The 56,826-nt window shown below is 67.7% G+C and carries 47 protein-coding genes and 1 tRNA gene (2 of these 48 only partly in view); 22 read left to right on the top strand and 26 right to left on the bottom strand.

Features of this window, described 5'->3' with window-relative positions; all coding sequences use genetic code 11:
- The 6 genes from ACZ5MC_RS19805 to ACZ5MC_RS19780 form a co-directional block, all read right to left on the bottom strand.
- Positions 1 to 60: the 5' portion of an acyl carrier protein gene (locus ACZ5MC_RS19805; RefSeq protein ID WP_306602217.1), read on the bottom strand. Its footprint begins 195 nt before the window's first position; the window shows 60 of its 255 coding nt (coding positions 1–60); the start codon lies at positions 58 to 60; its stop codon lies beyond the left edge, outside the window.
- Between the two features lie 98 nt (positions 61 to 158).
- Complete coding sequence (locus tag ACZ5MC_RS19800) at positions 159 to 1,844, bottom strand: alpha/beta fold hydrolase (RefSeq protein WP_464516591.1); 1,686 nt, start codon at positions 1,842 to 1,844, stop codon at positions 159 to 161.
- Positions 1,844 to 3,007 (bottom strand): glycosyltransferase, encoded by a 1,164-nt coding sequence (locus ACZ5MC_RS19795; protein ID WP_464516590.1) that lies wholly within the window; start codon positions 3,005 to 3,007, stop codon positions 1,844 to 1,846. The genes ACZ5MC_RS19800 and ACZ5MC_RS19795 overlap by 1 nt, the downstream gene beginning before the upstream one ends.
- 10 nt (positions 3,008 to 3,017) lie before the next feature.
- Positions 3,018 to 3,932, bottom strand: coding sequence for an LpxL/LpxP family acyltransferase (locus ACZ5MC_RS19790; RefSeq protein WP_464516589.1), 915 nt, complete (start codon positions 3,930 to 3,932; stop codon positions 3,018 to 3,020).
- Positions 3,932 to 5,383 carry a B12-binding domain-containing radical SAM protein gene (locus ACZ5MC_RS19785; RefSeq protein WP_306602213.1) on the bottom strand — a complete coding sequence of 484 codons (1,452 nt, stop codon included), beginning with the start codon at positions 5,381 to 5,383 and terminating at the stop codon, positions 3,932 to 3,934. The genes ACZ5MC_RS19790 and ACZ5MC_RS19785 overlap by 1 nt, the downstream gene beginning before the upstream one ends.
- Positions 5,377 to 6,726, bottom strand: a complete 1,350-nt coding sequence (locus ACZ5MC_RS19780) for a lipid biosynthesis B12-binding/radical SAM protein (protein ID WP_464516588.1) — start codon at positions 6,724 to 6,726, stop codon at positions 5,377 to 5,379. The genes ACZ5MC_RS19785 and ACZ5MC_RS19780 overlap by 7 nt, the downstream gene beginning before the upstream one ends.
- Positions 6,727 to 6,793: 67 nt before the next feature.
- On the opposite strand from ACZ5MC_RS19780, the gene ACZ5MC_RS19775 reads away from it, so the two are divergent.
- On the top strand, positions 6,794 to 8,245 hold the full coding sequence (locus tag ACZ5MC_RS19775) for a polysaccharide deacetylase family protein (protein ID WP_464516587.1): 1,452 nt from the start codon (positions 6,794 to 6,796) through the stop codon (positions 8,243 to 8,245).
- Positions 8,238 to 9,401 carry a DUF2062 domain-containing protein gene (locus ACZ5MC_RS19770; protein ID WP_464516586.1) on the top strand — a complete coding sequence of 388 codons (1,164 nt, stop codon included), beginning with the start codon at positions 8,238 to 8,240 and terminating at the stop codon, positions 9,399 to 9,401. The genes ACZ5MC_RS19775 and ACZ5MC_RS19770 overlap by 8 nt, the downstream gene beginning before the upstream one ends.
- Here the strand turns inward: ACZ5MC_RS19770 and ACZ5MC_RS19765 are convergent.
- Genes ACZ5MC_RS19765 through ACZ5MC_RS19755 form a run of 3 tightly spaced genes read right to left on the bottom strand, consistent with a single transcriptional unit; the run spans position 9,370 to position 10,932 of the window.
- Positions 9,370 to 9,816, bottom strand: coding sequence for an ankyrin repeat domain-containing protein (locus ACZ5MC_RS19765; protein ID WP_464516585.1), 447 nt, complete (start codon positions 9,814 to 9,816; stop codon positions 9,370 to 9,372). The genes ACZ5MC_RS19770 and ACZ5MC_RS19765 overlap by 32 nt on opposite strands.
- 59 nt (positions 9,817 to 9,875) lie before the next feature.
- Complete coding sequence (locus tag ACZ5MC_RS19760; protein ID WP_306602208.1) at positions 9,876 to 10,139, bottom strand: phosphopantetheine-binding protein; 264 nt, start codon at positions 10,137 to 10,139, stop codon at positions 9,876 to 9,878.
- Complete coding sequence (locus ACZ5MC_RS19755; RefSeq protein WP_464516584.1) at positions 10,120 to 10,932, bottom strand: lysophospholipid acyltransferase family protein; 813 nt, start codon at positions 10,930 to 10,932, stop codon at positions 10,120 to 10,122. Before ACZ5MC_RS19755 ends, ACZ5MC_RS19760 begins: the two co-directional genes overlap by 20 nt.
- A 65-nt stretch (positions 10,933 to 10,997) precedes the next feature.
- Between ACZ5MC_RS19755 and ACZ5MC_RS19750 the strand changes: the two genes are divergently transcribed.
- Positions 10,998 to 11,297 (top strand): hypothetical protein, encoded by a 300-nt coding sequence (locus ACZ5MC_RS19750; protein WP_306602206.1) that lies wholly within the window; start codon positions 10,998 to 11,000, stop codon positions 11,295 to 11,297.
- Between the two features lie 87 nt (positions 11,298 to 11,384).
- Positions 11,385 to 11,951 (top strand): metal-dependent hydrolase, encoded by a 567-nt coding sequence (locus ACZ5MC_RS19745; RefSeq protein WP_306602205.1) that lies wholly within the window; start codon positions 11,385 to 11,387, stop codon positions 11,949 to 11,951.
- Positions 11,952 to 12,025: 74 nt separating this feature from the next.
- Here ACZ5MC_RS19745 and ACZ5MC_RS19740 read toward each other — a convergent pair whose 3' ends face one another.
- The 8 genes from ACZ5MC_RS19740 to ACZ5MC_RS19705 all read right to left on the bottom strand — a co-directional run bounded on the left by ACZ5MC_RS19740 (position 12,026) and on the right by ACZ5MC_RS19705 (position 17,999).
- Positions 12,026 to 12,691: a YqiA/YcfP family alpha/beta fold hydrolase gene (locus ACZ5MC_RS19740; RefSeq protein WP_464516583.1), complete on the bottom strand. Its 666-nt coding sequence runs from the start codon at positions 12,689 to 12,691 to the stop codon at positions 12,026 to 12,028.
- Entirely contained in the window at positions 12,684 to 13,622 is a 939-nt protein-coding gene (gene fabD, locus ACZ5MC_RS19735; protein WP_464516582.1) for an ACP S-malonyltransferase, read from the bottom strand. The genes ACZ5MC_RS19740 and fabD overlap by 8 nt, the downstream gene beginning before the upstream one ends.
- Positions 13,623 to 13,690: 68 nt before the next feature.
- Positions 13,691 to 14,353 (bottom strand): translation elongation factor Ts, encoded by a 663-nt coding sequence (tsf, locus tag ACZ5MC_RS19730; protein ID WP_306602202.1) that lies wholly within the window; start codon positions 14,351 to 14,353, stop codon positions 13,691 to 13,693.
- 87 nt (positions 14,354 to 14,440) lie between these two features.
- Positions 14,441 to 15,199, bottom strand: a complete 759-nt coding sequence (rpsB, locus tag ACZ5MC_RS19725) for a 30S ribosomal protein S2 (protein WP_306602201.1) — start codon at positions 15,197 to 15,199, stop codon at positions 14,441 to 14,443.
- Positions 15,200 to 15,349: 150 nt separating this feature from the next.
- The gene (gene rpsI / locus ACZ5MC_RS19720) at positions 15,350 to 15,742 is read right to left on the bottom strand and encodes a 30S ribosomal protein S9 (protein WP_306602200.1); all 393 of its coding nucleotides are present in this window, start codon (positions 15,740 to 15,742) and stop codon (positions 15,350 to 15,352) included.
- Positions 15,743 to 15,757: 15 nt separating this feature from the next.
- Positions 15,758 to 16,195, bottom strand: coding sequence for a 50S ribosomal protein L13 (gene rplM, locus ACZ5MC_RS19715; RefSeq protein ID WP_306602199.1), 438 nt, complete (start codon positions 16,193 to 16,195; stop codon positions 15,758 to 15,760).
- A 94-nt stretch (positions 16,196 to 16,289) separates the two neighbouring features.
- Positions 16,290 to 17,384 carry a hypothetical protein gene (locus ACZ5MC_RS19710; protein ID WP_464516581.1) on the bottom strand — a complete coding sequence of 365 codons (1,095 nt, stop codon included), beginning with the start codon at positions 17,382 to 17,384 and terminating at the stop codon, positions 16,290 to 16,292.
- Positions 17,385 to 17,438: 54 nt separating this feature from the next.
- Positions 17,439 to 17,999 (bottom strand): gamma carbonic anhydrase family protein, encoded by a 561-nt coding sequence (locus ACZ5MC_RS19705; protein ID WP_306602197.1) that lies wholly within the window; start codon positions 17,997 to 17,999, stop codon positions 17,439 to 17,441.
- A gap of 228 nt (positions 18,000 to 18,227) precedes the next feature.
- On the opposite strand from ACZ5MC_RS19705, the gene ACZ5MC_RS19700 reads away from it, so the two are divergent.
- The 4 genes from ACZ5MC_RS19700 (at position 18,228) to ACZ5MC_RS19685 (ending at position 23,112) form a co-directional block, all read left to right on the top strand.
- On the top strand, positions 18,228 to 20,024 hold the full coding sequence (locus tag ACZ5MC_RS19700) for a TonB-dependent receptor domain-containing protein (RefSeq protein ID WP_464517795.1): 1,797 nt from the start codon (positions 18,228 to 18,230) through the stop codon (positions 20,022 to 20,024).
- Positions 20,025 to 20,064: 40 nt separating this feature from the next.
- Positions 20,065 to 20,139, top strand: a tRNA-Val gene (locus ACZ5MC_RS19695).
- A gap of 84 nt (positions 20,140 to 20,223) precedes the next feature.
- Positions 20,224 to 20,790: an elongation factor P gene (gene efp / locus ACZ5MC_RS19690; RefSeq protein WP_306602195.1), complete on the top strand. Its 567-nt coding sequence runs from the start codon at positions 20,224 to 20,226 to the stop codon at positions 20,788 to 20,790.
- A gap of 108 nt (positions 20,791 to 20,898) precedes the next feature.
- Positions 20,899 to 23,112 (top strand): HAD-IIB family hydrolase, encoded by a 2,214-nt coding sequence (locus tag ACZ5MC_RS19685; RefSeq protein WP_464516580.1) that lies wholly within the window; start codon positions 20,899 to 20,901, stop codon positions 23,110 to 23,112.
- Here the strand turns inward: ACZ5MC_RS19685 and ACZ5MC_RS19680 are convergent.
- Positions 23,054 to 24,508, bottom strand: coding sequence for a glycoside hydrolase family protein (locus tag ACZ5MC_RS19680; RefSeq protein WP_306602193.1), 1,455 nt, complete (start codon positions 24,506 to 24,508; stop codon positions 23,054 to 23,056). The genes ACZ5MC_RS19685 and ACZ5MC_RS19680 overlap by 59 nt on opposite strands.
- A gap of 209 nt (positions 24,509 to 24,717) precedes the next feature.
- Here ACZ5MC_RS19680 and ACZ5MC_RS19675 point away from each other — a divergent pair, with 209 nt between their 5' ends.
- Positions 24,718 to 25,377, top strand: coding sequence for a Crp/Fnr family transcriptional regulator (locus ACZ5MC_RS19675; protein ID WP_306602192.1), 660 nt, complete (start codon positions 24,718 to 24,720; stop codon positions 25,375 to 25,377).
- A 172-nt stretch (positions 25,378 to 25,549) separates the two neighbouring features.
- Here the strand turns inward: ACZ5MC_RS19675 and gltA are convergent, their stop codons facing one another.
- A complete protein-coding gene (gltA, locus tag ACZ5MC_RS19670) occupies positions 25,550 to 28,306 on the bottom strand; it encodes an NADPH-dependent glutamate synthase (RefSeq protein ID WP_306602191.1) in 2,757 nt (918 codons plus the stop codon).
- Between the two features lie 182 nt (positions 28,307 to 28,488).
- Between gltA and ACZ5MC_RS19665 the strand changes: the two genes are divergently transcribed.
- Positions 28,489 to 29,433, top strand: a complete 945-nt coding sequence (locus ACZ5MC_RS19665) for a carbamate kinase (protein ID WP_306602190.1) — start codon at positions 28,489 to 28,491, stop codon at positions 29,431 to 29,433.
- 20 nt (positions 29,434 to 29,453) lie between these two features.
- Here the strand turns inward: ACZ5MC_RS19665 and ACZ5MC_RS19660 are convergent, their stop codons facing one another.
- The gene (locus tag ACZ5MC_RS19660) at positions 29,454 to 31,043 is read right to left on the bottom strand and encodes a methyl-accepting chemotaxis protein (protein ID WP_464516579.1); all 1,590 of its coding nucleotides are present in this window, start codon (positions 31,041 to 31,043) and stop codon (positions 29,454 to 29,456) included.
- 224 nt (positions 31,044 to 31,267) lie between these two features.
- Positions 31,268 to 33,094: a translational GTPase TypA gene (gene typA, locus ACZ5MC_RS19655; RefSeq protein WP_306602188.1), complete on the bottom strand. Its 1,827-nt coding sequence runs from the start codon at positions 33,092 to 33,094 to the stop codon at positions 31,268 to 31,270.
- 157 nt (positions 33,095 to 33,251) lie between these two features.
- On the opposite strand from typA, the gene ACZ5MC_RS19650 reads away from it, so the two are divergent.
- The gene (locus ACZ5MC_RS19650) at positions 33,252 to 34,505 is read left to right on the top strand and encodes a type IV pilus twitching motility protein PilT (protein ID WP_306602187.1); all 1,254 of its coding nucleotides are present in this window, start codon (positions 33,252 to 33,254) and stop codon (positions 34,503 to 34,505) included.
- Positions 34,506 to 34,805: 300 nt separating this feature from the next.
- Positions 34,806 to 35,666, top strand: a complete 861-nt coding sequence (locus tag ACZ5MC_RS19645; RefSeq protein WP_464516578.1) for a class I SAM-dependent methyltransferase — start codon at positions 34,806 to 34,808, stop codon at positions 35,664 to 35,666.
- Positions 35,667 to 35,701: 35 nt separating this feature from the next.
- On the opposite strand, the gene ACZ5MC_RS19640 is transcribed toward ACZ5MC_RS19645, so the two are convergent.
- Positions 35,702 to 38,401 carry a DUF4118 domain-containing protein gene (locus ACZ5MC_RS19640; protein WP_464516577.1) on the bottom strand — a complete coding sequence of 900 codons (2,700 nt, stop codon included), beginning with the start codon at positions 38,399 to 38,401 and terminating at the stop codon, positions 35,702 to 35,704.
- Between the two features lie 12 nt (positions 38,402 to 38,413).
- Positions 38,414 to 40,243, bottom strand: a complete 1,830-nt coding sequence (gene thiC, locus ACZ5MC_RS19635; protein ID WP_306602184.1) for a phosphomethylpyrimidine synthase ThiC — start codon at positions 40,241 to 40,243, stop codon at positions 38,414 to 38,416.
- Positions 40,244 to 40,388: 145 nt separating this feature from the next.
- Here thiC and ACZ5MC_RS19630 point away from each other — a divergent pair, with 145 nt between their 5' ends.
- From ACZ5MC_RS19630 to ACZ5MC_RS19610, 5 genes are read left to right on the top strand one after another with little or no spacing between them, the layout of a single operon-like run.
- Entirely contained in the window at positions 40,389 to 40,910 is a 522-nt protein-coding gene (locus tag ACZ5MC_RS19630) for a hypothetical protein (RefSeq protein WP_306602183.1), read from the top strand.
- A 57-nt stretch (positions 40,911 to 40,967) separates the two neighbouring features.
- Positions 40,968 to 41,303, top strand: a complete 336-nt coding sequence (locus ACZ5MC_RS19625; RefSeq protein ID WP_306602182.1) for a hypothetical protein — start codon at positions 40,968 to 40,970, stop codon at positions 41,301 to 41,303.
- Entirely contained in the window at positions 41,300 to 42,268 is a 969-nt protein-coding gene (pfkA, locus tag ACZ5MC_RS19620) for a 6-phosphofructokinase (RefSeq protein ID WP_306602181.1), read from the top strand. Before ACZ5MC_RS19625 ends, pfkA begins: the two co-directional genes overlap by 4 nt.
- A 22-nt stretch (positions 42,269 to 42,290) precedes the next feature.
- On the top strand, positions 42,291 to 43,361 hold the full coding sequence (locus ACZ5MC_RS19615; RefSeq protein WP_464516576.1) for a mannose-1-phosphate guanylyltransferase: 1,071 nt from the start codon (positions 42,291 to 42,293) through the stop codon (positions 43,359 to 43,361).
- A gap of 10 nt (positions 43,362 to 43,371) precedes the next feature.
- On the top strand, positions 43,372 to 43,734 hold the full coding sequence (locus ACZ5MC_RS19610) for a phosphomannose isomerase type II C-terminal cupin domain (protein WP_464516575.1): 363 nt from the start codon (positions 43,372 to 43,374) through the stop codon (positions 43,732 to 43,734).
- Between the two features lie 1,309 nt (positions 43,735 to 45,043).
- Here the strand turns inward: ACZ5MC_RS19610 and ACZ5MC_RS19605 are convergent.
- Positions 45,044 to 46,276: an ISL3 family transposase gene (locus ACZ5MC_RS19605; RefSeq protein WP_464517794.1), complete on the bottom strand. Its 1,233-nt coding sequence runs from the start codon at positions 46,274 to 46,276 to the stop codon at positions 45,044 to 45,046.
- Positions 46,277 to 46,710: 434 nt separating this feature from the next.
- Here ACZ5MC_RS19605 and ACZ5MC_RS19600 point away from each other — a divergent pair, with 434 nt between their 5' ends.
- On the top strand, positions 46,711 to 46,998 hold the full coding sequence (locus tag ACZ5MC_RS19600) for a tyrosine-type recombinase/integrase (protein WP_464516574.1): 288 nt from the start codon (positions 46,711 to 46,713) through the stop codon (positions 46,996 to 46,998).
- 53 nt (positions 46,999 to 47,051) lie between these two features.
- On the opposite strand, the gene ACZ5MC_RS19595 is transcribed toward ACZ5MC_RS19600, so the two are convergent.
- Positions 47,052 to 49,727, bottom strand: a complete 2,676-nt coding sequence (locus tag ACZ5MC_RS19595; RefSeq protein WP_464516573.1) for an AAA family ATPase — start codon at positions 49,725 to 49,727, stop codon at positions 47,052 to 47,054.
- Positions 49,728 to 50,401: 674 nt separating this feature from the next.
- Here ACZ5MC_RS19595 and istA point away from each other — a divergent pair.
- Both istA and istB read left to right on the top strand, forming a co-directional pair.
- Positions 50,402 to 51,541, top strand: coding sequence for an IS21 family transposase (gene istA, locus ACZ5MC_RS19590; protein WP_464516056.1), 1,140 nt, complete (start codon positions 50,402 to 50,404; stop codon positions 51,539 to 51,541).
- Between the two features lie 17 nt (positions 51,542 to 51,558).
- Positions 51,559 to 52,323 (top strand): IS21-like element helper ATPase IstB, encoded by a 765-nt coding sequence (gene istB, locus ACZ5MC_RS19585; RefSeq protein WP_464517770.1) that lies wholly within the window; start codon positions 51,559 to 51,561, stop codon positions 52,321 to 52,323.
- Between the two features lie 741 nt (positions 52,324 to 53,064).
- Here the strand turns inward: istB and ACZ5MC_RS19580 are convergent.
- Positions 53,065 to 54,597: a transposase gene (locus ACZ5MC_RS19580; protein ID WP_464516572.1), complete on the bottom strand. Its 1,533-nt coding sequence runs from the start codon at positions 54,595 to 54,597 to the stop codon at positions 53,065 to 53,067.
- Positions 54,598 to 54,915: 318 nt separating this feature from the next.
- Here ACZ5MC_RS19580 and ACZ5MC_RS19575 point away from each other — a divergent pair, with 318 nt between their 5' ends.
- Positions 54,916 to 55,758, top strand: coding sequence for a tyrosine-type recombinase/integrase (locus ACZ5MC_RS19575; RefSeq protein WP_464516571.1), 843 nt, complete (start codon positions 54,916 to 54,918; stop codon positions 55,756 to 55,758).
- A 3-nt stretch (positions 55,759 to 55,761) separates the two neighbouring features.
- Positions 55,762 to 56,826: the 5' portion of an IS91 family transposase gene (locus ACZ5MC_RS19570; RefSeq protein WP_464516570.1), read on the top strand. 60 nt of this gene lie beyond the right edge of the window; only the first 1,065 of its 1,125 coding nucleotides appear in the window; its start codon is at positions 55,762 to 55,764; its stop codon lies off the right edge, out of view.

Here is a 56,826-nt window from a genome sequence, read left to right as displayed (position 1 = left end):
GTTCGTCTTCAGGGCGGAGCGGACCCACTGGAGAATCTCTTCCTGGGTCTTGGGGGGCATGGCGGGCTCCGGCTCTGGGGGGACGCCCGGCGGTTGTGGTAGCTAACGCGCGCTCCGGCAGACGTTAAGGCCCCGGGCAGGGGAATGCCCAGTATACATCAGAGCCGGGGGCAGTGGCGGCACGCCGCCCGCGGCGTCCCGGCGAGCAGCTCCTGCCGCAGGCGGACCATGCCCGGGCCGTTCCACAGGGCCTGGAACGGCGTTTCGAAGAGGTTGCCCACCTCCTCACCGGGTTGGCAATCGCAGGCCGTGACCGTGCCGTCGGCGCCCAGGGCGAGGGTCTGCCAGGGGGACAGGCAGTTGGCGTGGCCGGGGCTTCGGCTCCAAAGCGCGTCCACCGGGCGCAGGAGCAGCTCCCGCAGACGGAAGGGCTTGCCCAGTTCCTCCAGTCCGCGCACGTGCAGAACGGGCAGACCAGCGGCCATGGCCCCGTCCACGGCCTCCCGGATGGCCGTCCGGTCTTCCCCGGTGGCGGCCCCGGCCAGGGAACGGTCCCGGTTGGCGTCGAAGTTCAGGTCCGACAGCATCCAGGCCCGGGCGCCCAGGGCGAGGGCCAGGTCCGCCACGGGGGCGAGGTGGCGGGCGTTGGCCGTGCCCACGGCGGTGAACACCGCCCGGGGCACCCGGTCGCCGAAGATCCGGGCGGCCTCCGTCAGGTTGGCGAGGGTCCGCGCGAAGGGCACGCCGGGGCGCAGCCGCCCGGCCAGGTCGGCCTCGCCCGCGTCCAGGCTGAAGGTGGCCCCCCCGAGTCCGGCCTGGACCAGGCTCCGGGCCAGGTCCGGGGTCAGGGCCGCGCCGCTGGTCACCAGGCCCACGCCGCGGCCCTCCCCGGCGGCCAGGGCCACCAGTTCCGCCAGGCGCGGATGGAGCGTGGGCTCCCCCAGGCCCACCAGGGTCAGGCGGGAGGCGTGGGGCAGGCGGTCCAGGACCTCCTGGAACCGGTTCAGGTCGCCCCGGTGGGGGGCGCCCGTGGCCCGGGCGCAGGAGGGGCAGGCGTGGGGGCACCGGGTGGTGACCTCGAGGTTGGCCAGCACCGGGGGCGGGGCCAGCGGTCCCAGGTCCGGCGGCAGGCCCGTCCCGGGCCTCAGGGCCCGCCGGGCCGAAGGACTCCGGCCCAGGACCTGCCAGCCCCCGGGCACCCGATCGGCAAAGCGGGCCACCTGGGGTTCCAGGAGCCGGAGCCGTTCCTGGTCGGGGCCGGTGAGGGCGGGGGGCAGGGCTTCGAGGATCGCGGCCAGGACCGGGGCCGCCGGCAGGTGGTGCCCGGCCCCCGGCACCCCTACCGGCCGCGCCGCCGGGCCCCAGTGCGCCAGGTCCGCGGGGGGCACCAGGGGATCGGCCTCCCCGTGCACCACCAGGGTCCCGGGCGGAAGACCCGCGGCGCCGGCCTCGTTGACGGCCTTTACCAGCCGGGCGAGATCCAGCAGCCCGGGCGCCTCGTTTCCGGGGCGGGTGGCGGCCTGGAGGCGCGCCAGGTGGTCCAGGCCCACCCGGGGCGGGGTGCCCAGGAGGACCAGGAGGTCGGGTTCGAGGCGGGCCAGGAGGGCCAGGGTGCCGCCGGTGGAGTGGCCGATCACCACCAGGGGACGGCCGCCTTCGGCTTCGGCTCTCAGGAGCGCCAGGAAGGCCTCCCGGTCGAAGGGCGGCGGCGGGCCGCCCCGCCACCGGGGATGGAGGGCCGCCAGCCGGGTGTGCCCGGGCCCGAGGACCGCGTCCAGCGCCTCGGCCAGGGGCGCGAGATCCGCGGGGGATCCTGTGTAGCCGTGCACCAGGAGGATGCGCATCAGGTCTCCAGCCGTTCCGCCAGACGTTCGGCTCCCCGGTCCAGGCCCGGGTCCGGGGTGCGGGCGGTCAGGCCCCGCAGGGCGAGGATGCGGGCGTCCAGCTCCGCATCGTCCATGGCCTCCAGGGCCCGGGCATAGACGTCGCTGGACCCCCAGAAGACCGTGGGGGGGACCAGCCGGGCGCCAGCCCCCAGCCGCTCCAGGCAGAGCCCGTTCTGGGCCTGTTCCGGGTGGAAGGGAAAGACGCCCACGGGCACGCCGTGGGCCAGGGCCTCGAAGACGGTCTGCTGGCCTCCGTGGCAGACGAGGAGGGCGGCCCGCTCCAGCAGGCCGTTCATGGGCGCGTAGGTGTAGGCGGTGATGCGCGGGTCATTCCGGTCCGGAGCCGGATGGCCCCCGCCGGCCAGGGCGACCCGGTAGCCCAGGGCCAGCAGCCTATCAAGGAGTCGGGCGGGTCCCGCGCCCGGGGGCAGGGCCGTGCCCATGGAGAGGACGGCCAGGGGCGCGCCGGGAACCGCCCCGCCCGCCCGGGGCCAGCGATTCCAGGCCAGGGGGCCCACGTGTTCCAGGCCTTCCGAGGCGGCCAGGGGCTGGAAGCCGGGGGTGTCCCACAGGAAGGTGCGGCCGCCCAGCAGGAGGGCGCGCGCATCCTGCACGGCCGGTCGGCCCAGGGCCCCCAGGGCCATGGACACCCGGCGGGCCGCCCCGCGGAAGAAGGCCTCCAGGAACACCCCCTGTTCGGCCTCCCCCGGCTCGCCCTCCCCGAACCCCAGGACGCCCCGGAAGGCCGGGATCATGCAGCCGCAGGCCAGGGTGTCGCAGGGCAGACCCGCCAGGGCCGCGGAGGTGGTGGCCGTGAACCGGAAGACGCCCACGACCCGCTGGGCCCGCACCTCGGCCATGAGCGCCCGCTCCGCCTGGACCACCCGGAGGAACCGCTCGGGTTGGCGGAACCAGGCGTAGGCCGGGGCCGACCCCTGGTCGGCCTCCTGCAGGTCGGGCAGCAGGTGGTGGGGCACGCCCAGTTCCGCCAGGAAGGGGGAGCGGGCCGGGGTGGTGGCGAAGGCCACTTCGTGGCCCCTGGCCAGGAGGGCCTCCCGCAGGGCCAGGCCCTTGGCGAGGTGGGACAGGGCGTTGCTGCCCGGCAGGATCAGGAAGCGCATGGCGTCGCGTTCAACGGGGGCCGGTCTCTCCGGCCCACAGGTCGAAGAAGTTGAAGAAGTGGTAGGGATAGGCGTCCAGGAAGCCCGCCAGGGCCTGGGCGTAGGCGGCGGCGTAGGGGCGGTAGGCCTCCGGGGCCCGTCCCAGGCCGGGCGGGACGCGGACCACGGCGGCCAGCTGCATCTCGTACTGGTCCGGACCGGGCTTGAAGGGGAAGAGCACCGCCACGGGCGCCCCGGTGGCCGAGGCCAGCTTGTAGGCGGTGAAAGGCAGCGGCACCGGGCCGCCCAGGAAGTCCACCGCCACGGTGCCGCCGCTGGCGCCCCAGGCCCGGTCCCCCATGAGGCACAGGACCTCGCCGCGCTGCAGCGCGCCCAGCATGTCCGGGACGCCGCCCAGGAAGGCCTCCGGGTCGATGATCCGGAAGTCGCGGCCGGCGAAGGCCTGGAAGGGGGAGCTGGCGTCCCCCGCGTCGAACCGCGCCAGCACGGAGATGGGGCGGTCCAGGTGGGCGAGGTTGGCCATGCCCAGCTGCCAGGCCCCCACGTGGGCGGTGACGATGACCAGGCCCCGGCCTTCGGCGAGGAGGGCCGCCAGGTCCGCGCGGCCCCGCAGGTGGGTGATGAACTCCCCCCGGCCCAGGATCCGCTGGGCGGCCTGGTCCACCATGAGCCGCGCGAACGTGCGGCTCAGGCGGAAGGTGTCCACCAGGCGCCGGAGCCCGGTGCGCCCGGGGAACCGGTGGGCGAGGTACGGCCGGCACCGATGGCGGATGGAAGGCCGGGTGAGGGTGTAGTAGAGGCTCACCAGGTCCGCCAGGGCGTAGGCCACGGACCGCCCCGCCAGCCGGATCAGCCCGTGGAAGAAGCCCAGCTGCCACCGGGTTCCGATGCCTCGAATCCGCCACTCGATCCGGCCGGGCTCCACTAGTCCTCCCGTGCCATCATGCGCCGGGTGGAGCGGGTGAAGCGCAGGAAGCTCCCCAGTCCGGCCAGGAAGCGAAGCCAGCTGTCGGGGGAACGCCAGAGCATGGTGACGTAGCCCCACAGCACCTTGGGCCGCTTGAAGTGCCGCTCGTAGAACTCCCGGAACAGCTCCTCCAGCCGCTCCCGGGTCATGCCGCGAGTCACGAACTGGAAGTTCATGCAGTCCATCTTCTCCCAGTCCTCGTCGAAGTCCCCCAGCTCGCGGATGCCGTCGTAGATGGGCGAACCGGGGAAGGGCGTGAACTTGGCGAGGTTGAAGTCGTCCACGGGCAGCGAGAAGACGTAGTCCATGCTGCGGCGGATGCTGGCCTCGGTCTCCCCGGGGAGCCCGATCATGAGCAGGCCCTTGGTGCGGATGCCCGCGGCGCTGATGGTGCGGATCTTTCCGGCCAGGTGTTCGAGGTCGGGGTTCTGGCGGTGCCGGGCCAGGAGCTCGGCGTCGCCGGTCTCGATACCCAGGCTCATCATCCAGCACCCGGCCCGCTTCATGCGGCCCACCAGGTCCGGGTCGATGTGCTCGGCCCGCACGGCGCAGTTGAAGGTCATCCCCAGGGGTTCGGCCAGGAGCCGGTCCGTGAGCCGCTCCACCCGCCGGCGGTCCAGGGTGAACTGGTCGTCGTAGAAGTTGATGTGGCGGATGCCGAAGCGCCCGCGCAGCATGCGCATGTGGTCGTAGAGGTACTCCGCCGAGTTGGACCGGAAGCTGCGCTGGAACACGCTCCGGTCGCAGTAGGAGCACGCGTAGGGGCAGCCCCGGCTGGAGATGCAGCTGGTGTTGGGGACGGTGGGGTAGTTGAAGATGGGCAGCTTGTAGGCGCCCGGGAAACCCGCGAGCTTGCCGTAGGCGGGGAAGGGGAGGCTGTCCAGCTCCAGCCCGGTCCGGTAGCCGTTGAAGCGGATGTCCCCGTCCGGGCCGTCCCGCCAGATGAGGCCCCGCACCTGGGCCGGCGTCTCGAAGCCGCCGTCCATCAGCTCGCGCAGGGTCTCCTCGCCCTCGCCGGCCACGGCGAAGTCCATGGCGGGGTACTCCCGCAGCAGGCGCTCCTTCAGGGCCGAGATGTGGGGCCCCCCGAAGACGCTCAGGACCCCGGGGCAGGCCCGCTTGGCCAGCTCCGCGATGCGCACGCCGTCCAGGAAGCTCGAGGTGGTGCAGCTGAAGCCCACGAAGCCCGGGCGCTCGGCGCGAAGGTGCGCCTCGATGAGGCCGTCGGAATCCGGGTTGGCGAAGCAGTCGATGATCGCGGTTTCCATGCCCCGGGCGTCCAGGTACGCCGCCAGGCTCGCCAGCCCCAGGGGCGGCATGAGGTTGGCGACCCGGGAGATGTCCTGCCCGGCTGCGCCGGCGCGGTACCCGAGCGGATGGATGAGGAGGATCTTCCGGTAGTTCAGCACGGCTGCGCATCCTTCGGGTAGCGGATGAGGGAATCCCAGATGAGCCCCCGGAAGCCCATGGCCTGCAGGGCCGTCATGCGCTCCCGGCCCCGCTCGGGCGGGAAGAACCGGTCCCTGTGGCCCCGGAAGGCCGCCTCGATGCGGGCCTCCATGGCCCTGATGTCCACGCCGGCGGCGTGGTAGTAGACGGGCTCGCGCAGGTCGGTGTCCGGCCCCACCTTGCCCTCCAGCAGGGCCAGGCGGTGCAGGGCGGTGGCGGGGAAGATGCGGATGCCCGAGAAGGCGAAGACCGCGGTGCTGCGCAGCCGCTGCAGGTTGGCCAGGCCCTCGGCGACCGTGGCCTCGGTCTCCCCGGGCCCGCCGAACATCACGAAGTGCGCGCAGGGGACGCGGCAGGCCACGAAGAGCTCGTTGGCCTCCACCGCCTCGTCGAAGGTGAAGCCCTTGCCCAGGGCCCGCAGGGTCGCGTCGGTGGTGGCGTCCGTGCCCAGTTCGGCGGCGCGCAGGCCGGCCTTGGCCATGAGGCGCAGGTCCGTTTCGCGCAGCAGGCTGGGGCGCATGTAGCAGGACCACCTTATGGGCAGCGCGCGGCGCAGCAGCTCCTCGACCACCTCCATGTGCTGGCCGCCGTGGTCGTTGAACACCGCGTCGGCGATGAAGAAGTCGGCCTGGCCGAAGCGGGCGTGGGCCTCCTCCAGGTCGTCGACGACGGCGCGCGGGTCCCGCGCGCGGTAGGCCGACCCTTCCAGGGCCGGGTAGTTGCAGTAGACGCACTGGTGGGAGCAGCCCCGCTTGGTCTGGATGTTCAGGAGACCCGAGGCCTCCTGGTAGAAGCCCACGATGGCCTCGTCGTAGCGCGGGGCCGCCATCTCCGGGGCCAGGCCGGCATTGCGGTGGATGCGGGGCATCGTCCGGCCCGCGGCCAGGGCCTCCACCAGGTCCGCCGCCGCGCCCTCCCCTTCGCCGGCGACGCCGTGGTCGGCGCCCGTGTAGGCGAGGATCGCCTCAGGCAGGATCGTGAAGGCCGGGCCCCCCAGGATGACGGGGGCGTCCGTGCAGGTCCGGGCCAGCTCCACCAGGCGCCGCGCCACGGCCGGGTAGTCCGAATCCACCAGGGAATCGCAGGTGTCCAGGTTGCGCATGGAGATGCCCAGGAAGTCCGGGCCGAAATCGCGCACGCGCGCCGTGAAGGCGGCCTCCGAGGCGCCCGCGGCCAGGAAGTCGAACTGCTCCACCAGGTGGCCCCGCGCGGCCAGCGACCCCGCCACCACCGCCATCCCCAGGGGGTAGACCGGGTAGGGCTCCAGGGTCAGATTGGCGGAGACTAGGAGGATTCGACTCATGGGGCCCCAGGATCAGAGGGCATGCCCGAAAGCCCGTACCTGTTCGTAATTCTGTAATATAGCACACATGCGCTTCCCCCTGACCGTGGCCCACCTGGCGGCCCTCACCGCGTTCCAGCTGGCTTTCCTCCTGCTTTTCGTGGACGTTCGATTGGCCGCTTTGCCCTTGGCCCTCTTCGTCCTCCTCTGCGGGGTGGCCCCCTTCCTGCCGCGCTTCGGCTTCTTCCTGCCCATCCTGTCCCGGGGCAGCCGCAGGTCGCCCCGCGTGGCGCTGAGCTTCGACGACGGGCCGGATCCCGCGGCGACCCCCGCGGTCCTGGACCTCCTGGACCGCCACGGCCTGAAGGCGGCCTTCTTCCTGGTGGCTGCCAAGGCCGAGGCGAACCCGGACCTCGTGCGCGACATCCTCGCCCGGGGCCATGAGGTCGGCAGCCACAGCTGGCACCACTTCCCGATGCTCATGCTCCGGGGCCAGAAGATCCTCCGCGAGGAGGTGGCCCGGGCCCAGGAGATCTTCAGGGGTTTCGGCATCCTGCCCCGGGCCTTCCGGCCGCCGGTGGGGATCACCAGCTCCCGGCTGTGGCCGGTGCTCCTGGACCACGGCATGTTCTGCGTGAACTTCAGCTGCCGGGCCCTGGACCAGGGCAACCGCCGGGTGCCGGGCCTGGCCCGGCGCATCCTGGACAAGGTCCGGCCCGGGGACCTGATCCTCCTGCACGACGTGAGGCCCACCCGGGCCACCGTGGACGAGCTGCTGGGGGAGCTGGAGGCCGTGGTGCGCGGACTGGGCGAGCGGGGCCTGGAGGTGGTGCCCCCGTCCGCGCTCCTGGGCCGCGCCCTGATGCAGCGCAGCCTGGAGACCCAGGGCGCCGCCGAAAGCTTCTACGACGACCTCGCCGGCACCTACGACCAGGAGCAGTTCGGCACCGCCGTGGCCCTGAGCCGGAACCTGGAACTCGAGCTCTTCCGCAGGCGCCTTCCCGACCTCCTCCGGGGGCGGGGCACCGTGCTGGAACTGGGCGCGGGCACGGGCATCTTCACCCTGGAGCTGGCCCGGCGCTGCGCGGAGGTGCACGCCGTGGACCTCTCCGGGAACATGCTGCGCCACCTGGAGCGCAAGGCCGCGGCCGCGGGCGTCACGAACATCCGCGCCCTGGAGGGGGACGCGGAGTCCTTTGCCTTCGAGGGCCCCTACGCCGCCGTCTTCTCCTTCCTCGTCTTCGAGTACTTCCAGGACCTGCCGGCCTTCTTCCGGCGCCTGGCGCCCCACCTCGAGCCCGGCGCCCCCGTGTACTTCATCACCGCGCGCACGTCCTTCCTGCGGTTCTGGACCCAGGTGGGCAACGCGCTGCGCCAGGGCATCTGGCTCAAGTCCCGCTCCCGGCGGGAAGTGGTCCGGCTCCTGGGCGCGGCGGGCATCGAGACCGTGCGCGCGGAGGGGCACCTCCTCAAGCTCTTCGGCCGGGGCGGCATGATCCTGGAAGTGGAGGGGCGCTGGCCGGGCCCTTCCCATGACTGAGGCGCCCCACGTCCTGGCGGTGGTGCCGGTGTACGACCACGCCGCCACCCTGCGCGGGGTCGTGGAGGGGCTGCTCGGCCAGGGGCTGCCCGTGCTGGTGGTGGACGACGGCAGCCGCGACGGCGCCCTGGAGCGGGTGGCGGACCTCCCCGTGCGCACCCTGCGCCTGGAGCCCAACCAGGGCAAGGGCGCCGCGCTCCTGGCCGGGGCCCGGGCGGCCGCGGCCGAGGGCTTCGGGGCCCTGCTCTCCATCGACGCCGACGGACAGCACTACCCCGCCGACGCCCCGGCGCTCATCGCCGCCGCCGCGGCGCACTGGCCCGCCATCGCCATCGGCGTGCGCGCCATGGACGGCCCGGAGGTGCCCGGGTCCAGCCGCTTCGGCCGCGCCTTCTCCAACTTCTGGGTCCGCCTGGAGTGCGGGCGCGACCTGCGCGATACCCAGAGCGGCTTCCGGGTCTACCCCGTGGCGTTCCTCACCGGATGCCGGTTCCGCTCCCGGCGCTACGCCTTCGAGGTGGAGGTCCTGGTGCGCGGGGCCTGGGCGGGCCTGGCCATCGTGGAGGCCCCCATCCGGGTCCTCTACCAGCCCGGCCGCGAGCGCGTCTCCCACTTCCTGGCCTTCCGGGACAACCTGCGGCTCACCGCGCTCCACACCTTCCTGGTCGTGCGCGCCCTGTTCCATCGCCAGGGGCCGCCCCTGGCCGGAGAGGCCCGGCGGGCCCTGGCGTCGCCCCGGGCCTTCCTGCGGACCCTGGCCACCGAGCACGACAGCCCCGCGGCGCTGGCCACCGCGGCGGGGCTGGGCGTCTTCCTGGGCAGCCTGCCCATCATCCCCTTCGGCCTTGTGGTCATCGCCTTCGTGCACCACCGCCTGCACCTCAACAAGCTGGCCGGCATGGGCGCCTCCAACGTCTGCGTGGCCCCCTTCGTGCCCTTCCTCTGCGTGCAGGCGGGGCACCTGCTCCTCCACGGGCGCTGGTGGACCGCCTGGAACCGCCAGGGCCTGGTCGCCGAATTCCCCCAGAGGCTCTGGGAGTGGCTGCTGGGGTCCCTGGTGGTGGGGCCCCTGCTGGGGCTGCTCCTCGCGCTGCCGGTCTACGTGCTGATCAGGCGGTTCAGGTCTACCGGGAAAGCAGCTCCACGCACCTGGTGAACCCGAAATCCCGGGCGTAGTCCACGGGCTTCCTGCCGGAGATGTCCGCGATGTCGGGGTCGGCCTTGGCCTTGAGCAGGTCGGCCACGATCTCCTCGTACCCGTAGTAGGCGGCCAGGAGCAGCGGCGACACGCCCGGCTTGTAGCGTCCGTATTCCTTGAAGGTCAGGATGTTGGGATCCGCTCCCTGTTCCAGGAGCCACTTCACGATGACCGGGTGCCCGTAGTAGGCCGCCCAGGCCAGGGGCGTCCAGCCCCACTTGTCCACGTCGTTGACCTTCTCCCCGGTCTCCACGAGGTTCTTGGCCAGCTGGAGATTGCCGTCCACCACGGCCCGGGAGAGCTTGGTGCCGGCCTCGAGCGCGGGCGCTCCCAGCAGGATGGCGATGGTGGCGAGTACGACCGCAGGCTTCATGGTTCACTCCCGGGGGCAGGTTTGGATAAAACAAGTTTAGACCTCTCGTCCGCCCGGTTTCACCCGGTTTTTCCGCCCCCCTCGGCGAGCCATGCGGCCAGGGCCCGCACGGTGCCCAGGCGTCCCTGGAGGGATCCGGCCTCCTCGACCGTGGCGCCGAAACGGCGCTTCAGGGCCATGGCCAGCTCCAGGGCGTCCACGGAATCCAGCCCCAGGCCCCCCTTGAACAGGGGCTGGTCGTCGCCGATGTCCCCGGGCCGGAGGTCCTCCAGGTCCAGGGCCTCGATGATGAAGACCTTCAGCTCAAAGGGCGTGGGAGCCATGGCTCTCCTCATTGAAGCGGCTCTCCAGGATCCGCGTGAGGATCCGGGCCTCCCGGGGGTGGTCCGCCTCCGCCGCCGCCGGGGCGTGGACCCAGTCGCCGAAGGCGAAGCGGAACCTGCAGGTGGGCGCCGGGACCATGTACCAGCGGTCCCCCTTGGCCAGGAGGGGCGGGTCCACGGTGACGCGCACCGGCAGGATGGGGGCGCCTGTCCTCAGGGCCAGGTGGGCCGCTCCCCGCTTGAACCTCAGGGGCGGGCCCGGGCGGGTGCGGCCCCCTTCCGGGAAGATCACGAGGTTCTGTCCCGAGGCGAGGGCGAGGCCGCAGTGCTCCAGCACCTCATCCGGCCCCTGGTTGTTGATGAAGCCCGCGGCCCGCACCAGCGGACCGAAGAAGAGGTTGTTCCAGACCGCCTCCTTCACCACGCACACCGTGTCCGGCAGCAGGGCGATGAGGATCACGATGTCCAGGTACGAGGGGTGGTTCGCCAGGATGAGGGCGCCCTTGAGCCCCTGGGGCATCCCGTCCGTCTCCACCTGCAGGATCCCCGAAGCCTCCAGCCCGAAGACGAAGAGCCTGAAGAAGCGCCGGATGATGCGCGCCGCCCGCCGCCGGCGCGCTTCCCGGCCCCCCGGCAGCACGGCCAGGACGGGCCGGATGAGCAGGGTGCACACGCAGCCTCCCACGCCCAGGAGGGTGAAGAGGATTCCGCTGGTGAGGACCTTGCCGGCTTGGCGGAGGCGCGGGGGCAGGAGGGATCGGGTGGCCGTCATGGGGACCTGTAAGTATGCCATTCCGGGCGCTTCTTACAATCCGGCGCCCCTGGGCGCCCGGGGTAGAATGGAGGCCGGAGGCGGCCATGCTGAAGCGATTGACCGTGACGGCCCTGATCCTGACTGGCGGCGCAGTGCGGGCCCAGGAGGAGAAGCCCGGGGTCGTGGAAGGCGTGAAGGAGGCGGGCAAGGAGGTCGGCCACGCCGTGAAGAAGGGCGCCAAGGCCGTGGGCCACGCAGCGCGGGAGGGCGGCAAGGCCGTGGGCAGGGGCGCGAAGACCGCCGGCAAGGCCGTCGGCGAGGGCGCGAAAAAGGTGGGCCACGGCTTCCGGGACGGGGCCAAGGACGTGGGCCATGGCGTCAAGAAGGCCGTGAAGGGCGAGTAAGTCACACCGCCGTGGCAGGGCGGGCGCCGGGATTCCCTAGCATGGTGGATCCGGCGGAGCGCTGCCGGACCCCGCCCGAGGTTCACCATGCCCTCCCTTCTCGGCCACGCCGCCGCCGGCCTCGCCATCACCACCGCCTTCCACGGGGACAAGCTCCCGCGGCGGACCTGGGCCCTGGCCGCGTGCTGCGCCATGGCGCCCGACCTGGACTGGTTCGTGAGCCTCCTGGACATGCACCGCGGCCACGTGCTCAACCACCGGGGGGCGGCCCACTCCCTCTTCGCGGCCGTGCTCATCGCCGCCGCCGTCTTCCTCCTGGCCTACCGAAGGGACCAGCGCCGCGGCGCCGTCTGGCTCTGCCTGACCATCGCCGCGCTGTCCCACGGCCTCCTGGACGCCCTGACCTCGGGCGGCGTGGGCGTGGCCCTCTTCATGCCCTTCTCCGAGACCCGCTGGGCCTGCGTGTGGCAGCCCGGAAGGGTCGCGCCCCTGCCCCTGGGGCGGGAGCACACGTGGCACTTCCTGCACAGCCTGTGGACGGAACTGTTCTGGATCGGCCTCCCGGCCCTGGTCCTGGCGGCCTGGTCCCGGCTGGCGAGGCAGGCGCGGCTGGCGCCGACGCTTTCGGAGGCGGTGCCGGAGAGCCCGTTCTGAAGGCCCTCCCGGCCGGGAGGTCCTGAACCGGAGGGTTCACCTGGCCGATGAACCGTGCGCCGCGGCCCGTGTCGTCAGGGACCTGTCGATGCGGACCCGCTGCGGGCGGGCTGGCACATCCGGGCCAGGAGGTCACCCAGCACCTCCAGGCTGGCCGTTCCCAGCAGGCCGTGGTCGTCGTCCAGTTCCCGCAGATCGGCCCCGCCGTGCCGGCCCGCGAACGCCCGGCTCACCTGGACCGGCACCGATTCGTCCCGGGTCCCGTGGAGGATCGCCAGGGGCGCCCCGACCCGCCACCTCCCGTCGTCCGCCCACGCCGGCAGGTCCGCCAGGAGTTCGGGCCCCAGGCGGGTCCAGGCGTTGCGGGCGTGGTGGAAGATGGGGATGCTCCCGCGGCGCCGGTAGCCGGCCCACCGCGGCCCCTCCAGGCGGCGGGAGGCGAAGCCGAAGGCGGGGGCCAGGAGGATGAGCCCGGCCAGGGCCGCGCCGCGGTGGGCCACGGCGGCGGCGACCAGGCCCCCCAGGCTGCTGCCCACCACCACCGGGGGTTCCGGCAGGGTGCGCAGGAGGGCCTCCACCGCCTCCACCTGGGCGGAGACGGTGAGGGCCTCGAAGGTCGGCAGGTTCAGGTCGGGGGCGAGGAAGGGGATGTTCCGCGCCGCCGCCCAGAGCCGGCAGTGCTCGCCCTTGGATCCGCGGGGACCGGAGGCGAAGCCGTGGAGGTAGACCAGGCTAGGCAAGGGCCTGCAGGTCCTCGGGGGCGCCGATGGAGATGGCGGTCACCTCGATGCCGGCCTCCTTGGCCTGGCGCTTCACGAGGCCGCTGAGCACCTTGCCGGGGCCCAGCTCGAAGAAGGAGGTGACCCCCTCCTGGAGCAGCAGGGCGGTGAGGGCCTCCCAGCGCACGGCGCCCGGGATCTGGCGCACCAGGCCGTCCCGCAGGGCCGCGGGATCGGTCACCAGGGCGGCGTCCACGTTGTTGGCCAGGGGGCAGCTGGGCATGGCGAAGACCGTGGCGCCCAGGAGCTGCTGCATGTGCACCTTGGCGGGCTCCATGAGGGGGCTGTGGAAGGGCGCGCTCACGGGGAGCTTCATCATCTTGCGCACGCCCTTGGCCTTCAGGATCTCCATGGCGGCCTCCACGCCCTCGACGTGGCCGGCGATGACGATCTGGCCCGGGCCGTTGAAGTTGGCGGGGACGGCCACCAGGCCGGTCTGGGTCTGGGCCTCGGCGCAGGCGGCCTCCACATCGGCCACCGTGGAGCCGAGGATGGCGGCCATGGCGCCCACGCCCACGGGCACGGCCACCTGCATGGCGCGGCCGCGCTCGCGCACGGTGCGCACGGCGTCGCCGAAGCGCAGCGAGCCGTTGGCCACCAGGGCGCTGTACTCGCCCAGGGAGTGCCCGGCCACGTAGTCGGGCTTGGGCAGGCGCGCGCCGTAGGCGCGGACCACCATGGTGCTGTGGGTGAGGATGGCGGGCTGGGTGTGCTCGGTGAGCTTGAGCTGCTCCTCGGGGCCCTGGGCCATGAGGGAGGAGAGGTCGAAGCCGAGGGCGCTGTCGGCCTCCTGGAGGACGGCCCTGGCGGCGGGTTCCGCCTCGGCCAGCGCAACGCCCATGCCCACGGCCTGGGAACCCTGGCCCGGGAACAGCCACGCGGTCTTGCTCATAAGTACCTCCGTAAATGGAGAAGGCGGCACAGGGGCCGCCTTCTCGCTCAATGGGACAGGGTGGAATCCTACTTGGCGGCGGCGGCCTGGGCGGCGACTTCCGCCGCGAAGTCGTCGTTGCGCTTCTCGAGGCCTTCGCCCATCACGTACTTCGTGAAGCGGCGGATGCTGAGCTTCTCGCCGATCTCGGCGGTCTTGGCGGAAAGGTGCTGGGCGACGGTGAGATCGCCGTTCATGATGAACTTCTGCTCCAGGAGGCAGACTTCCTCGTAGATCTTGTTCATCTTGCCTTCGACGATCTTCTCGACGACGGCGGCGGGCTTGCCGGTGGCCAGGGCCTGGGAGGTGGCGATCTCCTTCTCCTTGTCCAGGAAGGACTGGGTGACCTCTTCCTTCGTCACGAACTGGGGCGCGGGATCGTGGGCGGCGATGTGCATGGCCACTTCGCGCACGAGGCGGGTGAAGTTCTCGGTGCGGGCCACGAAATCGGTCTCGCAGTTCAGCTCGATGAGCACGCCGACGCGGCCGCCGGGGTGGATGTAGGACTCGACGATGCCCTCGGCGGCGATGCGGCCGGCCTTGGCGGCGGAGGAGGCCAGGCCCTTCTTGCGGAGGTAGTCCATGGCCTTTTCCATGTCCCCGCCGTTCTCTTCCAGGGCCTTCTTGCAGTCCATCATGCCCAGGCCGGTCTTGTCCCGGAGGGCCTTCACATCTAGGGCCGTGTATGCCATTGCGAACTCCTGTGAAAATTCGGTGGTAAGAACTGAGCGGTCAGCCGCCGGGCTCGAAGCCGGCAACCGACCGCTTCAAAGCCGAGCCTAGGCCTCGCCGCCTTCGTTCATCTTCTCGGCCATCATGGCCTTCATGTTGTCGTTGTCGCCCTTGTCCTGGAAGGACTGGCGGCCTTCGAGGATGGAGTCGGCCACGCGCTCGGAGAAGAGCAGGATGGAGCGGATCGCGTCGTCGTTGGCGGGGATGACGTAGTTGATCTTGTCGGGGTCGCAGTTGGTGTCGACCAGGCCGACGATCTTCAGGCCCAGCTTGGCGGCCTCGGTGATGGCGATGTCCTCGCGGTGCGGATCGATGACGAAGATGACGTCGGGAACCGAACGCATGTCCCGGATGCCGGCGAAGGAGGCTTCGAGCTTCTCCTTGGAGCGGGTCAGGGTCAGGATCTCCTTCTTGGTCAGCATGGCCGTGCGCGCGGGATCGTTGAGGGTGGCCTCGATCTCCTTGAGCTTGTCCAGCGACTTCTTGATGGTCGCGAAGTTGGTGAGCATGCCGCCCAGCCAGCGGTTGTTCACGTAGTAGGCGCCGCAGCGCTGGGCCTGCTCGGCGATGAGCTCCTGGGCCTGGGGCTTGGTGGCGACGAAGAGGAAGTTCTTGCCTTCGCTGGCGGCCTTGGTGAGGAAGTTGGCGGCCGTGTTCCAGAGGCGGAGCGTCTTCTGCAGGTCGATGATGTAGATGCTGTTCCGGGCGCCGAAGATGTACTTCTTCATCTTGGGGTTCCAGCGCTTGGTCTGGTGGCCGAAGTGCACACCGGCTTCAAGCAGTTCCTTCATTTGGATGGCAGCCATGGAAGGCCTCCCTGGGAGAGCGGCGGATGCCGCGGGGGATGAAGGGCGAAGGGGAAATCTCCGCCCGAATCGATTCCTCCGGAGAGGAATCCGTCAGACACACGAACGGGGAGATCGAATCTCCCCGTCCTTGATACGCATTGCCAAAGACTAGCGCTTCGAGAACTGGAAGCGGCGGCGGGCGCCCATCTGACCGGGCTTCTTGCGCTCCTTCATGCGAGGATCGCGGGTCAGCAGGCCGGCCTGCCGGAGCATGCCCTTGAGCTGGTCGTTGTAGCCGAGCAGGGCGCGGGAGAGGCCCATGCGGATGGCCGAAGCCTGGCCGGCGGGGCCGCCGCCGGAGACGGAGACGATCAGGTCGAACTTGCCGTCCATCTCGGCCAGCACGAGCGGCTGGTGCACCACCATGCGGAGCACGGCGTTGGGGAAGTAGTTCTCCTCGGTGCGGCCGTTCACGGTGACCTTGCCGGTGCCGGGGCGCATGAAGACGCGAGCGGTGCAGGACTTGCGCCGGCCGGTTCCGTAGTTCTGGGAAATCGCCATGTGTGCCTCGGTAGATTAGAGCTTGATAGCCAGGGTTTCGGGCTGCTGCGACTGCTGCTGGTGCTCGGCGCCGTCGTAGACCTTGAGCTTGCGATACATCGCGCGGCCCAGGGGGCCCTTGGGAAGCATGCCCTTCACGGCGCTCTCGATGATGCGGCCGGGGAAGGTGATCTTCATGACGTCGGCCCGGACCTCGACCATGCTGCCGGGCTGGGTGCTCGTGCGGCGGTAGAACTTCTGGGTGGCCTTCTTGCCGGTGAAGACGGCCTTGGCGGCATTGATCACCACCACATGGTCGCCCGTGTCGATGAAGGGGGTCCAGGTCGGCTTGCTCTTGCCGGAGAGGACGTCCGCGACGACGGTGCTCAGGCGGCCCACGGGCAGCCCGGTGGCGTCGACGACGAACCACTTGCGATTGACTAGGTCTTGACCCTTGGGGAAATAGGTGCTCATGGCCGAACTCCGAAAACCTACGAATTCGATGTGAAATCCATCGTCAAGCTGCCCATCTAGTGATGCGCAGAACAACAACTTTATCGTTGATCCCCTAAGGGGTCAAGGACTCTTTTGAAGATGAAGCGAGGCTCCAGAGCTCCTGGGCCAGGCGGCTGGCGCCCATGCCGTCGATCAGGGCCATGCCGTCGCGCACCTGCTCCTGGCGCGTCTCCTGGCCCTCGGGACCCAGCCACTGCTCCAGGGCGTCCCGGGTGGCCTCGGGGTCGGCGTCGGTGCCCAGGCCCAGGTCGAGGCAGCCGCCGACCCGCGCGATGTCCGAGAGCATGACCTGCTGCCGGTCGTTCTGGCCCCAGGTGGCCGCGGGCACGCCCATGCACAGGGCCTCGGCGAGGGTGAGGCCGCCGGCGCACCACAGGGCGTCGAACTCCTGGAGGTGCCGGGTGAGGGAGGGCAGGCTCTTGAGGATGCGGCAGCCCGGGAAGGGCGGGGCTTCCAGGCCCTGGGGGGCCAGCAGGGTGCAGGCGCCGGTCCAGCGCCCCGAGGCCGCCAGGCTCCGCAGCACTTCGAGGGCGCGGGCCGCGAGCCCGGGGCCGTCGGTTCCGCCGAAGGTCACGAGGAGCTTGTGCACCGCCAGGGGCTGGAGCGGTTCGCGCCGGGGCCGCAGCGCCAGCGCCTGGGGATCCACCACGATGTAGTGGGAACCCCGGAGGATGCGGCAGGCGCCGCGGGTCGTTTCCAGGGGGCGCACCTTGCGGCCGTTGACGACCTTCAAGGGGGACGCCGGCCAGCTCACGCCCTCCAGGTAGGGCTGGAAGAGCAGGTCCGCCGCCTCGTGGGCGTCGCCCTCGTCCTCCAGGAGCGCGACCTTCAGGGGCCGCGCGCCGGCCACGTCGGCCTGGGTGGCGTCCCACAGGTCCACCAGCACCACGTCCGCCTCGGCCTTGAGGGCCTCGGGCAGGCCCGCGTGGAGGTCCTCCCCCAGGTCCACGACGCGGCAGGGCAGGGGCCGGCCGTCGAAGGGGTGCTGGCCCTGGCCCGCCATGCGGGCCCGGGCGTCGCCGGAGACGGCGATGCAGGCGGCGCCGCCCAGGCTGCGCCAGTGTTCCTGGAGCACCAGGGCCCGGGCGAGGTGCCCGAAGCCAAGGCGGAGATCGGTGTGGACGCGGAGGACGAGGAGGGGGCTCATGGGGCTCTGGGGTTTCAATGGAAGAAAGTCTAGCCGTAAATCGGCCTTCTCCCCCTAGGGGAAAAGATGCCCCTCCCGGAACCCGGGTTCCGGAAAGGCCGCTGCGGGGGAGACCGCCACGGGCCAGCCGTCCTTGAAGTAGGCCTCCTTGTAGCGCACGTAGCGCGGCCAGATCCCGGCCACCAGCTCGCGCTGCGCGGGCGAGAGGGGCCCCTTGACCGTGGCGGGCCACCCCGCCACCAGGGTTCCCGGCGGCGCCTTGAAGCCCTCCTTGAGGAGCGATCCGGCCGCCACCAGGCAGCCCTCGCCCACCTCCGCGCCGTCCATGATCGTCGTGCTCATGCCCACCAGGGCGCCCCGGCGCACGGTGCAGCCGTGGAGCATGACGTTGTGGGCGACGCTCACCTCGTCCTCCAGGGTGAGCGACCACCTGCCGTTGGTGACGTGGAGGCAGCAGAAGTCCTGGATGTTCACGCGGCGGCCGATGGCGATGGCGTTTACGTCCCCCCGCAGGACGCAGTTGAACCACACCGACGTGTCGTCGCCCAGGGCGACGTCCCCCAGGACCGTGGCGCTGGGGGCCACCAGGACCCGTTCGCCGATGCGCGGAGCCATGCCTTGGAAAGGAAGAATCACGGTGCACCTCGAAACCCACGATACCCGGAACCGCAAGCCTCCGGCTCCGGCCGAGGCTTGCATATATTAATCATTGAACCAGGACCCCTTTCCTCGCACACAGGGGAAACCCGGCACCTTCGTTGGGCTTGATTAGTTGCCCAACTGCCGGCTTTTCGAACGGAGGGAGGAATGGCCAGGCACCGGCTGTTGGAAGGCATATTGTATGTGACATTTGTGGGCCACGGCCTCCAGGGGGCGGAGGGACGCCGCCCTCCCCAGGCGGGCGCCGAGTCCTCGCAGTTCTTCGCCCGGGGCTTCGAGCTGGAATTCGGCACCGATTTCGAGGTGGAGCTGGGGGGCATCCCCCTCAACACGCCCTCCCACGTGCACGGCCCCGGCTTCCTGGACCAGGCCCTGGTGATCCCCGAGGTGGTGGAGGGCTTCCAGTACGCCAAGGGCCCCTACCGCTCGGCCCAGACCGCCGTGGCGGGGCGGGCCTCGATGGAGCTGGTCCCCGCGCTGCGCGAGCCCTTCCTCTCGTTCACGCACGGCGGGGCCCGCACGGACCGCTTCGCGCGCTTCCTGTGGACCGAGACCCTCCCGTCCAGCGTCACGTACGCCCTGGACCTCACCCGCAACGAGCGGCCCTGGGACGACCTCACGGGGTCGGCGCGCCTCAACGCCGCCTTCCGCAAGGACGGCGAAGGACCCCGGGGCCGGTGGAGCCTCACCCTCCTGGGCTCGGACGACAGGACCGACGCCGGCGGCGCCAGTCCCGTGCGCCCCTGGACCGGGGAAGGCACTCCCGACGACGCCAGGGCGGGGGACGGCACCCGGAACCAGCGCGTGCTCCTGGGCTGGCGCCTTGCCGCCCGGGAGGGCCCGGGCCGGACGGGACGGGTCCGCGTCTACGCCGGCGCCCATCACCAGCGGATCTGGAACAACTGGACCTTCTTCCTCCGGGACCCCGTGAACGGGGACCAGACCGAGCAGGTCGACCGCAGGTCCTTCGTGGGGATGGATTCCGAGCGGACCTGGGACCAGGGCGCCTGGACGCACACCCTGGGCCTCCAGGCCCGCGCGGACCGCGTGACCGCGGAAGTGACCCCCACCGCGGACCGGGAGCGCCTGGGGGCGTCGCCCGCGCCCAGGCTGGCCGCGCGGGGGTGGCTCTACCACGGCACCCTTCACGGCCAGAGCGCCCTGCGCCTGGGCCGCGGGTGGGAGGCCTTCCTGGGCATGCGCCTGGACGCCCACAGGAACCGCGTCAGCGCCCTGGCCGGACCCTGGTCGCCCCAGGACCGCGGCCAGGTCCTGGGGAGCCCGCGGGCCGGCCTCTCGTTTTCGCCCGCGGAGGGCACGGTCTTCTCGGCCAGCGCCGGCCGGGGGTTTCGCATCGGCGACGCCTTCCGCGACACCCGTCCCATGGTCCGCACCACCAGCGCCGAGGTGAGCGCCCAGACCCGGCCCCTGGCCCCCTGGGTGGCGAGCCTGACGGTCTGGCGCCTGGACCTGGAGGCGGAGGTCCTCTTCGATCCCGGGAAAAACGCCTTCACGGCCCGGGGCCCGGCCCGCCACGAGGGCGTCGAGCTCTACAACGAGGTCCGCACCGGCCCCTGGCGCGCGGAGCTGGCCTGGGGCTGGAACCGGGCCGCCTTCAAGGAGCCCGCCCACGGCCTGGACCACGTGCCGGGCTCGGTCCCGCTCACCGGGTACCTGGGCGTGGGCTGGTCGGACCGGGGCCTGGGCCTGGAGGCCAAGGTCCGGCGCACGGAGGTCCGGCCCCTCACCGGGGACGGGGCGGTCACCGCCGGGCGCCAGGACGCCCTGGAGCTGAAGGCCCAGGTCGATCTGGACCGCTGGTCCTTCGGGGTGGAGGTAATCAATGCCTTCAATTGGAAGAAATACAACTACCAGTACCACTACGCCTCCCGCTTCCCGGACGGGGAGGCGGTGGCGGACCGGCATCTGAAGGCCGCCGACCCCCAGGCCATCCGGGTGGAGGTGCGAAGGCGATTCTGATCTGGACAAATCCCTCCGAGGTGCTACTCTGATGGACCGCGGGCGTATAACTCAGCGGTAGAGTGCTACCTTCACACGGTAGAAGTCTCAGGTTCGAATCCTGATATGCCCACCACCGACAAATGGCCCCTGGGTGAAACCGGGGGCCATCTGATTGGAAGTCACAAAATCAGCAACCGGGACTCCACGAGGTGATTCCATGCCCTTCATCAACGCCGTCCAGCTCCGCGTCGGGATGATCGTCAATTTCGAGAACGAACTCTGCCGGGTGACCTTCGTCGAGCACCAGACCCCCGGCAACCTCCCGGCCCGCATCGCCACCAAGATGAAGCGTCTCAAGGACGGCCTCAACCGCGAGAACCGCTTCGGTTCCGCCGAGAAGGTGGACAAGGCGAGCCTCGAGCAGCACATGATGGAGTTCCTCTACGAGGACGGCGACAACATCGTGCTCATGAACGGCGAGACCTACGAGCAGCTGGAGATCCCCAAGGAGTTCATGGGCGACGACGCCGTCTTCCTCCAGCCCAACATGGTCGTGGAAGTGGAGTTCTACGAAGAGAAGGCGCTGAGCATCACCCTTCCCCCCAGCGTCGTGCTCGAGATCGTCGAGACCGAGCCCGTCATGAAGAACGCCAACGCCACCGGCTCCTACAAGCCCGCGAAAATGGAGAACGGCGTCATCGTGAACGTCCCCCCCTACATGGAAGCGGGCGAGAAGATCCGCGTGAACACCGTGGACCGCTCCTTCATGGAACGCGTCAAGTAGCAGCGCCTCATACGCGAAAAGGCCCCGGATTCCGGGGCCTTTTCGCGTACCTGGAACCTGCGGCCCCCGGCCGGCATCTCAACGGAACGTCCTGTTCCGGAGAACCAAGTGAGGGAAAGCGGCATCTACATCCTGATGATCAGCGTCCACGGACTGATCCGGGGCACCGCGCCGGAACTGGGCCGGGACCCGGATACGGGCGGGCAGGTGCTCTACGTGCTGGAGTTGGCCAAGGCCCTGGGCCGCCAGCCGGACGTGGCCCAGGTGGACCTGCTCACGCGCCTGGTGCAGGACCCCGCGCTGCCCACGGACTATGCCCAGCCGGAGGAGGCCCTGGGGCCCCACGCCCGGATCATCCGGCTGCCCTTCGGCCCGCGGCGCTACGTGCGCAAGGAGCTGCTCTGGGACCACCTCGACCAGCTGGTCGACCGCTTCCTCGTGTACGCCCGTGAGCTCCCCCGCCTGCCGGACGTGCTCCACAGCCACTACGGGGACGCGGGCCTGGTGGCCCAGCGCCTTTCCGCGCTTCTGGGCATCCCCTTCCTGCACACCGGGCATTCGCTGGGCCGGTGCAAGCGGGACCGCCTCCTGCAGGCCGGAGGCAAGGAGGCCGCTCTCGAGCGGACGTTCCATTTCGAGCGCCGCATCCGGGCCGAGGACGAGGTGCTGCGCCACGCCGCGCGGGTGGTGGCCAGCACCCGGCAGGAGGTGGCCGAGCAGTACGGCCTCTACCCCCACTTCGACCCGCGCAGGGCCGTGGTGATCCCGCCGGGCACGGACCTGGGGCGCTTCACGCCGCCGGCCTCCCGGCACCCCGAACCCGCCATGGCGGCCCTCGTGGACCGCTTCCTGGCGCGCCCCCGCAAGCCCCTGGTGCTGTGCATCGGCCGGCCCGTGCCCTCCAAGAACATCCTGGGCCTGGTGGAGGCCTACGGTCTCGACGCGCGCCTGCGGGCCCAGGCCAACCTGCTCCTGGTGGCCGGCCACCACGAGGACATCCGGGACATGGACGAGGAGGGCCGCCGCACCTGGGAGGAGCTGCTGCTCGCCCTGGACCGCTTCGACCTCTTCGGGTCCGTGGCCTTCCCCCGCACCCACCGCGCGGAGGACGTCCCCGGCTTCTACCGGCTGGCGGTGCAGCGCCGGGGCGTCTACGTGAACCCCTCGGTCCAGGAGAGCTTCGGGCTCACCCTCATCGAGGCCGCCGCCACGGGGCTTCCCGTGGTGACCACCGACTGCGGCGGCCCCCGGGACATCGTGGCCAACTGCCGCAACGGCACCGTGGTGGAATCCCGCGAGCCCGCGGCGCTTTCCGCGGCCATCCGGGACGCCCTGGAGGATCCGTCGCGGTGGGCGGCATGGGCCCGCAACGGCCTGCGGCGGGTGCGCGACACCTACAGCTGGGACGCCCACGTCGGGAAGTACCTGAAGGTGCTCCAGCGGCTCCTCAAGCGCGGCCGGAAGCAGGCCCGTAGGGAGCGGGCCGACCTGGACCCGGCCCCGGGCACCTCCCCCTTCCTCCACGCCCGGGCCGCGCTCATCTGCGACCTGGACGGCACCCTGCTGGGCGACCGGGAGTCCCTGGACCAGCTCCTGGCCTGGATCCGGGAGCAGCGCGGCGCCCTGGCCTTCGGGGTGGCCACGGGCCGCAAGCTGGACAACGCCCTGTGGGCCCTCAAGACCTGGGGCGTGCCCGAGCCCGACGTGATCATCAGCGGCATCGGCACCGAGATCCGCTACGGCTTCAACCGCGCCCACGACCAGGCCTGGGAGAACCACATCCGCCAGGGCTGGAGGCGGGAGGACCTGGCGTCCGCGCTCAAGGACGTGCCGGGGCTCCGGCTCCAGAACCACCGCAAGCAGGGGCCCTACAAGCTCAGCTACAACGTCAAGCCCAGCCGCATGCCGCCCCTGGAGACCCTGGTGGCCAACCTCCACCGCGCCGGCCTCCAGGCCAACCTCGTGTACTCCGAGTCCCGGAACCTGGACGTGCTGCCCCGCTGCGCCTCCAAGGGCCACGCGGTGCGCTACCTCGCCTTCAAGTGGGGCATCCCCCCGGACCGCTTCCTGGTGGCCGGGGATTCCGGCAACGACCGGGACATGCTCCTGGGCGACATGCTGGGCATCGTGGTGGGCAACCACAGTCCCGAACTGGGCGAGCTGCGCGGGCGGGCCCGGGTGTACTTCGCCAACCAGCCCTGCGCCGCGGGGATCCTCGAGGGGATCCGCCACTACAGCCTCCGGTTCCCCCTCCCCTTCGTCTTCAGTTCAGGTCCCGCCCTGGAGGTTCGAGAATCCGAAGGGCTGGCATGGATAGGCTGACCTCGGCGCTCTCCAGGTAGATGCCCAGGCTGCGCCCCGAGAACCGGGTGTCCACCAGGGACAGGCGCACCACCCCGTTGACTGAGAGCTCGATGTAGCCCGCCCACCGGATGAGCCGGAGGGAGTAGCGCCGGTCGGCGATGGGCGTGAACTCCCCCACCTGCAGGCTCTCGTAGATGTAGTTCTGGAACACCCGCTCCAGCCGGTTGCCCCAGGCGCGGATCTGGGCCTTGCCCCGCTCCGTGTCCAGGGAGATGAAGTAGCCGTTGAGCAGGTCGTCCAGCCCGAAGACCAGGCCGCAGTCGCCCTGGCGAAGGGTCTGCCACTCCAGCTCCCAGATCCAGGACCCCTCCGCGGCCGGCACGGTGAAGAGCTCGAACCCGCTGCGGCAGGCGAAGCGGATGCGCTCGCCGTCCACATCGCAGCTGGCGGTGGGGTTCTCCAGGCAGGGCTTGAAGGCGTCCCGCAGGAAGGGGGCCATCCCCCGGACCTTGTCCGCCCAGCGGTGATAGCTCACGAGCTCCAGCCTGCCGTCCCCGCGCCGGCGCAGCTCCTTGGGCGGGGGCAGGCTCCGGGCCCCGCTCTCCACGTTGATCCCGTCGATGTAGAACGAGTAGATGAGGGTGCGGTCGCCGTCCCGCATGGCCCGGGCCGCATAGTTGCCCTTGGGGAGCAGGACGTTGTTGTTGAAGGCCCGGTACTCCCCCTGGAAGGTGTCGCACCACCAGTAGTGCACCTCCACATCCTCCCGGATGGAACCGATGAGGTAGTACGTCCCCTCCAGCTCCACCAGGCAGGGGCACTCGATGTCGTCGTACATCCGGGGGAAGAAGAGGGGCGGCTCGATGAGGTAGCCCTCCTCCGCCCGCCGAACCAGACCCACGCAGCCCCGCCGGCTGACCGGTCCACCGATCACCCGGGCGCACAGGAGGAGCCACTCCTGCCCGGCGCTCCGCCAGAGGTAGGGGTCCCGGAAGGACACCCAGCCCCGTTCCGAGTAGCCCGGCCCCTCGTAGTGGCTGCCCGTGGGAAGGAGCGGAAGGTTCTTCTCGTTCTCCTTGCGCCAGGCCACCAGGTCCCGGGAAACGGCCCGCCCGATGCGCTGGAAGTAGCCGTTCTCCGCCCGGTGCAGGCCCGTGTAGAACATCTCGTAGAGCTTGCGTTCCGGGTTGTGGCTCACGTGCATGGTCCAGAGCATGTCGTCGTCCCAGGTTCCCGGCTCCCCCGTGAAGATGGCGTTGCGGGTGCGCGACCAGTTCATGCCGTCCGGGCTCACCGCGTGGGCGATGTAGTCGTGGTTGGGCAGCACCAGGTGGAAGAGGTGGAAGAGCTTCCCCCGCCGGATGACGTCGATGTCCCCGATCTCCCACTCCCTGAACCCGCGAGATGTGTACATCCCCTGTCCTTCGAAGGTTTTTGCATTTCCGTGCAAGGGTTTGATTCCCGCCGGCCTTCCCCGTTCCCAAAGGTTGGGAAGATTGCGCGTGCGGAAAAGTCCAATTTCCTACCGGGTGGTCTGCTATAGACCCGCACAGAGATTCACGGTCGCCCTCGTTGTGTGATACAAATCACTGTGCAATTGGGGTGCTCATGGGGCAGGCCATCGTGAATCTGAGACGCATCGACTACCTGGCAGGACTGCCTGCGGCGGAAGCCGAGGAGTTGGCCACCGTCAGCGAGCTGCGGCGGTATCCCAACGGCAGCCCCGTCTTCACCCAGGGTGAGGCCATGCCCGGCGTCTTCGTGGTGGTGCAGGGCGCCCTGAAGGTGTTCCGCACCGACGGCCGCGGCAAGATCCAGGTCATCGACATCCTCCAGCCCGGCACCTGCGTGGGCGAGGTCCAGGTGTTCGACGGCGGCGTGGCCGCCAGCGGCGCCGAGGCCCACGGGGACACCGAGTGCTGGCTGGTGCCCGCCGGCGCCCTGCGCATCATGGCCACCAAGAACAACGCCGTGGCCATGTGCATGATCCAGCACTTCGCCGGCAAGGTCCGCCACCTCATCAGCCTGGTGGAGACCCTCAGCCTCCACAGCGTCCCCGAGCGGGTGGGCCAGCTGATCCTGGAATACCAGGGCCGCAACCCCGGCCGGGCCCTCGTGGAATTCAAGGAGACCCAGGAGGACCTGGCCCAGTGCATCGGCGCGAGCCGGGAGGCCTTCAGCAGGGCGCTGCGGCTGCTGGCCGACCTGGGGCTCATCCAGAGCACGTTCCCGGTCGTGAGGATCCTGGACATCCAGAAACTGCAGCGGTACGCCCGGGGCTGAGCAGACAAGGATCTTTTTTATCCTTTCCCATCCCCGTTCATCCCTGGCAAATTCAGCGTTTAATTTGCCGGGGATGAAAAAAGATAATATACAAGGGGTTTCAGGAGCCCTGGCACGCGTCGGCAGGAAGGCTATCGTCGGCGGCCCCGGCTGGGGATCGCGTCCACGGCCTCTAGATTCCCATCAGCTGCTTGTGCATCGCTTCCGCGGCCCGCCTTCCCTGTCCCATGGCCAGGATCACCGTCGCCCCGCCCGTGATGACGTCGCCGCCGGCGAAGACGCCCGGCACCGTGGTCTCCCCGGTGGCCTCGTCCACCCGCACCACGCCGCCCTTGAGGGTCTTGAGGCGGTCCTCGGTCTGGGCGATCAGCGGATTCACGGAGAAGCCCAGGGCCACCACCAGGGTGTCGCAGGGCAGGGTCACGGTCTCGGCGGTGGCGCGCACGCCGCGGCGGCCGTCGGGGCCGGGTTCGGTGAGCTCCATGACGGCGCACTCGATGTGGGTGATCCAGCCCTTGTCGTTGCCGATGCAGCGCAGGGGGTTGGTGAGGAAGTGGAAGTGGACGCCCTCCTCCTCGGTGTGCTCCAGCTCCTCCTTGCGGGCGGTGGATTCCTTGATGGTGCGGCGGTAGACGATCGAGACCGATTCGGGGCCCAGGCGCCGCGCGGCGCGGGAGGCGTCCATGGCGGTGTTGCCGCAGCCCACGATGACCACGTGCCTGCCGACCGTCACCGGCGTGCCGGATTCGGGGAAGAGGTCGGCGCGCATTAGGTTGATGCGGGTGAGGAACTCGTTGGCGGTGTAGATGCCCTTGAAGTCCTCGCCCGGGATCCCCAGCATGCCGGGCAGGCCCGCGCCGGTGCCCATGAACACGGCGTCGTTTTCGGACCGGAGCTCGGCCAGGGTCATGGAGCGGCCCACCAGGGTGTTCAGGACGAACTTCACGCCCATGCGGCGCAGCGTGTCCACTTCCTTCTCCACGATGGCGTTGGGCAGGCGGAACTCGGGAATGCCGTAGAGCAGCACGCCTCCGGGGCGGTGCAGGGCGTCGTAGACCGTGACGTCGTGGCCCTTCCCGGCCAGCTCGCCGGCGACGGTGAGGCCCGCGGGGCCCGCGCCCACCACGGCCACCTTGCGGCCCGTGGCCGGCGCCATGGGCGGCGTCTCGGGCTCGGCGGCCAGCAGCGCGTCGGCGGCGAAGCGCTCCAGGCGCCCGATGCCCACGGCCTCGCCCTTGATGCCCACCACGCACTTGGCCTCGCACTGCTTCTCCTGCGGGCACACCCGGCCGCACACGGCGGGCAGGCTCGAGGACTGCTTGAGGATGCGGGCGGCGCCCAGGGGATCGCCGGCCTCGATGCGCTTGACGAAGGCCGGGATGTCGATGTTGACCGGGCACCCCTCGATGCACTTGGGCACCTTGCAGTCCAGGCAGCGCGCGGCCTCCAGCCGGGCCTGCTCGGCGTTCAGCGCCAGGGTCACTTCCGAGAAGTTGCCCACGCGGATGGCCGGATCCTGGCAGGCCGCCACCTGGCGGGGGATCTTCATGCGCTGGGCGGGCTTGAGGGAGGGCAGGTCCAGGTTCTGCCAGTCCAGGTCGGCCACCGGCGCGATGAAGGGCATGTCCGCGTCCGTCACCGGGTGGCTGGACATGCCCAGGTTGCACACGTGGTCCTGGGCCGCGGTCTCGTCCTCCTTGTACCAGTTCTGGCGCATGCGGAGCATGTTGAAGTCGACCTTGTGGCCGTCGAAGTCGGGGCCGTCGAAGCACGCGAACTTCATCTCGCCGCCCACCGACACCCGGCAGCCGCCGCACATGCCCGTGCCGTCGACCATGAGGGCGTTGAGGCTCACCAGCGTGAAGATGCCGCGCTCCCGGGTGGCCTCGGAGACCGCCTGCATCATGGGCATGGGGCCCACGGCCACCACCTCGGCCACGGGTTCGCGCTCCAGGATCTCGGCCAGGGGCTGCGTGACGATGCCCTGGCGGCCCAGGGTGCCGTCGTCGGTGGTGATGATGAGCTCGTCGGACGCGGCGCCCAGCTCCTCCGCCAGGAGCACGCGCTCACGGGAGCGGCCTCCCAGCACGGTGATCACCCGCTGGCCCCGGGCCTTGAGGGCCTGGGCCGCGGGGAGGATGGCCGCGCTGCCGTAGCCGCCGGCCACCAGCACCACGGTGCCCTCCTCCACCAGCTCCGTGGGCTTGCCCATGGGACCGGCCACCGCGAAGAGCTTGTCGCCCTGGCTGAGCTTGCCCATGGCCTTGGTGGTGGCGCCCACCTCGACCATGACGAAGCGGATCCAGCCCTTGCGGGCGTCGCCGTCGGCCAGGGTCAGGGGGATGCGCTCGCTCTTCTCGAAGGGGGCCACCATGAGGAACTGGCCGGGCTTGCGGCCCCGGGCCACCATGGGGGCCTGGACGATGAAACTCCAGGTCTCGGGGGCCAGGAGGCGCTTCTCCAGGATCAGGTAGCCGTCGGCGTTCACCTCGTCGCCCATGTACAGCGACTTCCCCTTGAGCAGCGGCAGCATGACGTGCTCCTCGGTGTCGATGTGCTGGCGGATCAGGTCCATGAGCCTACGTGCCTGCTCCTGGTAGATGCCCGGCTCCTTCACCACCCCCCCGGCGTTGGCCGCCAGCAGGAGGAGGGTGAGGTCCCACATCTCCCGGTGGTCCCCGATGAGCTGGTCCATGAGCGCCTCGGCGCCCAGCTCGTCCAGGAGCGGCAGCAGCTCGCGCTCCTCGGCCTCGTTGTGGGGGCGCAGCACCTCGTAGACCCACCGGCAGGCGCGGTCCACCTGGGCCCAGTCCTGGGCCAGCAGGGCCGCGGCCAGCTCGGACATCTTCGTCATGGCCGACAGGTGCAGCAGGTGCCATTCACCCATGGAAGTTTCGTCGTGGACCATGGAAGAGGTGGAAAGGGACATGGCTATCTCCGGGATTCGTTAAATATGCACCAACGGCCAAGCTCACGGGGAAATCGGGGCCCCCAATGTGCCCGACATCACTCGATGATCCTTTGATCGATAATTGACCAGGAGGTCAAAAAAATCGATTGAAAAAAATTTACCATGAAAGGTAAAATTTTTCATCCAACCGGAGGAACACCATGACCAGGACCGTAGTCATCGCCATCGGGGGCAATTCCCTCATCGCGGACGATTCCCACCAGTCCGTGGCCGACCAGTACGAGGCCGCCGCCGAGACCTGCGTCCATATCGCGTCCATGCTCAAGGCGGAGGACCTCCGCCTGGTGGTGACCCACGGCAACGGCCCCCAGGTGGGATTCATCCTGCGCCGCTCCGAACTGGCCGCCCAGGAACTGCACATGGTGCCCCTGGATTCCTGCGTGGCCGACACCCAGGGCGCCCTGGGCTACCACCTGCAGCGGGCCATGCGCAACGAGTTCAAGCGCCGGGGCGTGACCCGCACCCCCGCCACGGTGGTCACCCAGGTGCTGGTGGACCGCGCCGACCCCGCCTTCGCCAAGCCCAACAAGCCCATCGGCTCCTTCATGAGCGCCGCCCAGGCCGACGAGCACCGGGCCAAGGACGGCTGGGACCTGGTGGAGGATGCCGGCCGGGGCTTCCGCCGCGTGGTGGCCTCGCCCAAGCCCAAGGTCATCCTTGAGCTGGAGGCCATCAAGAGCCTCCTGGACGCCGGCTTCGTGGTCGTGGCCGGGGGCGGCGGGGGCATCCCCGTGGTGGAGGACGCCGAAGGCCGCCTCACCGGCGCCGCCGCCGTCATCGACAAGGACCTGGCCTCCAGCCTCATGGCCCAGCAGCTGGGCGCCGAACTGCTCATCATCTCCACCGCCGTGGAGCAGGTGTGCCTGGACTTCGGCAAGCCCACCCAGCGGGCCCTGGCGAAGATGACCCTGGCCGAGGCCCGGCAGTACATCACCGAGGGCCACTTCAAGCCCGGCAGCATGCTGCCCAAGATCCAGGCCGTGGTGGCCTTCATCGAGGGGGGCGGCAAGGAGGCCCTCATCACCGACCCCGCCCACCTCGCCCAGGCCCTGCGCGGCGAGACGGGCACCCGGATCGTTCCCTAGCCTGTCCCGAGGACAGGCTCTTAAAGGGTGAAATGGCGGACCTTCGACTGAAGGTCCTCCGACAGCCTCGTCAGTTCCTGGGCCGTGCGGGCCACCTCCGCATTGGAGGCCGACATCTGGGTCACCGCGGAAGCCACCGCGATGGCCTGCTGGGAGCTGGCGTCCACCTGCCGGGACACGTCGGCGCCGGCGGTGGCCTGTTCCACGGTGGCCGCCGCCACGGAGCGGGTCTGGTCGGCGAAATCGCTCAGGGTCCGGCGGATGGCCTCCAGGGTCTCCACCGTGGTGCCCACCGTGGCCTCGCCCTTGGTCACGGCCTCCCGGGCCGCGGAGATGAGGGCGCTCACTTCCTTGGCGGAGGAGCCGCTGCGCTCGGCAAGCTTGCGCACCTCCTCGGCCACCACGGAGAACCCCTTGCCGTGGGTGCCGGCCTTGGCGGCCTCGATGGCGGCGTTGAGGGACAGCAGGTTGGTCTGGTTGGCGATCTCCTGGATGACGCCGACCGCCGTCGAGATCTGGCCGGCCGTGCCGGCGATCTCGCCCATGGCCGCATGGGTGCTGGAGCCCGCCGCCTGGCCCCGGTCCGTGGCCCGCAGGGCCTCGTCCAGCAGCTTCAGGGAGGACTGGGCCCCGGCGTTCATCGCGTCGATGGAGTAGGACAATTCGTTCACGGAGGCCGACATGGACTCGCTGCCCTGGCGCAGGTTCTCCGAGGCCTTGGCGATGTCCTGGGACGTCGTGGCCATCTGGTCCGCGGAGGCCGAGAGCTGGATGGCGCCGCTGGCCACGCCCTCCACGCCGCCGCGAACGTCGGTGAGAACCGCATGGAGGCGGTCCACCATCGCGTTCAGGCGCGCGCCCATTTCGCCGAACTCGTCCTTCCGGTCCAGTTTCGCGCGGGCGGTGAGGTCGCCTTCGGCCACCGTGCCCAGGAGCTTGCCGAAGGCGACGAGGGGATCATTCACCTGCTTGACCAGGACCCAGCCCAGGAGGGCCCCCGCGAGGATGCCCAGCGAGGCGAAGCTGATGCCCAGGGTCGTCCCGCGGCGGAACTGGGCCCGGCCGTTCTCCAGGGCCTCCGAGGCCCGGCGGGCGTTGTCCTTCACCAGGGCGGCCCCCAGCGGTCCCATCTGGCGGTCGAGGGGGTCGATCAGGTCCCGGAGGATCCGCCGCCCCCCTTCCGCATCCCCCTTGCGCGAGGCGGGCAGGACCAGGTCCCGCCGGACCCGCATCTGCTCGAGGAGGAGGGCGTGGTACTGGGGTCCCACCTTCATGGCGACCTCGGTCGTCAGGGAGGCCTTGTAGCGTTCCCAGGCCGCCGAGAGGTTCTCGTCCATCTTGTCCATGTCGGCTTCGATGGCCGCCTTCTCGGCGGGGGTGGAGGCCCGCAGGTGGTTGTTGGCCAGGACCAGGGCCCGCAGGGTGGCGGTGCGCACGGTGGTGAGGTCGCCCACGGGCAGGAGCTGGTCGTGGTAGATCTGCTCGCACCGGGTCTGGGCGGCCCACACGTCCTTGATGGCCAGCCCCAGGGTCGCAAGGAGCACGAAGCTGAAGGTGGCGACCACGAGCTGGATCTTTCGTTTGACGGGGAGGTTCCGGAAATCGAGCATGGCGCAGTCCTCGGGAAGGGGGCTGCCCCGCGGGGCGCGAGGCGGGAAACGGAGGGAATCCTCCTGGAGGCATCCTGCGCCACGGTCGGATTCAGGCGGAGCCTATAGCATTGGCGGGTGTGGGGGACCCTGTCCAATACCTTTTGGCTATGCCATTGATCGTTTTCCGGTATCGGCGTACGCGGGCGGGCCGGGTCCCAGGACCCGGCCCGCCTCGGTCAATTCTAGTTGTTGGACTTGCGGTCGGCCTTCTTGCGGTCGTTCTCCGAGAGGATGCGCTTGCGCATGCGGACGAAGTTGGGGGTGACCTCCACCAGCTCGTCGTTCTCGATGTACTCCAGGGCCTGCTCCAGGGTGTGGTCCCGGGGCGGGGTGATGCGGGTGGCCTCGTCGGCGCCGGAGGAACGCATGTTGCTGAGCTTCTTGACCTTGCCGATATTGACCACCAGGTCGTTCTCGCGGGCGTGCTCGCCGACGATCATGCCCTCGTAGCACTTGAAGCCGGGGTGCACGAACATGACGCCGCGGTCCTCCAGGCTCATGAGCGCGAAGCCCACGGCCTCGGTCTGGTCCATGGAGATGAGCACGCCGTTCTTGCGCCGGGGCAGTTCGCCCTTGTAGGGACCGTAGTGGCTGAAGAGGCTGTGGATGATGCCTTCCCCGCGGGTGTCGGTCATGAACTCAGAGCGGTAGCCGATGAGGCCGCGGCTGGGGATCTTGAAGTGCAGGCGGATGCGGCCCATCTCGTTGGCCATGTCCTGCATCTCGGCCTTGCGGGAGCCCAGCTTCTCCATGACCACGCCCATGAACTCCTCGGGCACGTCGATGGTGATGTCCTCGTAGGGCTCCAGCTTCTCGCCGGTGACGGGGTCGGTGTGCAGGATCACTTCGGGGCGGCTCACGCAGAGCTCGAAGCCCTCGCGGCGCATGGTCTCGATGAGCACGGCCAGGTGCAGCTCGCCGCGGCCGGAGACCTTGAAGCTGTCGGGGCTCTCGGAGTCCTCCACCCGCAGGGCGACGTTGTGCTGGAGCTCCTTGGTCAGGCGCTCGCGGATGCGGCGGCTCTGGGTGTGCTTGCCGTCCTGGCCCGCGAAGGGGCCGTTGTTCACGACGAACATCATGGAGATGGTGGGCTCGTCGATGTCCACGTACTCCAGGGCCTGGGGGCTCTCCAGGCTGGCGATGGTCTCGCCCACCCGGATGTCGGGGATGCCGGCCAGGGCGATGATCTCGCCCGAGGAGGCCTCGGTGAGGTTCACGCGGGTCAGGCCCTCGAAGCCGTAGAGCATGGAGACCTTCTGGCTCTGGATGGTGCCGTCACGCTTGATGAGCGCGACCTGCTCGCCCACCTTGATCCGGCCGTTGACGATGCGGCCGATGCCGATCTGTCCGACGAAGTCGTTGTAGTCCATGAGGGTGACCAGCATCTGCAGGGGCGCCTCGGGGTCGCCCTTGGGGGCCGGGCAGTGCTTGACGATGGCGTCGAACAGCGGATCGAGGCTGTCGGCGGGATCGTTGATGTCCATCATCGCGTAGCCCTGCTTGGCGCTGGCGAACACGCAGCAGAAGTCCAGCTGCTCCTCGGTGGCGCCCAGCTCGATGAGGAGCTCGAACACCGCGTCCTGGCTCCACAGGGGGCGCGCGCCGGGGCGGTCCACCTTGTTGATGACCACGATGGGCCGCAGGCCCAGGGCCAGCGCCTTGCGGGTGACGAACTTGGTCTGGGGCATGGGGCCGTCGAAGGCGTCCACCACCAGGAGGACCGAGTCCACCATGCTCAGCACGCGCTCCACCTCGCCGCCGAAGTCGGCGTGGCCGGGGGTGTCGACGATGTTGAAGCGGTAGCCGCCCCAGTGCATGGCCGTGGTCTTCGCGAGGATGGTGATGCCGCGTTCCCGTTCCTGGTCGTTGCTGTCCATGGCCCGTTCCTGGACCCTCTGGTTGTCCCGGAACATGTGGGCGCCCTTGAACATGGCGTCCACCAGGGTGGTCTTGCCATGATCGACGTGGGCGATGATGGCGATGTTGCGGATCTTCTCGATGGCGGTCATTCGGGTCCTTGGAAAGATCTGGCAGCCGGGTGCGGTCCCGGCAGAACCTTCGATTTTAACAGACAAAAGGCATTTCACCCATCCCGGAATTGCCCGGAAGGCTTAAGATGGTGCGGAAACCTTCCATGGATTCAAGGAAAAAGTCGCGGAGCGGGTCATGCATATCAATGAATTGCTCACCACAATCGTCGACCTGGGAGGGTCCGACCTGCATCTGAAGGTCGGCAACTACCCCATCGCCCGGGTGAAGGGCCGCCTGACCCCCCTGACCCAGTTCAAGAAGCTGGTCCAGGAGGACACCATCGCCATGGCCTACTCCATCATGGCCACGGACCGCCAGAAGGCTAAGTTCAAAGAAAACATGGATATCGATCTCGCGTACTCGGTCCCCGCCCTGGGCCGGTTCCGGTGCAACATCTTCAACCAGCGGGGCACCGTGGGCATGGTCCTGCGCGTCATCCCCCGGCGCATCTTCTCCATCGAGGACCTGATGCTGCCCCGGGCCCTGAACAAGATCTGCGAGGAGCAGCGCGGGCTGGTCCTGGTCACCGGCACCACCGGCTCGGGCAAGTCCACCACCCTGGCCGCCATGATCGACCTGATCAACGCCACCCGGAGCGAGCACATCCTCACCATCGAGGACCCCATCGAGTATCTCCACCGGGACAACCTCTCCATCATCAACCAGCGCGAGGTGGAGGCCGACTGCAAGAGCTTCGCCACCGCCCTGCGGGCCGCCCTCCGCCAGGACCCCGACGTCATCCTCGTGGGCGAGATGCGCGACTACGAGACCATCGAGACCGCCATCCACGCCGCCGAGACCGGCCACCTGGTGTTCTCCACCCTCCACACCCTGGACGCCTCCGAGACCATCAACCGCGTCATCTCCGTGTTCCCCCCCCACCACCAGAAGCAGATCCGCATCCAGCTGAGCCAGGTCCTCAAGGCGGTCATCTCCCAGCGCCTCGTCCCCCGGGCCGACGGCCAGGGCCGGGTGCCCGCCGTGGAGGTCCTCATCGCCACCGAGACCGTCAAGGCCTGCATCGAGGACAAGGACAAGACCAAGGGCCTCAAGGACGTCATCGCCCAGGGCACGTCCCAGTACGGCATGCAGACCTTCGACCAAAGCCTCTACTTCCTCCTCCAGGAAGGCCTCATCACCGTCGAGGAGGCCCTGAAGCGCGCCACCAACGTGGGCGAGTTCAAGCTCCGCCTGGAGGGCATCGCCTCCACCGCCGAGATGTCCCGGTCCAACATGGACAAGGGCATGTCCATCAGCTCCGGCCTGGGCCGGGAGGCCGGCGGCGCGCCCCTGGCCCCCCAGGCCCCGCGGCTCGACCCGAACCGCCCCCAGAACAAGCCGGGGGACCAGGGGCCGGGAGGGGATATCAAGATCACGCTGGCGAGGTAGGGACCGAAGGCAACCCAAGCCTGCGTAGGAGAAATTTGCGCAGAGCAGGGCCGGGAGGCGGGGCCTTCCCACGGTTCCTCCCCGGAAAAACCAGGACGCCGGGGCCTTCAGGAACCCGAGGGGGGCAGAGGCCCTCCCCGCAGCGGCCACTGAAGTAGCTGGGGGACAAGAGGACGAGCGTGCATATCAAGGTCGCCTTGGCCCGGCAGGGGCGGGGAAGGCGCACGAAAGAGGGCTTGTGGCCCGGTGGGTTGATCGCCATGATGAGGGCTGCCGGTGGCACAAACGGACATTATGTCCATGAAGATTCGAACGCTCGCCGCCCAGATCGGCTTGCCCTGGTGGCTGAGGATCGCCATCAAGGTGGCTCTGGGCCGTGTGCCCATTGCGCATCGCCACTGGAAGGCCCTCGGGTTGTTCGAACATGGGCGGATGGAAGACCCGGCCTATGCCCGCCGGGTCTGGGACAGCCACGCCGGCGCCCTCGTCCACTGCCAGGGGGCGCCCACAAAGGCGTTCCTGGAACTGGGACCGGGGGAAGGCGGCTTCACCATCGGCAATGCGCTGGCTGCGGGGTTCGAGACGATCTGCCTGGTGGACGTCCAGCGGCTGTTCGAGCCCGCGGCCTACCTCACGCCCGAAGCCCTGGCCCTGTGCGGAGTGACCCTGCCTCCCGAGGTGGCCCGATCCAGGGTCCGGTACCAGACCGAAGGCCTGCCCTGCCTTTGCGGCCAGGCCGGGGACACGTTCGACCTGGTGATTTCCCACACCGTGCTTCAGCATGTCCGGCGCGCCGAGGTGCCGGCCTACCTTAGGGAGCTGTTCCGCATCACCCGCCCGGGCGGCGTGGGCTCCCACCGGGTGGACTTCCGGGACATGCTGGGGGGCACCCTGAACAACCTGCGCATCGGTTCCGGACTCTGGGAGCGGAACTGGTTCGCCCGTTCAGGGTTCTACACCAACCGCCTCCGCCATTCCGAACTGGTCGGCGGGTTCAGGGCCGCCGGGTTCGAGATCATCAAGGACCGCGTCGAACTGTTCGAGACCTGTCCCGAGGCCGCCCGGCACCGCTGCCGCGAATTCCGGGGGCTGACGGAAGAGGACCTCCGGGTCAAGGGCTGCAACCTCGTCGTCCGGAAGCCGAGGCGTCCGGCTTCGTAACCGGGGGCATCCGGTTGCGCTGACCGGCTCCCTGCTCACTCCTCGGAGGCCCGGGCCGGTGCCTTCCCTTCCAGCGGCAGGCTGATCCTGAAGCTCGCCCCGCCCTGAGGCCGGTTGCTGGCCTGGATCTTCCCGCCATGGGCGTCCATGACGCCCTTGCAGATGGCCAGGCCCAGGCCGGCGCCCAGCCTCGATTCGCCCTGCTGGAAGCGCACCAGCTTCTCGAAGATCCGTTCCTCCTGCTCCTCGGGGATGCCGGGGCCATGGTCGGAAACGCAGATCGTCAGGGCCCGGTCGGTGGCCCAGGACTTGATCTCGACGGGCTGGCCGGGGGGGGAGTAGCGGTGGGCGTTCTCCAGGAGGTTGATCAGCACCTGCTCCATGAGCACGGGGTCGGCCTGGAACCGGGGAAGGTTGGCGGGCAGTTCCAGGTTCACCGTGCGGTCGGGCATGAGGGGCTTGAGGCGGGCGAGGGCGGTCTCCACCAGCTCCGGGACGGCCATCCATTCCTTCTTGAGCTCGACGCCCGATTCCAGGCGGGTGGCGTCCAGGAGGTTGGTGACCAGGCGGCTCAGCTGGTGGCCCTCGTCGTGGATGACGGCGGCCAGCTGGTGGCGGGCCTCGGGGGTGAGATCCGCGTCGCTCTCCAGGAGGGCGCGGGCGGCGGAGGTGATGCCGGCCAGGGGCATGCTCAGGTCGTGGGACACCGAGGACAGGAGGGCGCTGCGCACCTGCTCCCGGTCCATGCGGCGCTGGGTGTCCAGGTTCTTCTCGGAAAGGATGGTGCGCTCCAGGGCCAGGGCGGTGTGGTTCGCGAAGGCCTCCATGAGGTGGCGCTGATCGGGTTCCATGCTCTCGGCGCCGGCCGCGGCCAAGGGCTGGATGCCCAGGACGCCGATGAGGCCGTGGGAGCCCTTGAGGGGCAGGTACAGCGCATGGGCGCCGGGCAGGGTGTCGGTGCCCAGGCCCGCGGCCTCGTGGTGGTCGTAGACCCACTGGGCCACGCCCAGCTCGTCCTCGCCCATGGGCGGGGCCTTGGCGTCCCGGTGGGCCACGAGCCGCCCCCCGGGGCCCGGCAGCGAGATGGAGATGCTGCTCTGGAAGTGGTCGGCCAGGATCCGGATGGAGACGTCCATCATGGCCTGCGAGCCGAAGGTGCGGGTCAGCTCGCGGCTCAGGCGGAACAGGGCGCGCAGGCGCTGCTCGCGGGTGCGCGCCAGGCGCATCTGCGCGCGGATGCGCTCCGTGAGGTTGCCGATGACGGCTCCCACCAGCAGCATCACGGCGAACGTGGCGATGTGCTTGAGGTCGCCCACCGCGAAGGACCGGATGGGCGGCACGAAGAAGAAATCCAGGGAAAGGACGCTGAGGCCCGCGGCCACGAGCGACGGCAGCCGCCCGAAGCGCGTGGCCACCAGCAGGATGCCCAGCATGTAGAGCATGACGTGGTCGGCCAGTTCGAAGCGGCGGCCCACGAGGAGACACGCGCCGGTGATGACGGCCACCATGACCGCGCCCCAGATGAAGTGGGCCGGGGCCGGCCCCGCGCCTGCGGGAAGCGCCTTGCGCCGGCGCCTGGCGGTGTCGGGGATCTCCCCGGGGATGACGTGGATCTCGATGGTGCTGGTGAGCCGCACCAGGTCGTCCACCAGGGAGCCCGCGATGAAGGCCGGCAGGCGCGAGCGGGTGGGCTTGCCCAGGATGATGCGGGTGACGTTGTGGGCCAGGGCGAAGGCCAGGATGTCCTCGCCCGTGGAAAGGTCCCCCTGGATCACGGAGGTCTCGGCCCCGAGGCGCTCGGCGAGGCGCAGGTGGTCCTCGAGGTGGGCCCGCTCCTCGTCGGAGTAGCGGATGTGCTTGCCGGTCTCCACGTACAGCGCGATCCACGGGGCGCCCATGGACTCGGCCAGGCGCCTCCCGGCGCGGATCAGGCTCGCGGAGCGCGGCTTCGAGTTGATGCACACGAGGATGCGCTCGCCGGCGGCCCAGGTCCTGCCCTTGAGGCCCTGGGCCTCCATGTAGCGGCGCATGTCCGCGTCCACGTGCTGGGCGGTGCGGCGCAGGGCCAGCTCGCGCAGGGCCAGGAGGTTCCCCTTGCGGAAGAACCGCTCGGAGGCGTACTGGGCCTGGTCGGGCACGTAGACCTTGCCCTCCTTCAGGCGCTCCAGGAGCTCCTCCGGGGGGATGTCCACCAGCTCGATCTGGTCGGCGCGGTTGAGGATCGTGTCGGGGATGCTCTCCCTCACGATGACCCCGGTGATCTGGGCCACGGTGTCCTTGAGGCTCTCCAGGTGCTGGACGTTGACGGTGGAGTACACGTCGATGCCCGCCTCCAGGAGGTCGAACACGTCCTGCCAGCGCTTGACGTGAAGGGAGCCCTGCACGTTGGTGTGGGCCAGCTCGTCCATGAGGATCAGCGCGGGGCGGCGCCTGAGGGCCGCCTCCACGTCGAATTCCTCCATCTGGACGCCGCGGTAGGGCAGCTGGCGCTTGGGCAGGAACTCCAGGCCGGCGGTGAGGGCCATGGTCTCGGCCCGGCCGTGGGTCTCCACCACGCCCGCCACCACCTCCACGCCCTCCATCATCCGGAGCTGGGCATCCTGCAGCATGGCGAAGGTCTTGCCCACGCCGGGGGCCATGCCGAAGAAGATCTTCAGCCGGGCCCGCGATTTCCGGGCTTCCTCTTCTTGGACGGTCTTGAGCAGGGCGTCGGGGTCGGGTCGGTTGGGTTCCACCGGAAAAGATTACTACGCCTGGTGGTAGATCTCCGCACCCGTGGCCTCGAATTCCTTGCTCTTCTCCTCCATGCCGGCGGCCAGGGCCTCCTCCTCGGCGAGGCCGTGGGTCTTGGCGTACTCCCGCACGTCCTGGGTGATCTTCATGGAACAGAAGTGGGGGCCGCACATGGAGCAGAAGTGGGCCACCTTGGCCCCCTCGGCCGGCAGGGTCTCGTCGTGGAACTCCCGGGCGGTGTCCGGGTCCATGGCCAGGTTGAACTGGTCCTCCCAGCGGAACTCGAACCGCGCCTTGCTCATGGCGTCGTCCCAGAGGCGGGCGCCGGGGTGCCCCTTGGCCAGGTCGGCGGCGTGGGCGGCGATCTTGTAGGCGATGACCCCGTCCTTCACGTCCTTCTTGTTGGGCAGGCCCAGGTGCTCCTTGGGGGTCACGTAGCAGAGCATGGCCGTGCCGTACCACCCGATCATGGCCGCGCCGATGGCCGAGGTGATGTGGTCGTAGCCGGGGGCCACGTCGGTGGTGAGCGGGCCCAGGGTATAGAAGGGCGCCTCGCCGCAGACCTCCAGCTGGCGGTCCATGTTCTCCTTGATGAGGTGCATGGGCACGTGGCCGGGGCCCTCGATGATGACCTGGACGTCATGCTTCCAGGCGATCTTCGTGAGCTCCCCGAGGGTGTCCAGCTCGGCGAACTGGGCCTCGTCGTTGGCGTCGGCCGTGGAGCCCGGGCGCAGCCCGTCCCCAAGGGAGAAGGCCACGTCGTAGGCCGCCATGATCTCGCAGATGTCCTCGAAGTGCGTGTAGAGGAAGTTCTCCTGGTGGTGCGCCAGGCACCACTTGGCCAGGATCGAGCCGCCCCGGCTGACGATGCCCGTCATGCGCTTGGCGGTCATGGGCACGTAGCGCAGGCGCACGCCGGCGTGGATGGTGAAGTAGTCCACGCCCTGCTCGGCCTGCTCGATGAGGGTGTCCCGGAAGATCTCCCAGGTGAGGTCCTCGGCCTTGCCGTTGACCTTCTCCAGGGCCTGGTAGATGGGCACCGTGCCGATGGGCACGGGGGAGTTGCGGAGGATCCACTCCCGGGTCTCGTGGATGTTGTCGCCCGTGGACAGGTCCATGACGGTGTCGGCGCCCCAGCGGATGGACCAGGCCATCTTCTCCACCTCCTCCTCGATGGTGGAGGCCACGGCGGAGTTGCCGATGTTGGCGTTGATCTTCACCAGGAAGCTGCGCCCGATGATCATGGGCTCGGTCTCGGGGTGGTTGATGTTGCAGGGGATCACGGCGCGTCCCCGGGCCACTTCGCTGCGCACGAACTCGGGCGTGATGTGGCTCTTGATGCCGGCGGCCTCGCGGCCCATGTTCTCCCGGATGGCGATGAACTCCATCTCGGGGGTGATGATGCCCTGGCGGGCGTAGTGCATCTGGGAGACGTTCCGGCCGGCCCGGGCCCGCATGGGCTGGCGCTCGGCGTGGAAGCGGATGCGGTCCAGCTCCGGATCCCGTTCCCGCAGCTTGCGGTAGAGGCTGGTGGCGCCGGGCAGCTCCTCCACGTCCCCGCGCTCCTGGATCCAGGCCAGGCGAAGGGGCTTGAGCCCGCGGGCCAGGTCAACCCCGCCCTGGGGGTCGGTGTAGGGGCCCGTGGTGTCGTAGAGGTCCAGGGGGGCGTTGGGCGTCAGGGTGCCGTCGAAGTCCCGGGTGGGGTGGAGGCTGATGCGGCGCAGGGGCACCCGCAGGTCGGGCCGGGAGCCGGGCACATAGATTTTTTCCGAAGCCGGGAAGGGCACGAGGCAGCTTGCGAGGACGGAACCTCCAGTGGGCTGGGAATCGGGAATAGTTGACATGTTGACTCCGGCATCGGGGCGGCTCAGGTTGCCCTAGGGGAGTGTATCGCGCCGGGACGGAAATTCCGCGATAGGGATTCTAACGGTGGTAACAGTGGTGGACGATATCTAGATGGGTCAATATAGTTCATCGCATGGGGCATACATGACAGATCCGAACGCGTCCAGCCAACCCCGGACCCCGGCCATCCCCGACCAGCTCATCCAGATCGCCCACGAGCAGGAGGGCGGGGCTGAACGCGTGATCTCCCAGATGGAAGTCGTCCAGAACAGCTTCGAGGAGATCCAGGTGCTGGCCAAGGACTGCCAGGAGATCCTCACCCGCCTGGTGCCCCCCTCGGACGACCTGACCAACCTCATCGAGAAGATGGAGAGCATCGCCCTCCACGCCGACAACGGAACGTACAACATCCAGGGCGTCTACGACCTGTTCCAGTACCAGGACATCGTCCGCCAGAAGCTGGAGAAGGTGGGCCACCGCCTCATCGACGTCTCTGAGTACATCCTGAAGAACCTCCAGCCCATGGCCCAGGAGACGATCTTCTCCGCGTCGGCCGGGCGGGACATCCTGGACCGCAAGGCCCAGGAGGCCGACATCGTCAAGCCCGAGGCCGACGCCATCATCGCCGAATTCTTCTCGAAGCTGCGGGCAGGCAAGCAGGGGTGATTTCGCCGTGGGACCCTCCTGGGTTATCGTGGAGGGGACGGCCCCGGAGTCAGGCGAATGGTTCGATCCCGAAAATTGATTGTTCTCTTCCTCGGCTGCTTCATCCTGGGTGCCCAGCCCCCCCCTCCGGATCCCGTCCTGAAGGCCCGCGCGGAGCGGGCCCAGGCCCAGGGCGTCGGTGAGGGCGACCTGCCGCCGGTCCCTCGCGGCATCGTGGAACCCCCCCCCCTCCCCCCGCCCGAGACCCATCTCAAGGACACCCGGGGCGCCAAGGCCGGCAAGACCCGCCGCGCCTCCCGGTCCGCCAAGTCCTCAAAATCCTCCAAATCCTCCAAGACGAAAAAACTCCCGGCCAAAGGTGGCCGCAAATCGAGCAGGAAGGTGAAGGGTTGAGAATAGCTGTACTTACTTCTGGTGGGGACGCTCCCGGCATGAATGCCGCCATCCGTGCGGTCGTTCGAACGGCTGATTCCCTGAACATCAACGTCTACGGAATCTGGCGGGGCTTCCAGGGGCTCGTGGAGCAGGACTGGCGGCCTTTGACCTCCCGCAACTGCGCCAATATCCTCCAGCGCGGCGGCACCATCCTCAACACCGCCCGGTGCGAGGCCTGGCACCTGCCCGCCGTGCGCGCCAAGGCCGCCCAGGACCTCCGGGACGCCGGCGTGGACGGCCTCGTGGTCATCGGCGGCGACGGCAGCTTCACCGGCGCCGAGCTCCTCAACCGGGAGCACAACATCCCCTGCGCCGGGATTCCCGGCACCATCGACAACGACCTGCCCGGCACCGACCGGACCCTGGGCTTCGACACCGCCCTCAACACGGCGGTCCAGGCCATCGACCGGATCCGCGACACCGCCAGCGCCCACGAGCGCATCTTCCTGGTGGAGGTCATGGGCCGCAGCTCGGGAATGATCGCGGTCAACACCGCCATCGCCTGCGGCGCCGAGGCCGTCCTCTACCCGGAATCGGACAACCAGGGCTACGATGCCCTGGTTTCCCAGCTCAAGGCCGGCTGGCAGCGCGGGAAGCGCTCCAGCATCGTGGTGGTCGCCGAGGGCGACTTCACCGGCGGCGCCTACAAGATCAGCGAGCGCCTCCAGGCCGAGTACAACCTCGACCTGCGGGTCGTGGTGCTGGGCCACATCCAGCGGGGCGGCAGCCCGACGGCCCTGGACCGCATCTGGGGCAGCATGTGGGGCGCCGAGGCCGTGAAACGGCTCGCCGCGGGCGAGACTTCCTTCTATCTTGGTTCGCAGCACGGGGAACTGGTCATCAACCCCTTCTCCCGCATCCGAGATCCCAAACCCAATCCCCCCAAGGAATTGGCCGCGCTGGCAGGCATCCTGGCCCGGTAGCGCCCATCCAGAGGAACCATCCATGACAAAGCCCAAGAACGGCCCGCGCAAGGTCGCGGTCATCATGGCCGGCGGCCGCGGCACGCGCTTCTGGCCCCGGTCCCGGGGCGCCCGCCCCAAGCAGTTCCTGGCCATGGTGGGGGAGGAGACCCTCCTCAACGCCACCGTCAGCCGCATGACCCCCTCCTTCCTCCCCGAGGACATCTACATCGTCACCACCGAGGAACTGGCCGCCGAGACCCGCCGCATGCTGCCCCAGCTCCCGCCCGGCAACGTCCTTGTGGAGCCCGAGGGCCGCAACACCGCGCCCTGTCTGGCCCTGGCCCTGGCCATCATCGAGAGCCGCACCCCCGACGGCGTCATGGTGGTCCTCTCCGCCGACTCCTGGATCGGGGACCAGGACAAGTTCCTGGAGGACATCGACACCGCCGTGGACCACGCCTCCCGCAAGCGGGACCTGGTGGTCTTCGGCATCCGCCCCACCTATCCCGAGACCGGCTACGGCTACATCGAGACCGAGGGCAAGGGCAAGGTCCTGGGCGCCTCGGCCTTCCGCGAGAAGCCCTCCTACGAGAAGGCGGTGGAGTACCTGGAATCCGGCCACCACTTCTGGAACGCCGGCATGTTCGTGTGGACCCTCCAGGACCTGCGCGCCGAACTGACCCGCCACTGCCCCGAGATCCTCGCCCCCCTCGACGAGTGGATGGCCGCCGGCGCCGACGCCGCCAGGCTCGCCGCGGCCTACGGCCGCCTCCCCAAGCTCTCCATCGACTACGCCCTCATGGAGAAGTCCGATCGCGTGGCCGTCGTCCCCGCCCGCTTCCGCTGGTCCGACGTGGGCTCCTGGCCCGCCGTCGTGGAGTTCCACGAGGCCGACGCCTCCGGCAACGTCGTCCAGGGTGATGTCATCCTCCTTGAATCCAACAACTGCGCCATCTTCGGAGGCAAGCGCCTCATCGCGGGCTCCGGCCTGGAGAACCTGATCGTCGTGGACGAACCCGACGCCCTCCTCCTCTGCCGCAAGGACCGCGCCCAGGATGTGAAGACCATCGTCGAGCGCCTGGCCTCCCTGGGCCGCACCGATCTCCTCTAGAGGACCCCCCATGACCCAGAAACCCGCCACCCTCCACGTCGACAAACCCTGGGGCAGCTTCGACCAGTTCGTCCTGAACACCCCCTGCACCGTCAAGATCCTCACCTGCAGCCCCGGCGCCAAGCTCAGCCTCCAGCGCCACCGCCTGCGCAACGAGCTGTGGGTCGCCCTGGACGCCGGCGTCGTCGTGGAACTGGACGGCAAGGTCCTCACCCCCGACAAGGGCACCCAGATCTGGCTCCCCGCCGGCAGCATCCACCGCCTCAGCTGCGAAGCCGCCCGCACCAGCCCCGTGCGGGTCCTGGAGATCAGCCTCGGCACCTTCGACGAGGACGACATCGAGCGCCTGGAAGACGTCTACGGCCGGAACTGAATTTAATCGACAAAGGCGGTCAGGATTGCGTCCCCGCCCGGAAAGGCGTAAGCTGTCCGTGAGGTGTTCCTCCCGGACCGGCTTGCCGCTCCAGGAACCAAGGAGCTTCCCGCCACCATTTGTCCCTTCAATCTGACCAGCCCCCCACGATCGGGGACTCCCGCAAAACACTTCCCACCTAATCAACCCCGCCAAACTATCCCACACGAAACGCCCCCGCCTCGGGGCGTTTCACTGTACGGATTTGAGTAACATGCACTCATGGGCACTTTGAAAACATTGGACTTGTAGATTTTTGACGGCATCTTTGACCATCTTGATCCAGGGTTTTCATCCATGCATTTGCCCGAAATTTGCCCGATGATGTCCGGGGGTGGGCATGACGCGGTCCAAGAGCAGTGGAGACCTGGGGACGAGGACGGACAGGGCGAAACTTGCGCCGCGAAAGGAGCCCTACTGGCTTGTCCTGGAGAAGGGCAGGGCCCTCGGCTACGCCAAGGGCGCCAATGGAGGAACCTGGATCGCCCGCTACTACAACCCTGCCGCCAACCCGGCCCGGGCCAAGAGGGCGCTCGGCGCTGCGGATGATGTCTCTGACGCCGACGGGAAGATGGTCCTGGACTGGAAGCAGGCCCAGGACGCGGCCCGGGAATGGTTCAAGACGGCATTCTTCCAGGCGACCGGGGAACGGGTCCGCACCGGTGTCTACACGGTTGCCCATGCGGTGGAGGACTACCTGGACGACCGGGACCGCCACGGCATGAAAACCGTGGACCGGGTGCGCAAGGACTTCGAGGCCCACGTTCTGCCCTACCTTGGCCAGGATTCAGTGGAACATCTGACTCGCAAACGAATCGAGGACTGGATGAAGCTGGTGGCGGAATCTGGCTTGCGCCGACGGGGCAAACCGAGGGGCGTGCCTGTCACACCCGAGCAGAAGCGGTCCAGGAAGAGCACCGCCAACCGTATGTGGAACAACCTGCGGGCCGCCTTGAACCTGGCCTACCAGGAGCAGCATGTGCCAACGGATGCTGGCTGGGCCAGCGTCCGGGCCTTCAGGGGCACCCAGGTGGCCCGGATCCACTTCCTGAACGTGGCGGAGCAGGTGCGCCTGGTCAACGTCTGCCCTGCGGACTTCCGCCGACTTGTCCAGGCCGGCCTGTTCACCGGGGCCAGGGAGGCGGAGCTGACCCGCCTAGTGGCCCAGGACTTTGACCCGGAGAACGGATCAGTCTTCATCGAGTTCTCGAAGAATCGGAAATCCCGGCATGTGACCCTGACAACGGAAGGCCAAGCTTTTTTCGGTTCTTCACGGATTTCCGGGGAAGGCCGCACGGATCTTGAGGAAGAAGTAGGCCTCATCCCGGTACCCATAGGCGATCCGCTTCAGGACCTTGATCTTGTTGTTGATCCCCTCCAGGATGCTGGTGTTCAGGTGCCACCGGCAGTGCGAGAGGATGTCCTCGATCCGCTTGGCCAGGTTTTTCGCAAAACGTACCAAAGGCGGCAGGCCGCTTGAGGTGGCCATGGCCAGCCAGTTCTCCCAGGCCTTCCGGGCCCAACCCTCTCGCTTAAAGCCCCACAGGGCCTTAAGGGCGTCCTTCATGACGTAGGCCGTCATGAGGGCTTGGTTCGCCTCCAGGAGCGCGTTGAGCCTGGTCTTGCTCTCCCGGTTGGGCAGGTTCTCCCAGTTGTCCAGCAGGAGCCACTTGGCCCCCTTGATGAGTTCCCGGGCGGCCTTGTCGTCCCGGCACCGATTGGCCTCGTTGACCCGGATTCGGTCGAGCACCTGCTTTCCGAAATTGGCCAGGACATGGAACTGGTCCAGGACGATCTCGGCATTGGGGCAGTGTTGGCGGACTTCCGCTTCGAAAGTGGGGGACATGTCCATGGCCACCGCCGCGATCTTGCGGCACCGCCGCTTGCCGAGCCATTCGAAGAAGGGCCTGATATCCGCCTTGCCCCGGCCTTTGCCCACCCAAAGCACTTGGCGGGTTTCGGTATCGACGGACACCGTGGCGTAGCTCTGCCCCTTATGGAGGGCGAACTCGTCCATCATGAGCAGCCGGACCTTGCCTGGTCTGGCTGGCTCCAGCGTGCGCTCCAGATAGGCCTTGTCGATGTCCTTCACTGTGCCCCAGTGGAGGCCATAATGCTCGGCAACCCGCTTGATGGGCATGACCTTGCACATGTGGGCCACACTCTCGGCCATGCGGTTGGTGACCCGTGCATAGGGTTCCAGCCAGTCCAGGGCCTCCAGCTTGGGTCCGCAGGCAGGGCAGGCCACCCGGGCACGCCAGACCACCAACACGGTATCCGCGTCGAACACGGGCAGGTCCCGGATCTCTCGCTGGGACCAGTCGTGCACCGCTGAAACCTTGCGCTGGCAGCCGCTGCAGGTCCGAGGGTGGACACCGAAGCCGAGCAACTCGATCCAGACCTGGGCGCGGGTACCCTTCTCCCCCGGTTCGAACCTTTCCACGGTTCCGACGCGATGCCCTTTCCATCCGCCCAAACGGGCAATAAGCTCCTTGGTAGGCAGCAGTGGCCTCCTCTCATCCTGGTTTCTCGACAACTCCAAGATGCCTGAAGTCCACTGCTGCCGACCTGTTACCCGATGAATCCGGCAATCTCGATCGAAGGGCCTATCGCCGAGGCGCCGAGGAGCCGAGGATCGCCGAGGAATAAAAAGAAGATCTTTTCTCGGCGAACCTCGGCCCCTCGGCGCCTCGGCGATAAGCTTTTCGTTTCAACTTACCTGGATGACGGGCTCAGAACGGCCCCTATCGACCGGACCTGGCCTCCTCGTCAGCACCAAGCTAAAGTGAGTGTGGGTCGGCGCCACCCCTCAAATCCGTGAAGAACCCTTTTTTCCGGGAGGTGACTGCCGGGCTGGAGCCGAGTGCACCGTTGTTCCGGCGCTCAGAATACGACCGGAAGGACAAGCGAAACACTGGGGAGTGGACCCGTCCTGAGATGACCCGGACGATGCGGACGGTCTGTGATGCGGCCAAGATCTCGCGCATGGTTTTCCACGAACTTCGCCACACCTACGCCTCGATGCTGGTCAACGCGGGCGTGCCCCTGGTTTTCGTCGCGCAGCAACTTGGCCATGCCAACACCCGGCAGGTGGAGAAGCATTACGGTCACCTGTGCAAGACGGCCAAGGCGGAGGCGGTGCGGCGGCTAACCCCAGACCAAGGGATTTTTTCGCCCGGGAATGTTGCACCTCTGGATGTTCTTGCTACGCGGGATGCCAGGTAGAGATCGAGTCACGGCCCCGGCGTCGATTCTGGGCGGATCACAGGGAGTCCACTTCATCCCACAAGAAATGGTTTCTTTCTTTGAGCATTGCGCATACTGCGCTCGCTCTCGAAGGCGCTCCTTCGCGTTTTGGCTTTCGCGACCTGTTCGCAAACGGTCTTGATATCCCTGAGCAAGTGCTCCGGTTCCGGTATTGGTAGCTGGTGTTCGGCGGGTGTATCGTGCGCTTCAGTGGCTTCACAGGCGCGATCGTATACGTCCATGACCGCATCCCACTCCTCTTGTGGATGGCCAATTACAGCCCCGAAGGAATCCACTGACACAACATTGCTGAACGGTTGAACTGTGTTGTTCATGAATTCTTCCCGGACGGCGCGTTCAATTGTGCCGCGCAACTTGCCGTATACCTCGGCAACCCGCTTGGCATTCTCCTCGCCCATATAGTCACCGGAACTTTCCTTGATGGCCTTGGCCAGTTTTTCGATCTCTTCCAGGCGCATCTTGCAATTCATTGTTTCCCAGGTGAGGCCGTCAAGGACCTTTCCCGGTGCTGCATCCCATCCGACAGACTTGTAGTGAGCTTTCTGATTGGCCTTACGCAAGGCATGATCAATTTCGGTGAGGAACACCGCGTCGTGGGTGAAGACCAATACCTGTCGCTCTGCTGCCAGGGCTACGAGGCTCTTCGCCATGTTTCGTCGGTAACGGTGATCAAGGGATGTCGAGGGGTCATCAAAAATTACGGCCGATTGGTGAGGAAGAGAGCGCACCTCGGCGAGGAATAACGCCAGGGCTAGGGCACGTTGCTCGCCCTCAGAAAGAACCAGGTGGGCATCCAGCGCGGAATCTTTGATTCGTAGGGCGACGAAGGTATTGCCTTGATCGGTACGGCCTGTCAGTTCTGGATGAACACGGCGACGATACTCTAGATCTGTAAGCTCTTTGTTCATGGCTGCAGCCAGCGCAGACGTCACGTGCGCCTTGGCCAAGGCTGTCATCTTGGTGGAAACGCCCTGGGGGTTTAAGGATGCATAGCACCGATCGAGCTCTCGTTTGCGGACACTATCGGCCACGAACTGGGAGGCTTGTGGCAATAGTCCGGCCAATGATTGGCGGGCCTTCATCTCCCGCAATTCGGCTTCCAATGGAGCGCGGGTGGCCGGAGTTATGGATTGACGAAGAGCCGTTGCGCTCAGCCGTAATTTTTGCACCTTGGCTTGCAGCCTAGCATCCAAGGCATCACCGTGCGGCAAGAGGGGGATGGGTGAAGTCCAAACCTTGTTCTTGATTGCATCTTGCAGCCATTGCCGGCGTGCGATCCAAGCGGTCGTGGCGGCGGCTATGTCTGAGTACATCTCTGGGTCAAAGGACTGCAACTCCGTCATGGTCGGCAAATCTAATGGCGCAAAGTCCGCTTCTGCAATTGTTGAAAGGGCCTTCCGCAAGGCTTCTTCGGCGACGGTTGCATTGTTGGCTGCCTGACCTGCAACAAATTCAGCAAACCGTTGCATCCGCCGCCGCGCGTCCGGCGCCAATTCCATCTGGCATAACACGCACTTCGCACCCTCCTCGGTATTGGGAAACGGATGATCGGCGTATGCATGGGTGCCCGAGAATTTTTCAGCAGCATCATAGAGGGCTTTCCAGATGGCATTGCCAGTGCCGGGCAGAAGCGTATCGGGCTGCTCCGGCTGATCTGCGCCATGCAATTGCTGCTGAGCGATTTCATAGGCAACCTTGGCTGCCTGCTCTGCTTCGTACAATGCCTTTCCCTTGGCAAGCGCTGCGTCACTGACAAATCGCTGGGCCTTCTGTGAGCGATCAGTGGCCAAAGTCAGGCGTTCAGCAAGTCTGTCGAGAGATTTTGCCTTTGGTTCAGGATTCAACTCCTGGAGTAGTTGGTCCAACTCCTTGATTCGGGCCGTGTCCTCAGCAGTTAGGGTCCCCAGAGCGCGCAATGCGCTTAGGACAGTGTCTGGTCCAAGAGTGCTGATCATTGCCCCTACTGCGGTCGCGCCCTTGAGAGGCTCGAAGACCCTCGCATTCAACACAATCGCATCGCGCTCAGCAGCAATCCGGCGTTGCATTTCTTTCTGGGCGGCGGCCAAGCGATTGAGCTGCCCTAAGCCATACGGTAAAAAGGCTGGGGATCCTTCCTTTTCAACGTAGTGCCTCGCGCAGGCGGCATCGTAGACCGAGATCATGCTTAGGTTGGGGTTGGATGGCCCTCCCTGGGTCCACTGCACTCGCTGGGAGTTGCCATCCACAAGTACCGATATCTCAGCGGAAGGTACCCGCGGACCGCTGGTGGTTGGTCCAAATGCATCAGGTTTCACGTCTTCCCTGCTTCGCGCCCGGCAAGCATTCTTTAAGATCCTGGCATAGCCGGACTTCCCAGCCCCGTTTTCCCCAAATAGAACTGTCAATCCGGAAGACTCAAATTTGACCGGTTGCCGACTGGTGGGGAATCCATTCACGTGCTTGAAATTTGCAATCTCAGCAAGTTGCACAGTTGCTCCGCTTCCAGCGCCGGGCACATGTGCTTGAGTCAAAAGGTCAGGTCTCACCGGCGCGGAAGGTCCACCCCCGTAAGCCTCCTTTACCATGGCAATTAAATCGTCAATATCATTTGCCGTAAGTGTTTCCTGGAGGAACAGCCGGCGAAGGGCATCCCTCTGCCAATCATGCAAACCATCCGACCAACTGATAATCTCTTCTACCAGTGTCATTTTGGCCATCCCATATTCGCTGTGAACAGATGGTTGATCATCCCACCTAGCGAGAAGGGGGGGCAAGGGTCTATTCCCTGCAGATTTGATAAATATGCGTGTATTACGATATGAGGTGTTCTTGCCAGGGTGATATAGAATCCTAAACGTAAAGTCAAAGCAAGGATGTTGCCAAGGGGCTTTCTCGCATGTCCATAACCCGGGAGCAACTCTACGAGGAGGTTTGGGCCGAGCCGCAGGTCTGCCGGCCCATGCGCGTGCCTTGCCCTCCAAGGGGATACTGGGCCAAAATCCGCGCAGGGATGAAACCGAAGAAACCGAAACTTCCTGAAGCCCAGGCGGGCGATGAGATCAGTTGGGAACAGGGCGGAGGTGGAATCAAGCTTCCACCTCCGCCGCCAGCGGTTCGAGTGAAACGCCGAACTTCGGGCCAACCACCTGTCATTTCACCTGAAGGGCAGCACCAGCATCTAGCTGGGATCGAAGAGTGTCAAGCGATGTCGGGCGACATCGGAAACTGAGCACTTGGCGTCATAAGTTCTGACCCCCCTGAACGCCAAGGAGAGGTCATGGAGCAAATCTATAACAACCTGGGAGAGGTCTGCCCAGGAGTTCGGATGTTGGATGAATCGCAAGTAGCGCTCCTCTTCAGCTTGCATAAACGAGGCTGGAGCGTGAAAGCGATTTCCAAGGAGTGGGGCTGGTCCCGAAACACGATCCGGGGCTGGCTCGACCGCGGCCTTCCTACAAACCGGCCTGTGATGGGGCGGCCCCGGAAGCTGGCCCAGGAGGAGAACTACCTCCGCAGCGAATTCACCTGCGGGGTCCGCAACGCCGATGTCCTGCGGCAGCAACTGGCCGCAAAAGGCGTGGAGGTCGGGCTGCGCACGGTGGAGAGGGCCGTCGAGACCTGGCGGCAGGAGCATCGCGCGGCCGAAGCCGCCACCCTCCGATTCGAGACGGATCCCGGCGAGCAGCTCCAGATCGACTTCGGGGAGAAGTGGATCGTGGTGGGTGAGGCGCGGGTGAAGGCGTTCGTGTTCGTGGCGACCCTCGGTTATTCCCGCCGGACCTTCGCCCGGATTTACCCGGCGATGCGCCAGCAGCACTGGCTGGAGGGCTTGGAGGCTGCCATGCAGCACTTCGGCGGGGCCACGAAGGAGTGTCTCGTCGACAATGCCAAGGCCCTGGTCATCCACTGGAAGGACGACGAGCCGCACTACCACCCCGAGTTCAAGGCGTTCTGCGCCCACTGGGGCATGCGGCCCCGGGCCTGCCGGCCCTACCGGCCTCGAACCAAAGGCAAGGTGGAGAGCGGCGTCAAATATGTCAAAGGCAATGCCCTGGGGCGCCTCGCCTACACGAGCTGGGATGCCGTACACGCCCACCTGGACTGGTGGATGGCCGAGATTGCCGATGTGCGGATCCACGGCACTACGCAGGAGCGACCCATCGACCGTTTCGAGCGAGAGGCCGCGGAGCTACTCCCGCTGGGGAACCATGCCAGCTACCTGAAGGTCCGGCGCCTGATCCGAAAGGTCACCAGCGATTGCCGGGTGGAGCTGGACACGAACCGCTACAGCATCCCCTACGAGCTGGTCGGGCAGTCCGTGAACCTGGAAGTGGTCTGCGGCGAAATGACTGTTCTCTGGCGGGGCAAGCTGGTCGCGGAGCATGACATTCTGCCGGGCCGGTTCGGGACCATCCAAGTGCCCAGTCACCTCGAGGGCCTGGTGCGCAAAACCCACAACATGCCGGGGCCGAACGAGCTGGAGCGGTCACTCCAGGACTACACCCTGGCGGTGGGGGAATGACCATGATGGACCCCCAGATGGAACGGGTGAACCGGCACCTGACCCGGCTCAAGCTCACGTCGACCCGGGAAAGACTGGCCTCGATTCTCGAGCGCGCTGCCAAAGCCGACGGCACTTTGATGGATTTCCTGGACACCGTCCTGACTGATGAGGTGGCCTCCAAGGATGAAAAGCGGAACCGCATGGCGACGATGATTGCCCACTTCCCGCTGAAGCGCACCCTGGATGACTTCGACTTCACCCAGCAGCCTTCCATCGACCGGAAGCTCCTGCGGGAGCTGGAGACCGGCCGGTTCATCGCCAACGGCGAGAACGTACTCCTGCTCGGCCCCCCAGGCGTCGGCAAAACACATCTGGCCATTGGTCTGGGGCGGAAGGTGATCGAGCAGGGCGCCACCTGCCTGTTCGTGCCCGCCATGGGCCTCGTCGCGCAGCTGACGCGGGCCGAGATGGAAGGCCGCTTGGAGGAGCGCCTGGCCCACCTGGCGAAGCCTGCCGTACTCGTCATCGATGAGGTCGGGTTCCTGCCCTTTGAGCGTCAGGCGGCGAATCTGCTGTTCCAGTTGGTGAACCGCCGCTACGAGAAGGGCAGCATCATCCTCACCAGCAACCAGCCGGTGGGGAACTGGGGTCAGGTGTTCGGTGACAACGTCCTGGCAACGGCCATCCTGGACCGGTTGCTCCACCACAGCCACGTCATTTCCATCAAGGGCGAGAGCTATCGGCTGCGTGAAAAGCGCCTGTCCGGCTTGCTCCGCAAGGGGGAGGGGCTGGGTTCCTGAATCCCGCCGCCGACCCAGAAAGGAAACCAGGTGCGCCTGCATCGATGGCCCCAAGGCCGCGACCCACCCCCCGGGGCGGGTGCGGCGGCATGGAAAGGCTGATGGATTGCCTGATGGATTTCGCTGCGCGAAACGGGCCTCTGGCCCGCCCTCCGGGTCAACAGGCAACGCCCCTGCGGGGCGCCCTCCGGGTCAACAACCTATCCACCCCACCGGGCTGCGCCTGGAAAACGCTCTGGCGTTTCCCACACCCGCCCCTGCGCAGGACGAGCATCAGTAGCTTAATTGGTTCATTGAATTTGGGACGGCGGGCGCTGCGCTGGCCGCTTCCATTCCGGCACTTGCCGGGCATTAACACTCAAAGGGGGGGTGCTCAGAACTTATGACGCCTGGCTGCTCAATACTTAAGTCGGTTGACAAGCGACACCAGATTTCACCCCCCGTATTGACTCATCACGGGGCCTTACCGGGCCATTGGCTGTTATTTCAGTCGTTTGGTGGGCGGCAGAACCTCGCCCTTGGTTCCGTGAAACCATGGAACGGCCCCGACTCACCCTTGTTTGCCTGGAATGGATAGGGCAACGCAGGGATGCGACCTGAGCGGCTCCAGGTGCGCCGAACGGCAGGAGCCGGCATTTGCCGGCTCCCATTGCTCACCGGGGGCGCGCATGCGATAAATCCCGGGGTGAGGCCGCAGGCCGAGGGGCAGAGCCCCTTCAGGGTGGGGTCTCAGCCTTGGGTTCAACTACAACCTTCACCAGCAGAACTGGCATTGCCAAAGACCAGGCGCTTGGCATAAGTGCTGCGCCATTCCTTGACTCGCCGCTGGAGGGTCCGGAGCTGTCTCTTGGAAAAGGCCGCTGGATGTTCCTCTTCAAGCCGTCTGAGGATGGCAGCTGCGGTGCATGCCGGATCGAGATCGAGCCATGCTTCCACCTGGGGCCAAACCATCTCAACGACCTCCGATGGACGTCCACCCACCGGCCCCCATTCGTCGCGGGGCTTTCGTCGTTTCCGGACTCTCTTAACCGGATTGAGTCCATCTGCTTTCCAGAGGTCGCTCAGGCCGTTTAGGAATGCTTGGATGTCAGGAAAGCCCGGCCCGCAGGCTTCACTCGACCCCTTGTCAACCAATTGTCCCAAGTGCTTCTGCATGGACCGGATCTCGTGCAGTAGCTTGAGTGGATCCAGTTTCAGAAGCTTGTCTTGCAGATTTGCCTTTGACTCCGACGAGAAGTTTTCAATGGCCAGCAGCCGTTCGCACGGTGTTTTCGGTGGGTGATACCGCTTGACTACTTTCCCGCCATCCCGATGCTTGGTGGCTAGCTTGAAGGACGGTTGGAAATAGTTCACGTACTGCCGGAGGGCATCGTAAAGCTGGTTGGCAACCGCTGTGGCCACTGGCCCCTGGAGGCGTTCGTAACCGAGTAACCGGCGAACGAGGGCACCGTTTTTCTGTTCTACCCAGGCCTGGTCATTCTTGTGCCTGGGCCTCGCCCGGGTGAACTCCAGACCTCTGCCCCGGCAGTAGTCGAGCACAGGCTGGTTCAGGAACTCGCTGCCATTGTCGACATCGATCCCCAATAAGGGAAATGGTAACAACCCCGTCAGTCGGTCGATGGCTTGGATAACCAGCAGGCCAGAGCGAAAGGACAACGCCATGCATTCAGTCCAACCCGTGGCGATATCGGTGAACACGATGGTGTGGACGAAGTCGCCATCGACCTTTTCGCCCCCATGGGTCACCAGATCGACTTCCATGAAGCCAGGCTTGGGATCGTTCCAGTCCGCGAAGGTCCGCACCGGGACCTGCGCCCTGACCTGGGAGGTTGCGTTCGGCCGCGTTCCTCTCTTCTTCTTGATGGCTTCCCGGGCCGGTTTTAGCAAGCGATCGATGGTTGCCGGGCTCGCGGCGATCAACCTTGCCCGAACTAACGGATCCAGCGCCAGATGTCCGTGGCGCTCTAGGGCGTCTAGCAACAGGGGAACCATCGCTTTGAGCCTTTTGCTGCAAACGCGATCGGAGGCTTCCCATAGGACGAGCAGGCTCGCACGAACCGCTCCGTCGTACACCAGGGCCCTGGTCCTAGGCCCGGGAATGCTATCCGCAGTGCTTCGAGCCATCATTTGGATGGCATGCTTGCGGTGATATCCGGTCAGCGCCACCAATTCGTTTAGAATCAATGACTTTTCTAACCTGGTTACCTTCCAATAACGCTCTCGAAGGACGTCGATCAGTTCCCTTCGAGCGCCGTTGCTCAGCGATGAGTGCATGCACCTTCTCCCCCGGTAAGAAGCCGGATGAGGCAACCGCGCTCTGAGGTTTCATCGCGGGTAATCCTATCCCTGAGTCAACGGGCTCGCCTCGGTAAGATGTTTGACGAGGCAATGCGGGGGGTCAGAATTCGTGTCGCTAGGGGGTCAGTTTCGGATGTCGCCCGATAAAGAGCATTGAACCTAGCCGCTCCGCGGCAGGGGTGACCAGCGCCCGTCCAGCCCGGTCGGCCAGAAGCACTTGCGGAACCTGCTGAAAGCAGGCTCCTTGGTTATGGCGGTGTGACAGCACCGTCCCCATAACCAAGGAGGAACTGCATGCGTGCAGATAGTCTATCTCTGTCCCGATTTTCCGGCGATCTCCGAATGGCGGGTCGGGCGGAAAGAACCGTCGAGAACTACGTCGGGTCCGTCCGGCGCTTCGAGGACTTCCTCGGCCACGAATTGGCTGATGCCAGCCAGGAGACTGTCCGCCGCTGGGTGGATCACCTCCGGAGCCAGGCGGTCGGAGCTTCCCGGCTTGGGCAGCACTACGCGGCCCTGAAGTTCCTCTATGCCCGGACGCTGGGCCAGGCCGACAAGGTGGCCTGGATCTCCAGCCCGAAGCCCAAGGCGCACCTGCCGTCGATCCTGGGCCGACCGGAGATCCAGCGGCTCCTGGACGGGTTCACGACCGCCAAATACCGTATGTTCTTCACCCTGATCTATGCCACCGGCCTGCGGATCAATGAGGCCAGGCTCCTGGAGACCCGGGACATCGATGCCATGCAGAGGGTGATCCACGTCCGCCATGGCAAGGGTGGCAAGGAGCGGATGGTGCCCATGGACGGCAAGCTCTACGGGCTGCTGCGGGCCTACTACAAGCATGAGCAGCCGCCGAGGCCTTGGCTGTTCGCCTCCAAGTCGGGAAACCCCATCTGTCCGGAGACGGCGCGCCGGGCCCTGCTGTGCGCGGCGGCCGCCTCCGGCATCGGCAAGATCGTGGGCCCGCACATGCTCCGCCATGCCTTCGCCACCCACCTGCTGGAGGGCGGCACCGACCTGAGAACGATCCAGGTGGTCCTCGGCCACGGCAGCATCCGGTCCACCCAGATCTATACCCAGGTCTCCCCCAGCCAGATCGCCGCCATCCGCAGCCCCCTGGAGGACCTGCCGGATTGATCGGTGGGCCCCCGGCCCCGCTTCGATATCGGCGAGATCGTCCGCAAGCACCGCCCCGCCCTGGAAGCGAGGCATCGCCTCACTTCGGGGCAGAAGAAGGTGCTGACCGCAATCGGCCGCTGCCGCACCGCCGCCCTCGGCGGCCACAAGCTGGTCTGCGAACACGGCGACTACGAGCGGATCGCCTACAACTCCTGCCGGGATCGGCACTGCCCCAAGTGTCAGGCCCTGGCCCAGGAGAAGTGGATCGCCGCGCGCAGCAAGCGGATCCTCGCCATCGGCCACTTCCACGTGGTGTTCACCCTGCCGGCGGAATTGCGGGCCCTGGCCCGGATCCACCCGGCCGTGGTCTACCAGGCCATGCTGCGCGCCGTGGCCGACACCCTCCTGGATCTGGGCCGGACCCGCAAGGGCCTCACCTTCGGCCTGACCCTGATCCTGCACACCTGGACCCGGGAGTTGACCTTCCACCCCCACGTCCACGTCCTGGTCAGCGCCGGCGGTCTCGCCCTGGACGGCGGCGGGTTCATCCAGCTCAAGCATCGCTACCTGTTTCCGGGGGCCATGCTGGGTGACGTGTTCCGCGGCAAGTTGTTGGCCGCGTTGGGGTCCCACCGGGATGGCGGCGGCTTCCCGGAATGGGAGGGGGCCGCTTATGCCCGGCTGGTGGCGTCGGTGGGGGACAAGGACTGGGTCGCCCACGTCAAGAAGCCGTTCCGCAAGTCCAGCCACGTGCTCCAGTATCTCGGGCGCTACACCCACCGGGTGGGCATCGCCAACTCCCGCCTGGTTGAGGTCACCGATGACCAGGTGACCTTCCGCACCAAGTTCGGGCGCACGCTGACCCTGGAGCCGGTGGATTTCCTCGCCCGCCTCGTCCAGCACGTGCTTCCGCCAGGCTTCCGCAAGATCCGCCACGCAGGCCTCTATGCCTCCGCCCAGCCGGGAGGCCTACTGGAGCAGGCACGGCAGGCCCTGGGCGATGCCAAGGTCACGCCAACGGCCTCACCGGTTTCGTGGCTGGAGCAGGAGATGAAGGTCTGCCCAGTCTGCGGGGGCATGCTCCAC

The sequence above is a fragment of the Mesoterricola sp. JemC181 genome, assembly GCF_055384585.1.
Note: the sequence above shows the minus strand (reverse complement) of the source record. Positions and strands in the feature narration are given on the sequence as shown.

Bases quoted from the DNA above. Each gene is read 5' to 3' on its own strand.
- ACZ5MC_RS19710 (WP_464516581.1), bottom strand. From the start codon at position 17,384: ATGAGCCCCCTCCTCGTCCTCCGCGTCCACACCGATCTCCGCCTTGGC.
- ACZ5MC_RS19780 (WP_464516588.1), bottom strand. From the start codon at position 6,726: ATGAGTCGAATCCTCCTAGTCTCCGCCAATCTGACCCTGGAGCCCTAC.
- ACZ5MC_RS19595 (WP_464516573.1), bottom strand. From the start codon at position 49,727: ATGACACTGGTAGAAGAGATTATCAGTTGGTCGGATGGTTTGCATGAT.
- ACZ5MC_RS19705 (WP_306602197.1), bottom strand. From the start codon at position 17,999: ATGGCTCCGCGCATCGGCGAACGGGTCCTGGTGGCCCCCAGCGCCACG.
- ACZ5MC_RS19610 (WP_464516575.1), top strand. From the start codon at position 43,372: ATGACCCAGAAACCCGCCACCCTCCACGTCGACAAACCCTGGGGCAGC.
- ACZ5MC_RS19795 (WP_464516590.1), bottom strand. From the start codon at position 3,007: ATGCGCTTCCTGATCCTGCCGGGCAGCAACGCCCTGTCCCACCTCGCC.
- efp (WP_306602195.1), top strand. From the start codon at position 20,224: ATGCCCTTCATCAACGCCGTCCAGCTCCGCGTCGGGATGATCGTCAAT.
- ACZ5MC_RS19665 (WP_306602190.1), top strand. From the start codon at position 28,489: ATGACCAGGACCGTAGTCATCGCCATCGGGGGCAATTCCCTCATCGCG.
- ACZ5MC_RS19580 (WP_464516572.1), bottom strand. From the start codon at position 54,597: ATGCACTCATCGCTGAGCAACGGCGCTCGAAGGGAACTGATCGACGTC.
- ACZ5MC_RS19755 (WP_464516584.1), bottom strand. From the start codon at position 10,932: ATGGCATACTTACAGGTCCCCATGACGGCCACCCGATCCCTCCTGCCC.
- ACZ5MC_RS19680 (WP_306602193.1), bottom strand. From the start codon at position 24,508: ATGTACACATCTCGCGGGTTCAGGGAGTGGGAGATCGGGGACATCGAC.
- ACZ5MC_RS19770 (WP_464516586.1), top strand. From the start codon at position 8,238: ATGACTGAGGCGCCCCACGTCCTGGCGGTGGTGCCGGTGTACGACCAC.
- thiC (WP_306602184.1), bottom strand. From the start codon at position 40,243: ATGTCAACTATTCCCGATTCCCAGCCCACTGGAGGTTCCGTCCTCGCA.
- tsf (WP_306602202.1), bottom strand. From the start codon at position 14,353: ATGGCATACACGGCCCTAGATGTGAAGGCCCTCCGGGACAAGACCGGC.
- rpsI (WP_306602200.1), bottom strand. From the start codon at position 15,742: ATGGCGATTTCCCAGAACTACGGAACCGGCCGGCGCAAGTCCTGCACC.
- ACZ5MC_RS19775 (WP_464516587.1), top strand. From the start codon at position 6,794: ATGCGCTTCCCCCTGACCGTGGCCCACCTGGCGGCCCTCACCGCGTTC.
- ACZ5MC_RS19765 (WP_464516585.1), bottom strand. From the start codon at position 9,816: ATGAAGCCTGCGGTCGTACTCGCCACCATCGCCATCCTGCTGGGAGCG.
- ACZ5MC_RS19760 (WP_306602208.1), bottom strand. From the start codon at position 10,139: ATGGCTCCCACGCCCTTTGAGCTGAAGGTCTTCATCATCGAGGCCCTG.
- ACZ5MC_RS19575 (WP_464516571.1), top strand. From the start codon at position 54,916: ATGCGTGCAGATAGTCTATCTCTGTCCCGATTTTCCGGCGATCTCCGA.
- ACZ5MC_RS19800 (WP_464516591.1), bottom strand. From the start codon at position 1,844: ATGCGCATCCTCCTGGTGCACGGCTACACAGGATCCCCCGCGGATCTC.
- ACZ5MC_RS19615 (WP_464516576.1), top strand. From the start codon at position 42,291: ATGACAAAGCCCAAGAACGGCCCGCGCAAGGTCGCGGTCATCATGGCC.
- fabD (WP_464516582.1), bottom strand. From the start codon at position 13,622: ATGAGCAAGACCGCGTGGCTGTTCCCGGGCCAGGGTTCCCAGGCCGTG.
- istB (WP_464517770.1), top strand. From the start codon at position 51,559: ATGGAACGGGTGAACCGGCACCTGACCCGGCTCAAGCTCACGTCGACC.
- ACZ5MC_RS19625 (WP_306602182.1), top strand. From the start codon at position 40,968: ATGGTTCGATCCCGAAAATTGATTGTTCTCTTCCTCGGCTGCTTCATC.
- ACZ5MC_RS19650 (WP_306602187.1), top strand. From the start codon at position 33,252: ATGCATATCAATGAATTGCTCACCACAATCGTCGACCTGGGAGGGTCC.
- ACZ5MC_RS19600 (WP_464516574.1), top strand. From the start codon at position 46,711: ATGACCCGGACGATGCGGACGGTCTGTGATGCGGCCAAGATCTCGCGC.
- ACZ5MC_RS19660 (WP_464516579.1), bottom strand. From the start codon at position 31,043: ATGCTCGATTTCCGGAACCTCCCCGTCAAACGAAAGATCCAGCTCGTG.
- ACZ5MC_RS19645 (WP_464516578.1), top strand. From the start codon at position 34,806: ATGAAGATTCGAACGCTCGCCGCCCAGATCGGCTTGCCCTGGTGGCTG.
- ACZ5MC_RS19745 (WP_306602205.1), top strand. From the start codon at position 11,385: ATGCCCTCCCTTCTCGGCCACGCCGCCGCCGGCCTCGCCATCACCACC.
- typA (WP_306602188.1), bottom strand. From the start codon at position 33,094: ATGACCGCCATCGAGAAGATCCGCAACATCGCCATCATCGCCCACGTC.
- ACZ5MC_RS19630 (WP_306602183.1), top strand. From the start codon at position 40,389: ATGACAGATCCGAACGCGTCCAGCCAACCCCGGACCCCGGCCATCCCC.
- gltA (WP_306602191.1), bottom strand. From the start codon at position 28,306: ATGTCCCTTTCCACCTCTTCCATGGTCCACGACGAAACTTCCATGGGT.
- rpsB (WP_306602201.1), bottom strand. From the start codon at position 15,199: ATGGCTGCCATCCAAATGAAGGAACTGCTTGAAGCCGGTGTGCACTTC.
- ACZ5MC_RS19750 (WP_306602206.1), top strand. From the start codon at position 10,998: ATGCTGAAGCGATTGACCGTGACGGCCCTGATCCTGACTGGCGGCGCA.
- rplM (WP_306602199.1), bottom strand. From the start codon at position 16,195: ATGAGCACCTATTTCCCCAAGGGTCAAGACCTAGTCAATCGCAAGTGG.